The sequence below is a fragment of the Corynebacterium afermentans subsp. afermentans genome (assembly GCF_030408355.1).
GTDB lineage: Bacteria > Actinomycetota > Actinomycetes > Mycobacteriales > Mycobacteriaceae > Corynebacterium > Corynebacterium afermentans.
In genome coordinates, this window is record NZ_CP046606.1 from 1,644,499 (window position 1) to 1,700,542 (window position 56,044).

General features: G+C 64.3%; 53 protein-coding genes, 2 tRNA genes, 1 other RNA gene and 3 pseudogenes (2 of these 59 running past the window's edge). 19 read left to right on the forward strand and 40 right to left on the reverse strand.

The window, feature by feature from the left end:
• A protein-coding gene (locus CAFEA_RS07850) for a hypothetical protein (protein WP_063938837.1) crosses the window boundary here: on the forward strand, nt 1–59 show its 3' end. 676 nt of this gene lie to the left of the window's left edge; 59 of the gene's 735 nt are visible here — the last part of the coding sequence; the start codon falls outside the window, past its left edge; the stop codon is at nt 57–59.
• Here CAFEA_RS07850 and CAFEA_RS07855 read toward each other — a convergent pair.
• The 6 genes from CAFEA_RS07855 to CAFEA_RS07880 all read right to left on the reverse strand — a co-directional run bounded on the left by CAFEA_RS07855 (nt 40) and on the right by CAFEA_RS07880 (nt 7,592).
• Nucleotides 40–1,152 (reverse strand): S1 family peptidase, encoded by a 1,113-nt coding sequence (locus CAFEA_RS07855; protein ID WP_253705029.1) that lies wholly within the window; start codon nt 1,150–1,152, stop codon nt 40–42. The genes CAFEA_RS07850 and CAFEA_RS07855 overlap by 20 nt on opposite strands.
• Entirely contained in the window at nt 1,136–1,288 is a 153-nt protein-coding gene (locus CAFEA_RS07860) for a hypothetical protein (RefSeq protein WP_172796745.1), read from the reverse strand. Before CAFEA_RS07860 ends, CAFEA_RS07855 begins: the two co-directional genes overlap by 17 nt.
• Nucleotides 1,289–1,311: 23 nt before the next feature.
• Nucleotides 1,312–2,763 carry a threonine synthase gene (thrC, locus tag CAFEA_RS07865; RefSeq protein ID WP_063938838.1) on the reverse strand — a complete coding sequence of 484 codons (1,452 nt, stop codon included), beginning with the start codon at nt 2,761–2,763 and terminating at the stop codon, nt 1,312–1,314.
• A gap of 25 nt (nt 2,764–2,788) precedes the next feature.
• A complete protein-coding gene (locus CAFEA_RS07870) occupies nt 2,789–3,058 on the reverse strand; it encodes a hypothetical protein (protein WP_034999193.1) in 270 nt (89 codons plus the stop codon).
• 188 nt (nt 3,059–3,246) lie between these two features.
• Nucleotides 3,247–6,261, reverse strand: coding sequence for a bifunctional [glutamine synthetase] adenylyltransferase/[glutamine synthetase]-adenylyl-L-tyrosine phosphorylase (locus CAFEA_RS07875; RefSeq protein ID WP_253705030.1), 3,015 nt, complete (start codon nt 6,259–6,261; stop codon nt 3,247–3,249).
• Nucleotides 6,258–7,592 (reverse strand): glutamine synthetase family protein, encoded by a 1,335-nt coding sequence (locus tag CAFEA_RS07880; protein ID WP_034998459.1) that lies wholly within the window; start codon nt 7,590–7,592, stop codon nt 6,258–6,260. The genes CAFEA_RS07875 and CAFEA_RS07880 overlap by 4 nt, the downstream gene beginning before the upstream one ends.
• Before the next feature lie 83 nt (nt 7,593–7,675).
• Here CAFEA_RS07880 and CAFEA_RS07885 point away from each other — a divergent pair, with 83 nt between their 5' ends.
• Nucleotides 7,676–9,250, forward strand: a complete 1,575-nt coding sequence (locus CAFEA_RS07885) for a CYTH and CHAD domain-containing protein (RefSeq protein WP_063938839.1) — start codon at nt 7,676–7,678, stop codon at nt 9,248–9,250.
• 4 nt (nt 9,251–9,254) lie between these two features.
• On the opposite strand, the gene CAFEA_RS07890 is transcribed toward CAFEA_RS07885, so the two are convergent.
• Nucleotides 9,255–9,461 carry a hypothetical protein gene (locus CAFEA_RS07890; RefSeq protein WP_034998455.1) on the reverse strand — a complete coding sequence of 69 codons (207 nt, stop codon included), beginning with the start codon at nt 9,459–9,461 and terminating at the stop codon, nt 9,255–9,257.
• Nucleotides 9,462–9,543: 82 nt separating this feature from the next.
• Between CAFEA_RS07890 and CAFEA_RS07895 the strand changes: the two genes are divergently transcribed.
• Nucleotides 9,544–10,716, forward strand: coding sequence for a hypothetical protein (locus CAFEA_RS07895; RefSeq protein ID WP_063938840.1), 1,173 nt, complete (start codon nt 9,544–9,546; stop codon nt 10,714–10,716).
• Nucleotides 10,717–10,731: 15 nt separating this feature from the next.
• Here the strand turns inward: CAFEA_RS07895 and CAFEA_RS07900 are convergent, their stop codons facing one another.
• The 5 genes from CAFEA_RS07900 to CAFEA_RS07920 form a co-directional block, all read right to left on the reverse strand.
• Entirely contained in the window at nt 10,732–12,117 is a 1,386-nt protein-coding gene (locus tag CAFEA_RS07900; protein WP_063938870.1) for an RNB domain-containing ribonuclease, read from the reverse strand.
• Between the two features lie 26 nt (nt 12,118–12,143).
• Nucleotides 12,144–12,538, reverse strand: an RNA gene (gene rnpB, locus CAFEA_RS07905) — RNase P RNA component class A.
• A 193-nt stretch (nt 12,539–12,731) separates the two neighbouring features.
• On the reverse strand, nt 12,732–13,874 hold the full coding sequence (locus tag CAFEA_RS07910; protein ID WP_063938841.1) for a bifunctional RNase H/acid phosphatase: 1,143 nt from the start codon (nt 13,872–13,874) through the stop codon (nt 12,732–12,734).
• A gap of 3 nt (nt 13,875–13,877) precedes the next feature.
• A complete protein-coding gene (locus CAFEA_RS07915) occupies nt 13,878–14,558 on the reverse strand; it encodes a zinc ribbon domain-containing protein (RefSeq protein WP_063938842.1) in 681 nt (226 codons plus the stop codon).
• Between the two features lie 9 nt (nt 14,559–14,567).
• Nucleotides 14,568–15,701 (reverse strand): Nif3-like dinuclear metal center hexameric protein, encoded by a 1,134-nt coding sequence (locus CAFEA_RS07920; protein ID WP_063938843.1) that lies wholly within the window; start codon nt 15,699–15,701, stop codon nt 14,568–14,570.
• A gap of 36 nt (nt 15,702–15,737) precedes the next feature.
• Here CAFEA_RS07920 and CAFEA_RS07925 point away from each other — a divergent pair, with 36 nt between their 5' ends.
• From CAFEA_RS07925 to CAFEA_RS07940, 4 genes are read left to right on the forward strand one after another with little or no spacing between them, the layout of a single operon-like run.
• Nucleotides 15,738–16,370 carry an HAD-IA family hydrolase gene (locus CAFEA_RS07925; RefSeq protein WP_063938844.1) on the forward strand — a complete coding sequence of 211 codons (633 nt, stop codon included), beginning with the start codon at nt 15,738–15,740 and terminating at the stop codon, nt 16,368–16,370.
• Complete coding sequence (locus CAFEA_RS07930) at nt 16,360–16,836, forward strand: low molecular weight protein-tyrosine-phosphatase (protein WP_076589871.1); 477 nt, start codon at nt 16,360–16,362, stop codon at nt 16,834–16,836. The genes CAFEA_RS07925 and CAFEA_RS07930 overlap by 11 nt, the downstream gene beginning before the upstream one ends.
• Before the next feature lie 6 nt (nt 16,837–16,842).
• Entirely contained in the window at nt 16,843–17,748 is a 906-nt protein-coding gene (locus CAFEA_RS07935; protein ID WP_253705032.1) for an SURF1 family cytochrome oxidase biogenesis protein, read from the forward strand.
• A 30-nt stretch (nt 17,749–17,778) separates the two neighbouring features.
• Nucleotides 17,779–18,204: a hypothetical protein gene (locus tag CAFEA_RS07940; RefSeq protein ID WP_143313160.1), complete on the forward strand. Its 426-nt coding sequence runs from the start codon at nt 17,779–17,781 to the stop codon at nt 18,202–18,204.
• Between the two features lie 70 nt (nt 18,205–18,274).
• Here the strand turns inward: CAFEA_RS07940 and CAFEA_RS07945 are convergent, their stop codons facing one another.
• Nucleotides 18,275–19,384, reverse strand: a complete 1,110-nt coding sequence (locus tag CAFEA_RS07945; RefSeq protein ID WP_290183919.1) for an IS30 family transposase — start codon at nt 19,382–19,384, stop codon at nt 18,275–18,277.
• A 93-nt stretch (nt 19,385–19,477) separates the two neighbouring features.
• Nucleotides 19,478–19,963, reverse strand: a pseudogene (locus CAFEA_RS11330) (transposase); the annotation flags it as partial.
• 335 nt (nt 19,964–20,298) lie between these two features.
• Between CAFEA_RS11330 and CAFEA_RS07955 the strand changes: the two are divergent.
• A tRNA-Val gene (locus tag CAFEA_RS07955) sits at nt 20,299–20,374 on the forward strand.
• 96 nt (nt 20,375–20,470) lie between these two features.
• On the opposite strand, the gene CAFEA_RS07960 is transcribed toward CAFEA_RS07955, so the two are convergent.
• Nucleotides 20,471–20,884 carry a DUF3052 domain-containing protein gene (locus tag CAFEA_RS07960; protein ID WP_063938134.1) on the reverse strand — a complete coding sequence of 138 codons (414 nt, stop codon included), beginning with the start codon at nt 20,882–20,884 and terminating at the stop codon, nt 20,471–20,473.
• Between the two features lie 197 nt (nt 20,885–21,081).
• Between CAFEA_RS07960 and aceE the strand changes: the two genes are divergently transcribed.
• Nucleotides 21,082–23,877, forward strand: a complete 2,796-nt coding sequence (gene aceE / locus CAFEA_RS07965; RefSeq protein WP_063938185.1) for a pyruvate dehydrogenase (acetyl-transferring), homodimeric type — start codon at nt 21,082–21,084, stop codon at nt 23,875–23,877.
• A gap of 401 nt (nt 23,878–24,278) precedes the next feature.
• Here the strand turns inward: aceE and CAFEA_RS07970 are convergent, their stop codons facing one another.
• Nucleotides 24,279–25,124, reverse strand: a complete 846-nt coding sequence (locus CAFEA_RS07970) for a Rib/alpha-like domain-containing protein (RefSeq protein ID WP_063938126.1) — start codon at nt 25,122–25,124, stop codon at nt 24,279–24,281.
• A gap of 17 nt (nt 25,125–25,141) precedes the next feature.
• Here CAFEA_RS07970 and CAFEA_RS07975 point away from each other — a divergent pair, with 17 nt between their 5' ends.
• The gene (locus CAFEA_RS07975; RefSeq protein ID WP_063938124.1) at nt 25,142–25,435 is read left to right on the forward strand and encodes an acyl carrier protein; all 294 of its coding nucleotides are present in this window, start codon (nt 25,142–25,144) and stop codon (nt 25,433–25,435) included.
• Entirely contained in the window at nt 25,387–26,238 is an 852-nt protein-coding gene (locus CAFEA_RS07980; protein WP_172796725.1) for an HAD-IIA family hydrolase, read from the forward strand. The genes CAFEA_RS07975 and CAFEA_RS07980 overlap by 49 nt, the downstream gene beginning before the upstream one ends.
• A 7-nt stretch (nt 26,239–26,245) precedes the next feature.
• Here CAFEA_RS07980 and CAFEA_RS07985 read toward each other — a convergent pair whose 3' ends face one another.
• The 12 genes from CAFEA_RS07985 to CAFEA_RS08040 form a co-directional block, all read right to left on the reverse strand.
• Nucleotides 26,246–26,596: a hypothetical protein gene (locus CAFEA_RS07985; RefSeq protein ID WP_076590066.1), complete on the reverse strand. Its 351-nt coding sequence runs from the start codon at nt 26,594–26,596 to the stop codon at nt 26,246–26,248.
• 10 nt (nt 26,597–26,606) lie between these two features.
• On the reverse strand, nt 26,607–27,251 hold the full coding sequence (locus tag CAFEA_RS07990; protein ID WP_076590063.1) for a nucleotidyltransferase domain-containing protein: 645 nt from the start codon (nt 27,249–27,251) through the stop codon (nt 26,607–26,609).
• 90 nt (nt 27,252–27,341) lie between these two features.
• Nucleotides 27,342–28,736 (reverse strand): NAD-dependent succinate-semialdehyde dehydrogenase, encoded by a 1,395-nt coding sequence (locus tag CAFEA_RS07995; RefSeq protein ID WP_063938183.1) that lies wholly within the window; start codon nt 28,734–28,736, stop codon nt 27,342–27,344.
• Nucleotides 28,726–29,046 (reverse strand): hypothetical protein, encoded by a 321-nt coding sequence (locus CAFEA_RS08000; RefSeq protein ID WP_143313355.1) that lies wholly within the window; start codon nt 29,044–29,046, stop codon nt 28,726–28,728. The genes CAFEA_RS07995 and CAFEA_RS08000 overlap by 11 nt, the downstream gene beginning before the upstream one ends.
• A 400-nt stretch (nt 29,047–29,446) precedes the next feature.
• Nucleotides 29,447–30,364: a DMT family transporter gene (locus CAFEA_RS08005; RefSeq protein WP_063938116.1), complete on the reverse strand. Its 918-nt coding sequence runs from the start codon at nt 30,362–30,364 to the stop codon at nt 29,447–29,449.
• A gap of 29 nt (nt 30,365–30,393) precedes the next feature.
• Complete coding sequence (locus tag CAFEA_RS08010) at nt 30,394–31,236, reverse strand: trimeric intracellular cation channel family protein (RefSeq protein WP_063938181.1); 843 nt, start codon at nt 31,234–31,236, stop codon at nt 30,394–30,396.
• 48 nt (nt 31,237–31,284) lie between these two features.
• Complete coding sequence (locus tag CAFEA_RS08015; protein WP_063938114.1) at nt 31,285–32,100, reverse strand: trimeric intracellular cation channel family protein; 816 nt, start codon at nt 32,098–32,100, stop codon at nt 31,285–31,287.
• A 184-nt stretch (nt 32,101–32,284) separates the two neighbouring features.
• Nucleotides 32,285–33,292 carry a uridine-preferring nucleoside hydrolase UriH gene (gene uriH / locus CAFEA_RS08020; RefSeq protein WP_063938112.1) on the reverse strand — a complete coding sequence of 336 codons (1,008 nt, stop codon included), beginning with the start codon at nt 33,290–33,292 and terminating at the stop codon, nt 32,285–32,287.
• Entirely contained in the window at nt 33,273–34,715 is a 1,443-nt protein-coding gene (gene uriT, locus CAFEA_RS08025) for a uridine transporter UriT (protein ID WP_063938110.1), read from the reverse strand. Before uriT ends, uriH begins: the two co-directional genes overlap by 20 nt.
• A gap of 130 nt (nt 34,716–34,845) precedes the next feature.
• A complete protein-coding gene (locus CAFEA_RS08030) occupies nt 34,846–35,643 on the reverse strand; it encodes a serine hydrolase domain-containing protein (protein WP_063938108.1) in 798 nt (265 codons plus the stop codon).
• A gap of 454 nt (nt 35,644–36,097) precedes the next feature.
• The gene (locus tag CAFEA_RS08035) at nt 36,098–36,736 is read right to left on the reverse strand and encodes a hypothetical protein (RefSeq protein ID WP_063938106.1); all 639 of its coding nucleotides are present in this window, start codon (nt 36,734–36,736) and stop codon (nt 36,098–36,100) included.
• A 262-nt stretch (nt 36,737–36,998) separates the two neighbouring features.
• Nucleotides 36,999–37,619, reverse strand: coding sequence for a DUF4230 domain-containing protein (locus CAFEA_RS08040; protein ID WP_063938104.1), 621 nt, complete (start codon nt 37,617–37,619; stop codon nt 36,999–37,001).
• A gap of 144 nt (nt 37,620–37,763) precedes the next feature.
• On the opposite strand from CAFEA_RS08040, the gene CAFEA_RS08045 reads away from it, so the two are divergent.
• Nucleotides 37,764–39,416 carry an AbgT family transporter gene (locus tag CAFEA_RS08045; protein ID WP_143313353.1) on the forward strand — a complete coding sequence of 551 codons (1,653 nt, stop codon included), beginning with the start codon at nt 37,764–37,766 and terminating at the stop codon, nt 39,414–39,416.
• A gap of 76 nt (nt 39,417–39,492) precedes the next feature.
• Here the strand turns inward: CAFEA_RS08045 and CAFEA_RS08050 are convergent, their stop codons facing one another.
• Together CAFEA_RS08050 and CAFEA_RS08055 are read right to left on the reverse strand one after the other, a co-directional pair.
• A complete protein-coding gene (locus CAFEA_RS08050) occupies nt 39,493–40,077 on the reverse strand; it encodes an RloB family protein (RefSeq protein WP_076590068.1) in 585 nt (194 codons plus the stop codon).
• 64 nt (nt 40,078–40,141) lie between these two features.
• Nucleotides 40,142–41,488 (reverse strand): AAA family ATPase, encoded by a 1,347-nt coding sequence (locus CAFEA_RS08055; protein WP_063938102.1) that lies wholly within the window; start codon nt 41,486–41,488, stop codon nt 40,142–40,144.
• Nucleotides 41,489–41,609: 121 nt separating this feature from the next.
• On the opposite strand from CAFEA_RS08055, the pseudogene CAFEA_RS11335 reads away from it, so the two are divergent.
• Nucleotides 41,610–41,822, forward strand: a pseudogene (locus CAFEA_RS11335) (helix-turn-helix transcriptional regulator); the annotation flags it as partial.
• A gap of 141 nt (nt 41,823–41,963) precedes the next feature.
• On the forward strand, nt 41,964–42,746 hold the full coding sequence (locus tag CAFEA_RS08060; protein ID WP_253704989.1) for an ImmA/IrrE family metallo-endopeptidase: 783 nt from the start codon (nt 41,964–41,966) through the stop codon (nt 42,744–42,746).
• Nucleotides 42,747–42,789: 43 nt separating this feature from the next.
• On the opposite strand, the gene CAFEA_RS08065 is transcribed toward CAFEA_RS08060, so the two are convergent.
• Nucleotides 42,790–43,224 carry a PIN domain-containing protein gene (locus CAFEA_RS08065; protein WP_143313351.1) on the reverse strand — a complete coding sequence of 145 codons (435 nt, stop codon included), beginning with the start codon at nt 43,222–43,224 and terminating at the stop codon, nt 42,790–42,792.
• A gap of 117 nt (nt 43,225–43,341) precedes the next feature.
• On the reverse strand, nt 43,342–44,436 hold the full coding sequence (locus CAFEA_RS08070) for a helix-turn-helix domain-containing protein (protein WP_159437637.1): 1,095 nt from the start codon (nt 44,434–44,436) through the stop codon (nt 43,342–43,344).
• Nucleotides 44,437–44,676: 240 nt separating this feature from the next.
• Between CAFEA_RS08070 and CAFEA_RS08075 the strand changes: the two genes are divergently transcribed.
• Nucleotides 44,677–45,288, forward strand: coding sequence for a hypothetical protein (locus CAFEA_RS08075; RefSeq protein ID WP_063938095.1), 612 nt, complete (start codon nt 44,677–44,679; stop codon nt 45,286–45,288).
• Nucleotides 45,289–45,843: 555 nt separating this feature from the next.
• Here the strand turns inward: CAFEA_RS08075 and CAFEA_RS08080 are convergent.
• Entirely contained in the window at nt 45,844–46,479 is a 636-nt protein-coding gene (locus CAFEA_RS08080) for a hypothetical protein (RefSeq protein WP_082855693.1), read from the reverse strand.
• Between the two features lie 27 nt (nt 46,480–46,506).
• Nucleotides 46,507–46,770, reverse strand: coding sequence for a hypothetical protein (locus CAFEA_RS08085; protein ID WP_034998396.1), 264 nt, complete (start codon nt 46,768–46,770; stop codon nt 46,507–46,509).
• 133 nt (nt 46,771–46,903) lie between these two features.
• Here CAFEA_RS08085 and CAFEA_RS08090 point away from each other — a divergent pair.
• A tRNA-Asn gene (locus tag CAFEA_RS08090) sits at nt 46,904–46,976 on the forward strand.
• A gap of 112 nt (nt 46,977–47,088) precedes the next feature.
• On the opposite strand, the gene CAFEA_RS08095 is transcribed toward CAFEA_RS08090, so the two are convergent.
• Nucleotides 47,089–48,267 (reverse strand): IS1249 family transposase, encoded by a 1,179-nt coding sequence (locus CAFEA_RS08095; RefSeq protein WP_063937531.1) that lies wholly within the window; start codon nt 48,265–48,267, stop codon nt 47,089–47,091.
• Between the two features lie 254 nt (nt 48,268–48,521).
• Here CAFEA_RS08095 and CAFEA_RS08100 point away from each other — a divergent pair, with 254 nt between their 5' ends.
• Together CAFEA_RS08100 and CAFEA_RS08105 are read left to right on the forward strand one after the other, a co-directional pair.
• Entirely contained in the window at nt 48,522–49,520 is a 999-nt protein-coding gene (locus CAFEA_RS08100; RefSeq protein WP_143313334.1) for an NADP-dependent oxidoreductase, read from the forward strand.
• A 9-nt stretch (nt 49,521–49,529) separates the two neighbouring features.
• Nucleotides 49,530–49,825, forward strand: a pseudogene (locus CAFEA_RS08105) (hypothetical protein).
• 3 nt (nt 49,826–49,828) lie between these two features.
• Here the strand turns inward: CAFEA_RS08105 and CAFEA_RS08110 are convergent.
• Genes CAFEA_RS08110 through CAFEA_RS08120 form a run of 3 tightly spaced genes read right to left on the reverse strand, consistent with a single transcriptional unit; the run spans nt 49,829 to nt 52,743 of the window.
• The gene (locus tag CAFEA_RS08110) at nt 49,829–50,755 is read right to left on the reverse strand and encodes an ornithine cyclodeaminase family protein (RefSeq protein ID WP_063938090.1); all 927 of its coding nucleotides are present in this window, start codon (nt 50,753–50,755) and stop codon (nt 49,829–49,831) included.
• A gap of 29 nt (nt 50,756–50,784) precedes the next feature.
• Nucleotides 50,785–51,732, reverse strand: a complete 948-nt coding sequence (locus CAFEA_RS08115; protein ID WP_063938088.1) for an NAD-dependent epimerase/dehydratase family protein — start codon at nt 51,730–51,732, stop codon at nt 50,785–50,787.
• 42 nt (nt 51,733–51,774) lie between these two features.
• Entirely contained in the window at nt 51,775–52,743 is a 969-nt protein-coding gene (locus tag CAFEA_RS08120) for a UTP--glucose-1-phosphate uridylyltransferase (protein WP_063938086.1), read from the reverse strand.
• Nucleotides 52,744–53,111: 368 nt separating this feature from the next.
• Between CAFEA_RS08120 and CAFEA_RS08125 the strand changes: the two genes are divergently transcribed.
• Nucleotides 53,112–54,287: a hypothetical protein gene (locus CAFEA_RS08125; RefSeq protein ID WP_143313332.1), complete on the forward strand. Its 1,176-nt coding sequence runs from the start codon at nt 53,112–53,114 to the stop codon at nt 54,285–54,287.
• Between the two features lie 778 nt (nt 54,288–55,065).
• Here CAFEA_RS08125 and CAFEA_RS08130 read toward each other — a convergent pair.
• Both CAFEA_RS08130 and CAFEA_RS08135 read right to left on the reverse strand, forming a co-directional pair.
• Nucleotides 55,066–55,650, reverse strand: coding sequence for a hypothetical protein (locus CAFEA_RS08130; RefSeq protein WP_143313330.1), 585 nt, complete (start codon nt 55,648–55,650; stop codon nt 55,066–55,068).
• Nucleotides 55,637–56,044 carry the end of a glycosyltransferase gene (locus CAFEA_RS08135; RefSeq protein ID WP_082855692.1) on the reverse strand. Its footprint extends 1,638 nt past the window's final position, so 408 of the gene's 2,046 nt are visible here — the last part of the coding sequence; the start codon falls outside the window, past its right edge; its stop codon occupies nt 55,637–55,639. The genes CAFEA_RS08130 and CAFEA_RS08135 overlap by 14 nt, the downstream gene beginning before the upstream one ends.

Sequence of the window (56,044 nt, forward strand, 5' to 3'; positions counted from 1 at the left end):
GCGAGCAGCTCAAACGCTGGCCGCTGCTCGCTAACCCTACTACCAGCGCCGGGGAATAAACTCCGCGTCCGGCACGGCATGCCGGATCACGGCCATGACCTGCTTAACGTTGGAGTAGCTCATCAGGTGCGGGTCCTCCATGCCCTCGTAGCACTCCTCGCCCGCGCGGCCGGCTTCCGTGCCGGAGACGACGCCGATGACGGTGGCGCGGCCGCCCACGTCCGCGAACACGGGCCCGCCCGAGTCGCCGGAGGCGGCGCATACGGCGGCGATGTCGCCGAACGTTTCGTCCTCCACGCCGGGGTCGAGGTTGACTATCTGCACCCGCTCGGTGGCCTCGAAGGTGCCGCAGGTGTAGCCGGTGGTCGCCCCCGTTTTGCATAGCCTATCGACGGGCCCAAGGCCCTCCCCGATCCCAGTCGGAATCGGCGCACCGACCACATCCATGAACCGGTCGGGGTCTGTGATCTCAATGATCCCCACGTCCGTGCCCTCCGTGGCCGGGGTGTGCTGGGAGTACAGCCCGGAGAAGATGAAGTGGCCGACCTCGGAGGCGTAGTCGATGGCCGTGGACGCGTTGGTGGGCCACACCAGGTCGCCCTCGCGGCCGCAGTGCCCGGCGGTCACCGCGTATGCGCGTCCGTCCTTGCCGGTGAACGAGAACGCCGCGGTGCACGACTGCGCCGTGAAGTGCTCGCCGGGCGCCGGGCGGTGGTCCGTGGTCTGGATCTTCGTCCCCGGCGCCCACGGGGCGAACGCGGGCACGAGCACGTTGTTTTCGCTGTCCGGCGCGGGTGAGGCGTCGCCAGGCGTTTGCACCTCGGACAGTGCCTCGCGCTCCTCCACGGTGCCGGTGGGCACCCTGGATGCGTTCAGGCCCAGCCACACCACGATGCCCACAATCATCGCGGTGGCGACGATCACGGTGATCCACCCGCCCGTTTGCAGCCCGCTGCGGCGCGCGGGCTGGACCGGCTGCGGCGCGGGCATGTCCGGGAACTTCAGCGGGTGCTGCGGGTACTGCTGCTGGGGTTGCTGCGCAGGCTCCCCCGGCATGTCTGGGAAGCGCCACTGCTGCCCCTGCTCGGGCTGGTAACGCGTCGCTGAGCTGGGCCGGTGTGGCTGCCCGGGCTGGTTACTCGGAGGCGTCAACCGCCGAGCCCTCGTCGCCGGACTCGCCGTCCTTTGCTTGGTGCTTCTCTTCGGCCATGATCTTCATGTCCCGGATGAACTTCTCCGGGTCGAAGTCGGTGTAGTGCTCCGGGCCTGCGAACTGCTCCTGTGCCATGGTGCGCGCTCCTTTCTGTCGCCCTAGACGTTAGTGTCCTCGATGGCCTCGGCGATAAACGCCTTGACGGCCTCGGCGTCGTTAGGCAGGTCGGTCACGTGGCGCTCGGCGTCCATGATGTCCGCGAAGCGCTCCGGCACCTCCGGGGCCTCCCCGATGGCCTCGGCGATGGTGTCGGCGAACTTCACCGGCAGCGCCGTCTCCAGCACCACGATCGGGGTGTCCACCTCGCCGGCGAGCTGCTCGGCCACGTACACGCCGTCGGCGGTGTGCGGGTCCACCAGCACGCCGAACTCGTCGCTCACGCGCTTGATGGTGGCCACGCGGTCGGCGTGGGTGGAGGTGCCGGAGGCGAAGCCGAACTCGCCGCGGATGCGCTCCATCACCTCTGGCCCACCCAGGTCGGAGGCGGAGAAGCCGCCGTTTTTCACCTTGTTGGCGAACAGCTCGGCGGTGAGGTCGGAGTTGCGCAACGTGGCGTCGAAAAGCATCCGCTCAATGTTCGACGCCTTGGAGATGTCCATGGACGGCGACGACGTCGCGTGGGTCTCCGCGGCGGAACGGGGGCGGTACTCGCCGTTGGCGAAGAAGTCGTGGAGCACGTCGTTTTCATTCGTGGCGACGATGAGGCGGTCGATGGGCAGGCCCATCTGCTTCGCGATGTGCCCCGCGCACACATTGCCGAAGTTGCCGGTGGGCACGCAGAACGAGACGCGCTCGTCGTTCGTCTCGGTGACCTTGAGATACGTCGCGATGTAGTACACCACCTGCGCGAGCAAACGCGCGAAGTTGATGGAGTTCACCGCGCCGATGGAGTACTTCGACTTGAACGCCGCGTCGGCGCTGACGGCCTTGACCACGTCCTGGCAGTCGTCGAACACGCCGTCAAGCGCGATGTTGAAGATGTTCGGATCGTCCAGGCCGAACATCTGCGCCTGCTGGAACGGGGTCATACGCCCGGCCGGGGTGAGCATGAACACGCGGATGCCGTCGCGCCCGCGCATCGCGTACTCGGCCGACGAGCCGGTGTCGCCCGAGGTCGCGCCCAGGATGTTGAGCTCCTCGCCGCGGCGGGCCAGCTCGTACTCGAACAGCTCGCCGAGCAGCTGCATCGCCATGTCCTTGAACGCCGCAGTCGGGCCCTCGGACAGGTGGCCGATGTGCAGCGTGTCATTCAGGCGGGTCACCGGGACGATCTCCTCGTCGGCGAAGACGGGCGTGCGGTACGCCCGGCGCGCGATCGCCTCGAGGTCCGCCTCGGGGATGTCGTCGACGTAGAGCTTCAGTACTTCGGCGGCGAGGGCTGCGTAGCCGTCGTGAAGCAAAAGCTCGCGCCACTCGTTCAGAAGTTCCGGGGTGATGGACGGGTACACCGCCGGCATGAACAGGCCGCCGTCGGGGCTTAGGCCCGTGAGCAGGATGTCTGTAAAGGAGCGCGGCTGCGCCGATGCGTCGCGAGTTGAGATGTAGTCCACCCCGCGAAGTCTACGTCATGGGCGCCTACCGGCGGGGCGGTTCCTGTCGACCGGTCAAAATATCTACCACCGAGCGAATCGCGGCGTCGCCGAGCGGCGGCACGGTGCGCTCCTTCTCGGGCGCCTGCTCGCGCGCGGGCGTGCGGGTGGTCGGCTCGACGGTGATGCTCAGCGTCTCGCCGTCGAGCTCCAGCCCAGTCTTGGGGTCAACGCCGGCCACGCGCGCGGCGTCCACCAGCGCAACAAGGTCTGCGAAGGTGGCGTTGTTCAGGTCGATGGTCATGTTCAGTGCCATGGGCTCGAGCATATTGCCTATCGACGCCACTCCGCCTCCCCGCCCCCCTGCCAGCGCCCGTGACCGCTCTTTCCGCTCCCCCACCCGCGGATCCAGCTAGTCGCACCTCGTTTTTCGCCCCCTGGGGGCGTTTAGCTGGCTCCTGATAGCTGGATCCGCGCAACGGGCCGGGCCGCCCCGCCCCCGCCCTAGTCGAACTCCAGCGACGGCACCTCGCCCCAAAACGCTTCCTCCACCACCTTGTGGGCGTGGCGGGTGATGCGCAGGTAGTCCTCCAAAAACTCCTGCTGATCGTCGGGGTCGTAGCCGGCGGAGCCCGCCACCTGCGCGAGCTGCGGGCCCGGCGCGGGCAGCTGGTCGGTGCGTTTGCCGGCAACGAGCACGATGGCGTTGCGGGCGCGGGTGGCGGTCAGCCACGCGGTGCGCAGCACCTCAGCGTCGGCGCCACGGATGACGGACGGGTCGTCGAGCTCGGCGAGGAAATCCAGCGCGTCCAGGGTGGAGGGGGTGCGCAGCTCCTCGTGGGTGTGGGCGTGCTGCATGGTCAAAAGCTGCACGGTCCACTCCACGTCCGCGAGCGCGCCGCGCCCGAGCTTGGTGTGGGTGGCGCGGTCGGCGCCGCGGGGCAGACGCTCGTTGTCCACGCGGGCTTTGATGCGGCGGATTTCCCGGATGTCGGCGGGTTTTGCGCCACCGGCCGGGTAGCGGAAGGCGTCGATGGCCTCTAGGAACGCATCCCCCACGCCGCGGTCGCCGGCGACGACTGCGGCGCGCAGCAGCGCCTGGCGTTCCCAGACTTCGCCCCATTCGCGGTAGTAGCGCTCGTAGCTGGCGATGGTGCGCACTACCGGGCCGGAGCGGCCCTCCGGGCGCAGCCCCAGATCCACTTCGAGGGGCGGGTCGCCGGAGGGGCGAGATAGGCGAGCGCGCATCTGGTCGACGATCTTCGCCGCCCAGGCGATAGCGCTGGCTTCATCGGCCGCTTCGCTCGGTTCGGCGACGATCATCACGTCGGCGTCGGAGCCGTAGCCGAGTTCGGCGCCGCCGAGGCGGCCCATGCCGATGACGGCGATGCGGGCCGGGGGCTCGTCGTGAGGCGAAGATGCGAGATCGGCGTGCACCTCGGCGCGAAGCGCGGCCTCGAGCACGGCCTCCCACACGTAGGTCAGCTCGAGGCAGACCTGGCGCGGCTCCATGAAACCGAGCAGGTCGACGGACGCGATGCGGGCGAGCTCCGCGCGGCGCAGCGAGCGCGCCACGGCGACGGCCTTGTCGGGGTCCGCCTGGTGGCGCTTGGCGGAGGCGATGATGGCCTTGTGCACTTGGTCGGGGGCGGCGTCGAGCAGCCGGGGGCCGTTGGAGCCGTCGCCGAGGAGTTTGACCACATCTGGTGCGGAGATGATCAGGTCGGAGGCGTACGGCGAGGTGCCCAGGATGTGCATGAGGCGTTGCGACGCCACGCCTTCGTCGCGCAGCATGCGCAGGAACCAGCTGCGGTCGACGGCGGCGTCGGAAAGCTTGCGGAAGTTCAGCAAGCCCTGGCCGGGATCGGCGGTGTCGGCGAGCCAGTGCATCAGGCTCGGCAGCAGGATCGCCTGCAGCTTGGCCTTGCGCGAGGTGCCCTTGACCAGCGCGGAGAGGTGATCGAAGGCGCGCGCCGGGTGGCGGTAGCCAAGCGCGGCCAGCTGGGCTTTCACAGCGTCCGCGGAGAGGGTGGCTTCGCCGACGGACATGTCCGCCACCGCGCCCAGCAGCGGGCGGTAGAACAGCCGCTCATGCAGGTCGGAGACGTCGCGGCGCACGCGTTTGAGCTCGCGGTACATCGCGTCCGGGGCGGTGCCGCGGTGGTTCGCGGTGAACCCGGCGGCGCGGGCGAGCCAGCGGTTGCGCTTCTCGTCGTCCGGCTCGGGCAGCTGGTGGGTGCGTTTGAAGCGCTGCAGCTGCAGCCGGTGCTCCAGAAGGCGCAAAAACTCGTATGCCTCGGTGAGCACGCGCGCGTCCTCGCGCCCCACGTAACCCGCCGCGGCCAGGGCAGACAAGGCGTCGAGGGTGTTGCGGGCACGCAGGGTGTCGTCGATGCGCCCGTGCACGAGTTGCAGCAGCTGCACGGCGAACTCGACGTCGCGAAGCCCGCCGGGGCCGAGTTTGAGCTCGCGGCGTCGCACCTCGGCCGGAACGTTTTCCAACACGCGCCGGCGCATGGCTTGGACGTCCTCGACGAAGGAATCGCGCTGGGATGCCTCCCACACCAGCGGCGCGATCGCCTCGGAGTACGCCCGCCCCAATTCCATCGTCCCGGTCTGCGGCCGCGCCTTCAATAGCGCCTGGAACTCCCAGGTCTCGGCCCATTTCCGGTAGTACGCCTGGTGCGATTCTAAGGTGCGCACCAGCGCGCCGGAGGTGCCTTCCGGCCGCAGGTTCGCGTCCACGTCGAAAAAGCACGCGGAGCCGATGCGCATCATCTCCGCGGCCACGCGCGTGATCTTCGGCGAGGCGGGCTCGGCCACGAACACGACGTCCACATCCGAGATGTAGTTCAGCTCGCCGGCGCCGCACTTGCCCATGGCGATCACGGCGAGCTGCGCGTCCGGTTCCTCGTCGCCGTAGACGTCGCGCACCGCCACCGCGAGTGCGGCTGTCAGTGCCGCGTCCGCGAGCCAGGTCAGCCGTTCGGTGGTGTAGCTGTAGCTCATGGATTCGCCCTCGCCGTAGCCCTTCACCGCGGCGAATGTGCCGGCGAGGTCGGCGGCGGCGATGCGCATCACCAGGTCGTGGTGGGTGGCGCGGAGCTTTTGCTTAGCGACGTCAACTTCGCCCTCCCCCGCCTTGTACAACCCCGGGCCGTCAGCGTCGACCCCCACGGCGGAAAGCATGGTGCGGTACAGCTCACCCTCATCCGGTAGGTCCTCGAGCAAAAGCCGCCACTGCTGCGGGTGCGCAATCAGGTGGTCCGATAGCGCGGTGGAGCCGCCCAGCAGCGCGAAAATGCGGGTGCGGAATACAGGAAAGTCGCGCAGCGCATCGAGCAGCTGCACCCAGCCACTTCCGAGCGCGTCGAAGAGCCGGTGGGCGTTGTTGAGCGCCAGGTCCGGGTCGCTTGTGCCGGCGAGGGTGTAGAGCGAAGCTTCGTCGATAAGCGAAAGCTCCTCGATGTCCTCGGCGGCGCGCGGGCTGGTCAGTCCGAGCTTGGCGGGTGAAATCACAGGTCGATCCCCGTATCGATCTCCCAGGGGGTGATCTGGGCGGTGTAGTCGTGCCACTCGGCCCACTTGGCGCGCAGGAAGAACTCGAAGACCTGCTCGCCCAGAACCTCCGCCATGAACTCGGAGCGTTCCATCTGGCGCAGCGCCTGGTCCAGCGAGTTGGGCAGGTCGCGGTACCCCATCGCGCGGCGCTCGCGGCGGGTCAGTGCGAACACGTCGTCGCGGGCGGGCTCGTCCAGCTCGTAGCCCTCCTCGATGCCCTTCAGGCCCGCGGCGAGCACCGCCGCGTACGCGAGGTAGGGGTTGCACGCCGAGTCCAACGAGCGCACCTCCGCCCGGCGCGAATCCGCCTTATGCAGGCGGTAGGTGGGCACGCGCACCATGGCAGACCGGTTGGAGATGCCCCAGGTAGCGGCGGTGGGCGCCTCCGAGCCGAACTGGAGGCGCTTGTAGGAATTGACCCACTGGTTGGTCACCGCGGAGATTTCGCCCGCGTGCTCGATGATGCCGGCGATGAACTGCCGGCCGGTTTTGGACAAACTGATCTCGTCGTCCGGGTCGTGGAAGGCGTTAGTGTCGCCTTCGAACAGGGAGAAGTGGGTGTGCATGGCCGAGCCCTCGAGGTCCTTGAACGGCTTGGGCATGAACGTGGCGTGCACGCCGTTCATCTCCGCGACCGTTTTCACGATGTAGCGGAAGGTGACAATGTTGTCGGCCATGGTCAGCGCGTCGGTGTGGCGCAGGTCGATCTCCTGCTGGCCCGGCGAGCCCTCGTGGTGGGAGAACTCGGTGACAATGCCCATGTACTCCAAGGCGGACACCGCCATGCGGCGCAGCTTCGGCGCCTCGTTGCGTTTGGCTTGGTCGAAGTAGCCGCCCTTGTCCGCAGGTGTTGGCGGCTGGTCGCCCTGGCCGGGTTTGACCACGTAGAACTCGATCTCCGGGCTGGCCACGAACTCGAAACCCATGTCGCGGGCGTTGGTGATCTGCCGGCGCAGCACCTGGCGCGGGTCGGCGTAGAGCGGGTCGCCGTCGGGCATGGTGATGTCGCAGAACATGCGCGCGGTTTGCAGGCCCGCCTCTCCGTCGAAGGGCAGCGGCTGGAACGTCGACGGGTCGGGCCGCAGCAGGGTGTCGGACTCGGAGACGCGGGAAAACCCCTCGATTGAGGAGCCGTCGAAGCCCACGCCCTCCTCGAAGGCGCTTTCCAGCTCCGCCGGCGACATCATCACGGTTTTCAGCGAGCCGAAGATGTCGGTGAACCAGAGGCGGATAAAGGCGATGTCCTGCTGCTCCACCATTCGCAGCACGTTGTCGGTTTGGGCGCTCATGCTGCTCAACTGTAGCGGGCCTTTGGACGCGGATAAGCAGGCTAAGCTTGGGGGTGACTAACCATTGAAGGAGGACAACGATCATGGCTGCACAAGCACCCGAGCAGTTCCTCGAGGTGGAGATCAAACTCGCCGTGGACGAGGGCACCGGCATGCCGGACCTGACGCAACTGCCCGGCGTGGAGGAGATCGCGAGCATGCGCGAGCACAACCTCTCCGCCGTGTACTACGACACGAAGGATCTGCGCCTGACGCGTTCCAAGATCACGCTGCGCCGCCGCACCGGCGGTGCGGATGACGGATGGCACCTGAAGTTGCCGAAGGAGGGCGGCCGCAACGAGGTGCGCATGCCTCTCGACGATCCTTCGGCCGTGCCCGAGGAACTTTTGGCCCAGGTGCGCTCGATCGTGCGCACCGAGGAACTGACTCCGGTGGCGCAGGTGGACAACCGCCGCGTGGAGATCACCCTGGCGGGTGAAGAAGGTGCTGTCGCGGAGTTTTGCGACGACCACGTCACCGCCTGGTCGCTGCTGCCCGGCGGCGAGCGCACCAGCTGGCGCGAGTGGGAGCTCGAGCTTGCTGAGGCGCTGGCCGGCACCGACGAGGGCAACACGCTGATCAACCAGGGCACCAGCTTTTTGATCTCGGCGGGCGCGCGCAAGTCGTCCTCGCCGTCGAAGCTGGCCACCGCGTTGGGCGATTCCGTTAAAACCGCTCCCCTGCCGCCGCACATGCGCGCCGAGCTGGAAGAGGACTCGCCGGCGGCGGCCGTGGTGGATTCCCTGCGCAAGCAGCGCGACGCCATCGTCGCCTGGGAGCCGCGCGTGCGCGCCGACGAGTTCGACTCGGTGCACCAGCTACGCGTGGCGACTCGCGAGATGCGCTCCCTGCTGGAGACTTTCGAGGGCATCTTGGAGGGTGAGCAGCTCACCGCGCTTGAGGACGAGCTGAAGCACGCCGCCGGGGTTTTGGGTGTGGCCCGCGACGCCGAGGTGGTGGAAGAGCGCTTCTTGGAGCTGTTGGATTCGGACGCGTCCGGGCTCGTGGACGACGCCGCCCGCGCGCACATCGCAGGCGACATGCGCCGCGACTACAACGAGGCCCACGCCGAGATCGTGGCCATGCTCGACTCAGAGCGCTTCATGGAGCTGCTGGACGCGATTGACGGGTTGTTGGCGCAACCGCCCGTCGCAAAGCAGGAGGCTTCTGAAAAAGCCCCGGCGGAGTCGAAGGAGGTCCTCTACGACCACCTCAAGCGCGGCTACAAGAAGCTGAAAAAGCGCCACGACAAGGTCGACGAGCACTACCACGACACCGACCTGCCGCTGCACGAGCGCGAAGACTACGTCCACGATGTGCGCAAGGCCGCGAAGAAGCTGCGTTACTCCGCCAACGCCGCGGCCGACGCGGGTTTGAAGGCGCGGCGTTTGGCCAAGGCGTGCAAGTCGCTGCAGTCCAAGCTGGGCGACTTCCAGGACGCCGTGACCTCGCGCGACCGCATCCAGCGCCTGGCAGAAGAGGCCCGCGAGCGCGGCGAGGACACCTTCGCCTACGGCATGCTCTACCAGCGCGAACTCGACCGCGGCGAGCAGGCCCTAAGCGGTTACGACAAGGCCGTGCGCGAGGTGCGCAAGGCGTTTAAGAAGATCAAGCCGTAAGCGTTTACTTCTCCCAGGACGGGGCCTCGCCCCAGTTGTCGTCCGCCTCGTCCTGGTTGTCGGCACTTTTGTTGCGCTGCGCGGCGATTTGCAGCGCGGACTCCGCCTCCTCGCGGGTGGCGTACGGGCCCATGCGGTTGTCCCAGGCGGCCTCCTTGCCCTGGGTGACCTCGCCGGTGGACGGGTTGTAGTAGTACTGCTCGTCTGCCATTTTCGTTCCTTTCGGGTGTTGTTTACCCGTCCGACTGTACCGGGGCGGTTGGTAGTGTGGGTGCGGTTAAAAGGAGCGTGACATGGCAGTGAGTAAAACCCCGTTTGAAACCCCCTCGGAGTCACCGGTGGAGCGCGTCCGCGCAGCGTCCGGGCGTGTCGCATCCGCGTCCGGCACGTGGGTGCTCATCGGCGAAAACGTCGACCACTTCGGCGGCGTAACACTGGTGGGAACGTCGTCGCTGCGCGCCGCGGCGGCGGTGTCCCCGCGCACGGACGGCGTGATCTCCATTGCGGCCCGCGGCCCGCTCGGCCAGGAGTTCTCGGCTCAGTTGCCTTACAGCGACGAGCCTGCCGACGGGCTCGCCCGCCGCTGGTGGGGGCTCGTGCACACACTCGTGCAGCGCCAGGTGCTCTCCCGCGACACGTCCGGGATGGACATCACCGTGGAGTCGGACGTGCCGGTCGGCGCGGGCCTTGGCGCGCTCTACGCCGCCGACGCCGCGATCGCGCTGGCCCTGGCCGGCGGGCACGACGACGTGGACACCGCCCCGTTTCGGGCCCGGCTGGCGGAAATCTGCTCGCACGCCGTGGACACCTACTCGTCGCTGCCGGTGCTGCGCGCCCGGCACTCGGTGGCCCTGCGCGGAGCCGAGGGAGTGTCGGTGGTGGATTACGCCGACGGCTCGCTGACCCAGGCGCCGCACCCCTCGCGCCACGGCGTGCGCGTGTTTTCCGTGTCCCAAGAGCTGGGCGCGCCGTTTACGCAGTCCCGCGAGGCGATCGCCGAGCGCCGCGCGTTCATCGACGCCGCCTGCTCCAACTTCGGAGTCTCCTCGCTGCGCCAGCTTCCCGACGCCCCGGGACGCGCCGTCCAATGGGTCGAGGCACGCCGCGCCGCGGGCGACACGAACGCGCCGGAGCCGGAGGCCGCGCGGCGCTGGGTGGCGTTCTGCGAATCGGAGACGCTGCGCTCACTTGCCGCGGCGAAGGCCCTGCGTTCGCGCCGCGCCAACGAGCTGTTTACGCTGCTCAACTCGCCTTCCGAGGCCCACGACTTGGCCTCCCCCGACGCCCTGGTAGCCCTGGCCCGCAAGCGTGGCGCCGTCGCCGCCCGGCCTGCCGCCATCGGCACCTCCGACGCTGTGATCGCGTTCGTGCCGGTGCAGGAGGCGGACTCGTTCGCGGCCGCGATGGCACGCGAGTTCGAGGTGGTGGAGGTCGCCGCCGGCGAACCGGCCCGCCTCGAGGGGTAGGCGGCGCTGTTCGGCCTAGTCCGCGGGCCAGGCGAAGCCGACCTCGCGGGCGCCAGGTTCCGCCCGCACGAGGGAGAACTTCGTCTCCGCGCCTTCCTCCGGTGCGCCCGCGGACGGCGCGAGCACCGGTGGGTCCACGATGAACACGCGCGCGGCGTCCTCCCCGCTTTTGAGCGTCACGCCGTCGAAGTTGTGGCCCACCCACGGCTCGAGCACGGTTGCTTCCGTTAGGTGCAGGCACGCCTTTTCCACGGTGTTGGCGAGCTGCGAGGACCGGCCCATCGTCTTGATCACCCGGGCGGCGTCGCGCTCGACCCACTCCGGTACGTCCTCACCTGCGCAGATGGCGAGGCAGACTTCGGTGGCGTAGCGGTCGATCAACCGCCGCAAGGGTGCGGTGACGTGCGAGTAGAACCCGCCGATACCGGCGTGCACCTCGGCCTGCTTCTCGGATAGGTCCACGTAGCCTGATCCGCGCAGGAGTTTTTGTGCCTCTCGCATCACCGCCATGCCGCGCGGGGTGTCGGCGTCCACGCCGGCGAGGAACTCGCCGATGTCGCCGGCGACGTCGTAGCCCAAGTTGCGTGCTTCTCGACGAAACTCCGCCTCCCCTCCCTCATCCGCCGGGCCCAACGTGCGCAGGAAGCCCACCCCGGCGTCGACCATCATCCGCCCCGCGACCATGCCGGTGAGCAGTGAGATTTCCGAGTTGTAGTCCATGACCGGGTGGCGCGGCTCGATGACCAGCTCGAACGTGTCGCCGTCGCCGACCACGCGCACAGACGGCAGGCGCAGGTTGATCGCGTGCCTGCGCAACGAGGACTGCTGCCGTAGCTGCCCCACCTCCTCCAGCAGCGCAATCGACGGGTGCACTGACCCTGCCTGCATGTCTTTGTGCACGCTTTCGTAGTCCAGCCGCGCCACGGAGCACACCAGCGCGCGCTCCACGTGCGCCGAATCGACTTCGCCGCGCTCGTCCAGCTCGAATGTCCAGAGCACTGCGGGCCGGTCCACGTCGGGAAGCAGCGAAGCGGAGCCCTCCGACAGCTCCTCCGGGTGCAGGCGCGCGGGCTCGTCGGGCAGGTAGATCGTCTGGCCGCGCTCCAGCGATTCGTCCGCCACCGCAGAATCGGGGTCCACGAACGCCGCCACATCTGCAATGGCGTAGCGCACCACGTAGCCGCCGCCAGAGCGGGACTCGATGTGCACCGCCTGGTCCAGGTCTTTCGATCCGACGGGATCGATGGTGACGAAGGGCACGGAGCGGGCGTCGATACGCAACTGCGAAAAGCGGTCCTGAAGCTGCGAGGCTTCCGTGTGGAGCTCCGGCGCGAACGTTGTGCGCACGTCGAATTCGCGCGCAATCGAGCGGAAGTTCAGGGGCGCGGCGTAGAGCTTCATAAGCAGCCATCGTGCCACGAAAAGGGCGAATGAGTCGGCCTATGAGCCGGATTCTGTTCCCCTTGCGGGGCGGCGACCATCCATCTGGACCTCCCATCGCTGGGGGCCTCAAGCAGCTACCTTCGGACTGGGCGGGCAGCCTACATCCGACGACCTCCGCCGTTTCGGGCGGGGGCTCTTGCCTTGCTCCCGGTGGGGTTTACCTGGCCACCTACGTCACCGCAGATGCCGGTGCGCTCTTACCGCACCCTTTCACCCTGACCTCGTTGCCGAGGCGGTCTACTTTCTGTTGCACTTTCCCGCGGATCGCTCCGGGTTGCTGTTAGCAACCACCGTGCCCTGTGGAGTCCGGACTTTCCTCGACCCGCGCCTGCCCCAAGGTTGGGGTGGTTCGCGGTGCCGCGGCCGCCCGGCCGGCTCATTCGCGAGGTACAGCATACGCTTTCCGCCGGTTGGAACGGAACTGCCGGGCATCGGTCGAGGATGCTTACCCAAGGATGCTTATCCCTCGAGAGCGTTGACGGGCATTTCTCGTGGCCACTCGAGAAGTAAGCGTTTAGGAGTAAGCATCCTCCCCCGGTAAGCATCCTGGGGTAAGCATCTAGCGCCGGAACCTACCCGCGGTGGTGTGCGACGTCGTTGACGCAGCGCACCACACCGAAATCTCCGTAGTAGTCCACGACACTGATGCTGGCCAGGTCCAAAAACACGTGCTTGAACAGCTCCGGCCCGGCGCCGAGGGCCTGGCGCAGGAACGACTTCACCGGCGTCATGTGCGTGACCACCAGCACTGTTTGCCCCTCGTAGCGCTCCTGCAGCTTCTCCCGTGTCCGCGACACGCGGCGGTGCAGCGCGGTCAGAGACTCGCCAGACGGGGGCGCGTTGTTCGGCGAGGACTGCCACGTCTCAAACGTCTCCGCATCGCGCGCCACGGCCTCGTCGCGGGTGAGCCCCTCGAAGTCGCCGAAGTCGAGCTCGCGCAGCCCCTCGTCCACCACCACGTCGAGCCCCAGCGCGCCCGCGGCGATGCGGGCGGTGCCCTGCGCGCGAGCCTGCGGCGAGGCCACAACGGCGTCGATGCGCCCGAATTTGCGCAGTGCGTCGGCGGCCCGGCGCGCCTGGTCGCGGCCGGTGTCGGTCAGCTCCGGATCGGACGTGCCGGAGAAGCGCTGCTCGGCGGAGTGCTGGGTCTGTCCGTGGCGCAGCAGGATGAACCGGGTGCGCGGGGCGTCGGAGCCGGCCCAGTGCGCGGGGCTGGCGGTCTGGTGCGAGGGCTTCTCGACGTCCTCCGGTTCCCCCCGCTTCTCCCCCACCCACACGCCGGTGCCTGTGACGATGCCGGGCGCGTCACCACGGGCGGCGGCGTCCATGGCCACATTCGACAGCTCGTCGGCCTTCTTGTTCTTCGCGCGCGGAACCCAGGTGTAGGTGACCTTCTCAAACGACGAGGCCAGATCGCGAGCTTCGCGCGCCAGTTTCTGCATGTCGGGGTGTTTGATTTTCCAGCGGCCGGTCATCTGCTCGACAACCAGCTTGGAATCCATGAACACGTCCACGTGCGTCGCCCCGACCTCTCGGCATGCCTCAAGGCCGCGCACCAAGCCGTAGTACTCGGCGACGTTGTTGGTGGACTTTTTGCCCACGACGTAGGCGATCTCGCCCAGGGTCTCCCCGGAAGCGTCGTAGACCACGGAGCCGGATCCGGCGACACCCGGGTTGCCGCGTGAGCCGCCGTCGCAGTACATGGAAACCTGCATCAGCTACTCCGCCGGAGAAACCCGCACCAGCAGCGTGCCGCAGTTCGGGCAGGTGGGCAGTTCGTCTTCCGGCTCGCCGAGCACCTCGGCGCGCTCGGCCGGCGGCAACTGGATGAAGCAGCCGCCGCAGGCGCGGCCGTTGAACTTGGCGGCGCCGATGTCGTCGTAGGCGCGGAGCACATCGTCAGGCAGCTGCCCCCGCAGCGCATCCACGTCCAGGTCATCTTCCTCCGGCAGGGCGTCGACGGCGCGCTGGGCGGCCTCGACCTTGCGGTTGGCTTCGTCGACGCGGGCGGCGTGGACGTCGCGGTTGTTGCGCAGCGCGGCGATCTCGTTGTGCGCCTCCTTCAGCTCGGACAAAAGGTCCGCGATGCGGGATTTGGCGGCGTAGCGGTCGTGCTCGAGGTCCTTGCGGCGCTCCGGGTCGGTCTCGGCGGACAGCTGGCGCTTGTCGTCCAACTCGCGCTTTTTCAGCTTCCGCTCGTCTTCCTGGATGCGCAGGATTTCCAGCTCCATGTCGTCGACTGCGAGTTGGGCTGCGGCGGAGGCGTCGGTCAGACGCTTGCGCTCGTCGATAAGCTTTTGCAGCTCCTGCTCCTCGGGGCGCACGCGCGGCTGGGAAGACGCGGCGTCTGCCTGCGCGAGCTGCAGGAGGACGGGCTGCAGGTCTTTGGAAAGGTGCATCGTTTCTCCTTACTCGGGGTGCGCGGAGATGGTCCACGGGTCCGTGCGGATGTGCAGGATCTCGGTGTCCACGCTCAACGGAGCCACGATACTCTCCGCCTGCTCGGTCCAGGGAAACTCGCTGGCCCAGTGGGCGGTGTCGATCACGGCCGGCCCGCCGGTGCGCAGGTGCTCGTCCACCGGGTGGTGGCGCAGGTCGGAGGTGACGTAGACGTCCACGCCGAGCTTAGCTACATCGGCGAGGAAGCTGTCGCCGGAGCCCGAGGACACCGCGACGCGTCGCACGATCTGGTCCGGGTCGCCGGCGGCGCGCACGCCCCACGCGGTTTCCGGCAGCGCGTTTGCCACCTGCTGGGTGAACTCGCTAAGCGTCATCGGCTCTTCCAGCTCGCCGATGCGGCCCAGGCCGGTCGCCGTGTCGAGGTCGCTGGTGTCGGCCATCTGCACCACGTCGAACGCGGGTTCTTCGTAGGGGTGGGCTTCGCGCAGCTTCTCGACGATCCTCCGGCGGTCCCGCGCCCGAGCCACAAACTCGATGCGGATCTCGTCCGCTGTGTAGTGCGCACCCACGGCCCCGTCGGTGGGGTTCGCGCCGTCGACGGGGGTGAACTCGCCGGTGCCCTCGAAGGAGAAGGCGCACTCGCGGTAGTCGCCGATCGCGCCGGCGCCGGCTTCGAACAGCGCGCGTTTCAGGTCCGCGGCGGCTGCCGGCGGGACGTGCACGCCCCAGCGATCGGTGGCGTCCAGGGTGACGGGTTTGATCGGGCGGCCAGGCGTGATGCCGACGAGCTCCGCCAGCTTGTCCGAGACACCCGGGCGGGCCGAATCGGCGTTGGTGTGCGCGGCGAACAGCGCGCAGCCGCCGGCCAGCAGAGTGTGGATGACCTTGCCCTTCGGCGTGTTCGCCGCCACGGAGTGCACGCCGCGCAAAAGCAGCGGGTGGTGCACGACCAGCAGCTGGGCACCTGCGGCGACGGCACGCTCGGCCACCTTTTGGGTGCAGTCGAGCGCGAAGGCCACCTTGGTCACCTTCGCGTCCGGGTCGCCGCAGATCAGCCCCACCTGGTCCCAGCTTTCCGCCAGCGCAGGCGGGTAGGCCGCCTCGAGCGCGTCAACAACTGTCTGCACTGTTACGTCTGTCATGGCAGCCAGCCTACAAATTTGGAACAGTGGGCAGGTGTGAACGCCACTTTGCTTTTCGACGTCGACGGCACGCTGATCGACTCCTTCCCCGGCATCAGGCACGGCTTCCTAGTCGGTCTGGAGGCAGTGGGGTGGGACACACCCAGCGAGGAATTTATCCGCCGCATCCCCGGCCCGCCCATGCCGGAGACGATGCGCTCGCTCGGCATGTCTGCCGCGCAGGTAGAAACCGCCATGCGCGCCTACTCGGACTACATGTCCGGCGAGGGCTGGCAGCGCTTCGAGGTCTACCCCGGCATGGATGCGCTGGTGCAGCGCTTAGCCGGGGAGGGCTACCGCGTGTGCACGGCGACGTCGAAAAGCGAACGCTTCGCACGCGCCGCGCTGGAACGCGCGGGGCTTTTGGAACACATTGATTTCCTCGGCGCCGCGTCAAATGACGGAAAGCGCGCGAAGAAGGTCGACGTGATCCGGCACGTGCTGGATCAGGCCGCGCCCGAGCGCCCGCTGATGGTCGGCGACCGGCTGCACGACTTCCAGGGCGCCAAAGAGTTTGGCATCCCGAGCGTGGCCATGACCTGGGGCTACGGCGCTGACCAAGAGTGGGATTTGGCCGACTATGTGGCGCGCGACGCCGCCGAGCTAGAAAGGATTATCCGTGAGTTCTAAATTGCACATCGACTTTGTGTGCACCGGCAACATCTGCCGCTCCCCGATGGCGGAGGTGATCGTCCGGGAGAAATTGGCGCAGGAGGGGCTTGCGGACGCGGTCACGGTGACGTCGTCAGGCATTGGCGGCTGGCACGTGGGGCACAAGGCCGACGAGCGGGCGCGCGCGGAGCTGGCGGCCCACGGCTACGACGGCGAGGCGCACCGCGCCCAACAGTTCGGGTTTGCGCAGGAGCAGGCGGACCTCATCGTCGCGCTGGACACGAACCACGTCTCCGAGCTGGTCGCCCGCGGTGTGGACGAGGACAAGGTGCGCCTCATCCGTTCGTTCGACCCCGCTGCTGAGGAAGGCGCCGGCGTGGCCGACCCCTACTACGGCGGGCCCCAGGGCTTCACCGTCGTGCGCGAGCAGATCGAGTCCGCAGCTGACGGCATTATTGCCTGGGTGCGCAAGCGACTAGACTGACCCGGCGTGAGCGCCAACAATCAATCGTCCAAGCCGTGGTGGCGGCAGATGCTTACCCCCGGCTGGGTCATCGCGGCGCTGTTAATCGGGGTGTTCTCCTACTACGCGTTTACGTTCCTGGCGCCGTGGCAGCTGGGCAAAAACGAGGCGCTTGTAGAGCGTAACGAGCACATCTCCGCCGCCTTCGAGCATGACCCGGAGCCGTTGACCTCCCGTGTCGGCGCCGACGGTTCCCTGGGGGCCGACGCCGAGTGGTCCCGCGTGGTCGCCACCGGCCGCTACACCGGCTCCGACGTGTTACTTCGCCTGCGGCCCGTCGACGGCACGCCCGCCTTCCAGGTCCTCACCCCGTTTGTGCTGGACGACGGTCGCGCGATCGTCGTCCACCGCGGCTGGGTGAAGGCCGAAAACTCCACTCAGGTGCCCGCCGTGGAACCGGCGCCGACCGGCGAGGTCACCATCACCGGCCTGCTGCGCGCCGATGAGGGCGAGCACCCCAACCCGCCCATGCACGAGCAGGGCTACGACATGGTCTACTCCATCAGCCCCGCGCAGGTCGGCTCGCTGACCGGCACCGATGTGGTCTCGCCATACTTGCAGCTCCTCGGCGGCGAAGCGGGCGTGCTCGACCCGATCCCGCTGCCGCAGCTCGAAACAGGCAACCACCTCTCCTACGGGCTGCAGTGGATCCTGTTCGGCCTCGCCGCCCCCGCCGGCCTGATCTACTTCCTCTACTCCGACTCCCGCGAGCGGCGCCGCTTCGAAGCCGAGCAGGAGCAATTGCTTCTCGACGACACCACCGCCGCCGGCAGCCCCGACCCCGTTGCTCCCGCTGCCCCTAGTCGCCAGCGCTACGGCTCGTCGCGCGCCAACCCGTGGGCCAAGGCCTACGATAAGGAAAAAGAACGCTAGCTTCGCCCGCCTGAAAGGGGACGGTTGACCGTGATTGATGCCGAACAGCTCCACTCCGCCCTGTTCACCCTGGAAGCGGCAGGTGTTGGTTTGGCGAACGGCATCGAAACCGACGACATCGACGACGCCGTCGCCGACCACCCCGTCACGTTTGGCAGTCGGCCCTTCGCGGTGTTGTCCCAGGTGGCGCAGCTTGCCGAGTCCGCCGACGACGAGGAGGCGCTGTTCGTCCTCGCCCACCCCGGTTCCTTGGAAACCCGCGCCGCGCGCGCCTGCACCGCCGCCGGCGTCGAGCTGTGGGACCTCGCCGTCGTCCCCGACGCCAAAGGCTCCGTGGCAGGCTCCGCCCGGGTGCGGTTTTCCGAGTGGGACGTCGCCGACGTGCCCTTCTCCGGCCCCTCCCCCTGCTTCGAGCTGGCCATCCTCGCCGCCGTCGAGTCCCGCCCCTTCGCCTGACCGGCCCCCAAAAAGACAGCGCAAACCCTGGGCACCAAACCCTGGGTTCGCGCAAAAATAGGCGGCGGGATCAAGCGGTTAATGCGCCACGATTGAATATTTGCTGGAGTATCTCACGTGGGGTTGCTCCGCCGAGGACTTGTCGTGGTGTGTCGTTGAGTTCGTCTTGTACCCAGGCGACGTGCTCGGGGGTTACTTCGGCGAAGTCGGTGCCCTTTTTGTAGAAGCGGCGGCGGATCTCACCGTTGGTGTTCTCGTTGGTCGGCCGCTGCCACGGCGCGTGCGGATCGCAAAAGTACACCTCGCAGCCGTCTTTGATGCGCACACGTGCGGTTTCAGCCATTTCCACGCCTTGATCCCAGGTGATGGTCTTGAGCTGTTCAGCGTTGAGGTCTTTGACCATCTGCTGGATCGTTGCAATCACCGTCATCGATGTGTGTTCGGTGGGCAGATGACCAAGCAGGGTGTAGCGGCTGGTGCGCTCCACCAGGGTAATCAGCGCGCTTTTGCCGCCGGTGCCGATAACAAGATCGCCTTCCCAGTGCCCGGGGATTGCCCGGTCGTCAGCCTCTGGGCTGCGCTTGGTGATTTCAGCACCTTTGATCCACGGCTTACCGGTGAGCACACCGGCATTACGGGGCCGAGCTTTTCGCCGCTTGCCGCCGCGGATGAGCACATCTTGGGTCTTCATCACCGCTTCAAGCTCGGCGCGCAAGCTGCCTTTGCCCTGGATGTACAAGGCACTGTAGATCGCTTCGTGGGAAATACGCATGCTTTCATCATCGGCGAAAGCATGCTGAAGCCACACACTGATGCGCCCGGGCGACCACCGGCGGGCAAGACACGTCACCACCACAGCACGAAGTGCCGGGTTGTCGTCAAGCTTGCGCACCTTCGGCCGGTGCGCACGCGCCTTGGCGCCCAGGCCGGCTTGCCGGGCGTTGTAGTACACCGTGGCCTCACCGTCTTCGCCGGGAACTTCCCACCCGTTGCGGGCGATTTCCCGGCTGATCACGCTATGGTGGCGCCCCAGAAGTGCTCCGATCTGCCTGGCTGACATTCCCTGGCTGCACCCATGTTGGATCGTCAGGCGGTCTTCATACGACAGTCGGACCCCGCGGCCGACTTTCACACGGTCCTCGGCATAGTCGGCAGGCGCGTGGCCTGCCTGTGTTTTCATTGGTGCTGGCACGGAATCAACTTTGCTGTGTGCAGGTGGTTTTACCGTGCAAGCCTCCGGCGTGTCCGCGCGCTGTGACGCATCACGGTTTCCGCCCGCCTTCTCCTGGCGTGCTTGCTGCACCCAGCGATACACCGAATTCGCAGACCGGTCGAACGCCGCCGCAACCTCGTCAACCGGCTCACCAGCCAGCACCCGTGCGACCGCGTCAGCTTTCTGCTGCGGGGTGATGCGGGGCTTTTGCTGCAGTTCGGTGAGCACACCGACTTTCGCCAACCGCTGGTACAACGCCCCTGGTGACATGCCTAACGTCGCAGCCGCATCCGGTACCGACATACCTGAAGCCACCAGCGCCACCGCCTCGTCGATGAGCTGGTCACGTGCACGTGCCAACGCCTTCTTCGGCGGGAGCACGCCTGCTTGCTTGACCCATTCATAAACCGTGGCCTCTGCCACACCGGCCTCACGAGCAATCTCGCCGACATCATCGCCTGCAACAAGCCGCGCCACAGACGCAGCCTTCACATCCTTCGGAGTCCAACGACCAGCCACAACAACCTCCAAGTCGAGGTGGCGCATTCACCCACTGACAACTCCGGCCGATGCCGGGGTTTGGCCCCCAGGGTCTGCGGGCGGTCGCGCCCTTCCCAGGGTTTGCGGGCGGTCAAGCCCCATCCCAGGGTTTGCGGGCGGTCAAGCCCCATCCCCGCGCTAGATGCTTACTCCTAAACGCTTACTTCTCGACGAACCCCCGGCCGCGCCCGCTACTGCACTCGAGGAGTAAGCATCCTGGGGTAAGCATCTAGGCCGGGTAAGCATTCTGGGGTAAGCATCCTCGGCCGAGATGAGTTGAGTTACCCAGCCAACAGCAGTTTTCGCTTCCCACACGGGCTCTGCTAGTCTGCTTGCTACGCGCGCCGTTAGCTCAGCTGGAAGAGCAACTGGTTTACACCCAGTAGGTCGGCGGTTCGAGCCCGTCATGGCGCACCAGATCGATGGTCCCGATCCGGCATTCCGGAACGGGACCATTCGCATTGCTGCCTAGCCCCGCCACGCGGCCAGCGCTGGCCAAAACCCCCGGCGCGGCTAGCGGTTGCGCGGGGTGAGGCAGGATGCCTGCCAGGCGCCGAAGCGTTCCGCCTTCGTCTGGGTGAAGCCGGCGAGCTGCGCGGACTCGGCGATTTCGCTGGGCGGGACCACCCCGGCGGAACCCTCGGAGCCGGCCCCGGGGGTCATCAGCCAGATGCGGCCGCCGGGGCCGAGGCCGCGGGAGACGTCGACGAGATCGTCGACGAGGTCGCCGTCGCCGTCGCGGAACCAGAGGAGGATGGTGTCGCAGGGTTCGTCCGCGTCTTCGTCGAGAAGCTCGGCCCCGATGGCATCCTCGATGGCCTCCGAGATGGCGGAATCCGCGTCCTCGTCCCAGCCGATCTCCTGCACAACATCACCCGGTTTTACCCCCAGGCGGGATGCGTAGGTGTCCACTCCTGTGGCACTCAAAACTCCATGTCCTCCGTTTTTATCAAGATGTGGTTTGGGCGACAGCTTAACGTCGAGAAGCAAAGAATGCTCGCAAACCCGTGATTAGTCTCACCAAAGAGTACCCGCTGTAAGACCGCACGCGCGCGAGCACGTATCCTTGGGGCGTATTGCCCGACTGAAGCCAGGAGGTTGAAGTGGCCCAGAAAGAGACCAACATGGAAGACGCTCGCGCGAAGACCGCGTCCGAAGTTGACACCAACATCCTCTCGCTGCGCGAAGGCGTGGCGTCTTACCTGCACGACGCGGACCCCGAGGAAACCCAGGAATGGATGGACTCCCTCGACGGGCTGCTCGAGGAATCCGATCCGGAGCGCGCCCGCTACCTCATGCTGCGCCTGATCGAACGCGCCAACGCGAAGCGTGTGCCGCTGCCGGCACTGTCCTCGACCGACCTGGTCAACACCATCCCCACCAAGCTCGAGCCGGAATTCCCGGGCGACGAGCAGATTGAGAAGCGCTACCGCCGCTGGATGCGCTGGAACGCCGCGGTGATGGTGCACCGTGCGCAGCGCCCCGGCATCGGCGTCGGCGGCCACATCTCCACCTACGCATCCGCAGCGGCGCTCTACGAGGTCGGCTACAACCACTTCTTCAAGGGCAAGGACGCGCCGCAGGGCGGCGACCAGGTCTTCTTCCAGGGCCACGCCTCCCCCGGCATGTACGCCCGCGCCTTCATGGAAGGCCGCCTGAGCGAAGACGACATGGACGGCTTCCGCCAGGAGCACTCCCGCGAGCAGGGCGGCCTGCCGTCCTACCCGCACCCGCACGGCATGCCTAAGTTCTGGGAGTTCCCCACCGTGTCCATGGGCCTGGGGCCGATGAACGCCATCTACCAGGCACGTTTTAACAAGTACCTGCAGGACCGCGGCATCAAGGACACCGACCAGCAGCACGTCTGGGCGTTCCTCGGCGACGGCGAGATGGACGAGCCGGAATCCCGCGGCCTGATCCAGATGGCCTCCCTGTACGGCCTGGACAACCTCACCTTCGTGATCAACTGCAACCTGCAGCGTCTCGACGGCCCGGTGCGCGGCAACGGCCAGATCGTCCAGGAGCTGGAGAGCTTCTTCGTCGGCGCCGGCTGGAACGTGATCAAGGTCGTGTGGGGCCGCGAGTGGGACGAACTGCTGGAAAAGGATGAGGACGGCGCGCTCGTCCACATCATGAACACCACCAAGGACGGCGACTACCAGACCTTCAAGGCCAACGACGGCGCCTACGTCCGCGAGCACTTCTTCGGCCGCGACGAGCGCACCAAGAAGCTCGTCGAAGACATGACCGACGAGGAAATCTGGAACCTGCGCCGCGGCGGCCACGACTACCGCAAGGTCTACGCCGCCTACAAGCGCGCCCTGGACACCAAGGGCAAGCCGACCGTCATCCTCGCCCACACCGTCAAGGGCTACGGCCTCGGCCACAACTTCGAGGGCCGCAACGCCACCCACCAGATGAAGAAGCTGGCCCTGGAGGACCTCAAGCTCTTCCGCGACAAGCAGCAGATCCCCATCTCCGACGAGGAGCTGGAGAAGGATCCGTTCATGCCGCCGTACTACCACCCCGGCGAGGACGCCGAGGAGATCAAGTACCTGAAGAAGCGCCGCGAGGAGCTCGGCGGCTACCTGCCGGAGCGCCGCCAGGACTACTCCCCGGTCGAGCTTCCGGAGTTTGAAAAGACCTTCAAGGCGCTGTTCAAGGACTCCGGCAAGCAGGAAGTCGCCTCCACCATGGCGCTCGTGCGCACCTTCAAGGCGCTCATGCGCAACAAGGAGCTGGGCAAGCGCATCGTCCCGATCATCCCGGACGAGGCCCGCACCTTCGGCCTGGACTCCTGGTTCCCCACCCTGGGCATTTACAACCCGAACGGCCAGAACTACGTGCCGGTGGACCACGACCTGCAGCTGTCCTACAAGGAGGCCACCGACGGCCAGATCCTGCACGAAGGCATCAACGAGGACGGCTCGTCGGCCTCCTTCATCGCCGCGGCGACGTCCTACGCCACCCACGGCGAGCCGATGATCCCGATGTACATCTTCTACTCGATGTTCGGCTTCCAGCGCACCGGCGACAACTTCTGGGCCGCCGGCGACCAGATGGGCCGCGGCTTCATCATCGGCGCCACCGCCGGCCGCACCACCCTGTTCGGTGAGGGCCTGCAGCACATGGACGGCCACTCCCCGATCCTGGCGTCCACCAACCCGGCCGTCATCCCGTACGACCCGGCGTTCGCCTACGAGATGCCGTACATCATCTCCAAGGGCATCGAGCGCATGTACGGCCAGGGCGCCGACAAGGACGAGAACGTGATGTACTACATCACCGTCTACAACCAGCCCCACCACCAGCCGGCACGCCCGGAGAACCTGGACGTGGAGGGCCTGCACAAGGGCATCTACCTTTACGACGAAGGCAAGGACCTGGACAACAAGGTCTCCCTCCTCGCCTCCGGCGTGGGCATGCAGCAGGCGCTGCGCGCCCAGGAGATCCTGCAGGAGCAGTACAACGTCGGCGCCGCGATCTACTCCGTGACCTCCTGGACCGAGCTTGCCCGCGAGGGCCAGGCCAAGGCCGCCGAGCAGCTGCGCAACCCGAGCGAAGAAGTCGGGGAGGCATTTGCCACCAAGCAGCTGAAGCAGACTGAAGGGCCCTACATTGCGACCTCGGACTTCGCCTCCGACCTGCAGGAGCAGATCCGCGCCTACGTCCCGGGCCAGTACATCGTGCTCGGCGCCGACGGCTTCGGCTTCGCCGACACCCGCGAGTCCGCCCGCCGCTACTTCAACATCGACGCCGAGTCCATGGCCGTCGCCGCCCTGCTCGGCCTGGCCAACGAAGGCAAGATCGACCGCTCCGTGGCTGCCCAGGCGGCCAAGGACCTGAAGATCGACGACCCGACCGCCACCGCCGCCGACGAGGACGGCGAGGACGTCGGCCCGGAGAACGCCGCCGAGTAGGGGGTTATCTCGGGCCTTAGGGTCTTAGGGCTTTAGGGGCGTTCCGGTTTCGGAGCGCCCCTTTTGTCGTGGGTTTTTGGTTGTTTGGTGGCGTTTGGTGGGTGCGGATTGGCGGGTGCGCTGACAGATTACGACGGACACTTGCGCCGACCTGGGCCGATGCGGGCCCGGCTGACAGATTCCGCCGCGATCCGTCATGGAGCGCCGCCCGCTAGGCGTGTCTTGGCCGCCCGGTGCAGATTTGTTCACTGCGCGATGAATGATCCCGCACCATTCGAACATCCGACCTGGGCAGAGTGAACAAATTGCACGGGGAAAGGAGATTTGTTCACTGGATCGCAGAACCCGAGTGAACAATTTGCGGCAATCCCCGGCGCCCGCCGCTACTGCGACGGCCCCCCCTACATCTTGGGCAGGAACTGCTGCAGCTGCGGCCATGCGAAGGCCGCGGCGCCGACCAAAAGCGCGAGGACGCCGAAGATGAGGCCGAGCTTTTGCCCCGTGGACGAGCCGCCAGACCCGTCCTGTGCAGGAGCCGGCTGCGGCGCCGGGTCCTCGGGCAGCGTCACGCCCTTGCCTGAGTTCTCGATTTTGGCGTTGGAGCTGCGCTTGGACCCATCCGCGAACGTGGTCACCACGGAAAAGCCTGCGTCCGCGTAGGAATCGGTGGGCACCTTCGCCGTGATCACGCCGGTTTTTTCGTCGTGGCTCCAATCCCAGCCGCTGCCGCCGCCGGTGACATCCCACTTGGCGTCCGCGGGCAGGTCAAGCTCCCACCGGTTGAACGGCTTCAGCGTGATGGTCTGCCCTCCGTCGCCGACTGCGCTTTCGTACATGGGCTCGTAGAGGAAGGCCTCGTCCGGGATGAGGGTGATCTTCGGGGAGTACAGGTCGGTCGAGTTGTCCGGATACGTCACGCGAACGTCGATTGGCTGCGTGTTTTCCCCAGACTGCGGCGGGTTCGCGTCGTTGTGGTTAAGCTGCACGCGTAGCTTGTCGCCGCGCTTTTCAAGCTGCATCAGTTCCCTCGAGGTGTCCCGACCGGTCAACTTCCAGGTCGCGCCTCCCGGCAGGCCGAGCAGCTCGTACTCCACCGACGTGCTGTACCCGTCGCTCGGCACAACGTTTACGTGCCGCGGCGCCGGGTCGAAGTGGGGCGCGTACTCGTCGGCCATTGCGGCGGAGGCGGCGGGCGCGAGCAGGCCGGCGGCGACGACGACCACGGCCGGGAGTGCGAAGCGTTGCATGCGCTTATCATAACGGCATGGAACTTTCGCAGCGGTTGGACCTTGGCGGCTTGCTCACCGACGACTCGGATGCCCAAGAGCAGACGGAGGTGCGGGGCACGTTCGCGCGCATTGCGGAGCTCGTGGAGGATGTCTCCGGCGTCGAGCTTGAACCGGAAACAACGATTGACGGGAGCGGGATTTCGTCGTTAAGCCGTATTGAGCTCGCGGTTCGCATCGAGGAAGAGTTCGCAGTGCCTATCGACGAGCACGTCTACGCCCAATGCACCACCGCCCAAGACCTCGCCGACTATGTGGAGGAACACCAGTGATTTCGTACTTGACCGACATGGATGGCGTGCTACACCGCGAGGGCGAGATCATCCCCGGCGCAAAGGAGTTCATCAGCGCGCTGCACAGCGAAGACATCGATTTTATGGTGCTGACCAACAACTCGATCCAGACCCCACGCGACCTGTCCGCGAAGCTGATGCGCATGGGCCTGGACATCGAGCCGGAGCGCATCTGGACCTCCGCCACGGCGACCGCGAAGTTTTTGTCGCAGCAGGCAGGCGAGGCCTCCGCATACGTCATCGGGGAAGCTGGCCTGACGACGGCTTTGCACGAAATCGGCTGGATCCTCACCGACGCTGACCCCGACTTTGTGGTACTGGGCGAAACGCGCACCTACTCGTTTGAGGCGTTGACCACCGCGTCGAACCTGATCCGCAGCGGCTCGCGGTTCATCGCCACCAACCCGGATCTGACTGGCCCGGGGCCCGCGGGCGTGGTGCCGGCAACCGGGTCCGTGGCCACCATGATCACCGCCGTGACCGGCATGGAACCCTACTACGTGGGCAAACCGAACCCGGTGATGATGCGCTCGGCGCTGAACAACATCGGCGCGCACTCCGAGAACACGGTGATGATCGGCGACCGCATGGACACCGACGTCAAGGCCGGCCTCGAGGCGGGCATGCGCACCGTGCTCGTGCGCTCGGGCATTGCCGACGACTCCGAGATAGCCAAATACCCCTTCCGCCCCACCGCGGTGCTGGATTCAGTGGCGGACCTGGTGGAGCGGATCTGGGATCCGTTCGACGACGGGTTCTACACCGAAAGCGGCAGCAAGTAATCGCAGTCTACGGCGCGAGTTGGCGCGCCCTATTAACGAGCTTCACTGACAGCCGCGAAGTCTGTTTAACCTGCACTTCGCTTAGGCCGACGTCGCTGTAATTGGCCATCGTCTTGTTTTGTAGCACCGTGTTGAGTGCCTTCGCGGCGTCCTTTTCTCCAGCCAATTCGAGCATGCGCACCGCTTCGAAGTGATCACCAGAACGGTTGTATTCACCGGTCAGCGCTCCGCAAATAACGTCTCCAGCCCCGATCGCTGCGTTGATGTAGCTCGAGACCACGGCGTTTGCCCCGAACTCGCCTTCGGCGAACTGCGCCAACTCCAGATGCTCTTCTACGCGAAGCATTCGCTTGCGCAAGACAGCATCGTTAGCTTGCGCGGTCTTCCCCTTGCCCGCTCGTGGTGCCACCAATCCCCCTCAGAATCCCCCGAACTTCTTGCGGGTCACCGTATATGGTTTTGCCCTCGCCCGCTATGTTCTCAAGAATCGCGCCCGGGTTTTCCTGGCCGCGCGTCCACACGACGACGTTGGCGGGCACCCCTGTCCAGGCTTCTACCTGCCGGGATAGCTCATACGCTCCGCTTTCCGCTTGCACTGCCGCCGACTCACCGTCCACTAAAATGAGCAAGTCAATGTCGCTGGAATCCCCCATCTCGCCCCGAGCCGCCGAGCCGAAAAGTACGCACCCCGCCACGCTCACTGGCCAAGCATCCAGGGACTGCGCGATGCGGGAGTACAGCTCCTCGGTCGCGTGAGCGATTTTCTGGATCGGGCCAGCAAGCAGGTGCTGTTGGTTCAAGGAGTAGCCCCTCGCCTGCCCCAACACCCGCTCGTGAATGACCCCACCCTGAGCGAGCCGATCCAAACTACGGCGAACGCTGGAAAGCGACGGACCCGCCGCTAGACCGTAAACCTGCTGGGCAGTGAGCTCCACCGGCGCCCGGCCGAGTGCGAGCAGCACCGCTGCATCTGCGTCGGAGCAGATGGCAGTAAACGGGTTTTGGAGCTTCATAGTGTCAATTTTGACACGCGTGTGCCATTTTTGAAACAGCTGCGTCAAAACTGACACGGCCGAGCAGGCCCCGGGCCACCAGGCCTCGAGTTACACCGCGGAGTCGGACCCCGCGACGTAGAAGCGCTGCTTGTTCACGAACTCGTCCATGCCCAGGGGCCCAAGCTCGCGACCCAGGCCGGATGCCTTCACGCCGCCGAACGGCAGCTCGGCGCCGCGCGCCTGCGGGATGTTCACGTGGATCATGCCGGTGTCGACCTTCGCCGCGACCTTCTTGGCGCGCTCGGTGTCCTCGGACATCACCGCGCCGCCGAGACCGTAGCGCGAATCGTTGGCCAGCTCGATCGCCTCCTCCTCGGAGGAAACCTTGTACACCTCGGCCACGGGCCCGAAGAACTCCTCGTAGTAGGAGTCGGAGCCGACCGGAATGTCGGTGATCACGGCCGGGGTGATGTAGGCGCCCTTGCCGGTGACTTCGCCGCCGACGCGCAGGTTCGCACCCTCCTCGACGGCCAGGCGCAGCTGCTGCGCGAGTAGCTCCGCGGCGTCGCGGGAGGACAGCGGGTAGAACTCCTTGCCGTCGCCGGGGTTGAGCGGGTCGCCTTCGCTATACGACGACGCCAGGTCCACCAACGCCTGCACAAACTCGTCGTAAATGTCCTCCATGACGATCATGCGCTTGTTCGACGTGCATGCCTGGCCCACGTTGCCGATGCGCTTGTTCCACGCGGTCTGGGCGGCCTTAGCCACATCGGAAGAATCCAGCACCACGTACGCGTCGGTGCCGCCGAGCTCGAGCACGCACTTCTTCAGCGCCTGGCCGGCCTGGGAGGCGATGGTGCGGCCGGCGCGCTCGGAGCCGGTCAGGGACACGCCTTGGACGCGGTCGTCGTTGATCAGCGTGGAGACCTGCGAGTGCTTGGCGTACAGGTTCGTGTACAGGCCCTTTGGCGCGCCCGCCTCGTCGAAAATCTTGGCAATCGCGGCTGCGGAACGGGGGCAGATCTCGGCGTGCTTGACCATCACCACGTTGCCGGCCATCAGCGCCGGTGCTGCGAAGCGCGCAACCTGGTAGTACGGGAAGTTCCACGGCATGATGCCCAGGATCACGCCGAGCGGGACCTTGCGCATGACGGAGGTGCCGCCGCGCTGGTTCGGGATCTCCTCGTCGGCACCGAACTCCGCGCCGTTGTCGGCGTAGTAGTTGAAGATCTCCACGACGTCGTCGATCTCGCCGTCGCCTTCCTTGACCGATTTGCCCATCTCTTCTGCGATGATGCGGGTGAGCTCGGCGCGTTGCTCGTCGAAAAGCTTCGCAACCTTGCGAAGGACCTCGGCGCGCTCCTCGAAGCTCTTCTCGAGCCACTGCTTGAACGTGTCGTTTGCGGTGGCCAGCGCGGTTTCGAGTTCGTCGTCGGTGATGAAGTCGAAGGACTCGACGATCTCGTTGTTCTTCGGGTTTTGTACGCGGTATTTAGTAGACATGCGGCCCATCGTAGGAGCGTGGCGTGAGGCTCGCCACAAAATTTTTCTCGCGTGAAAGCCGGTCCATGGCCTGCGCAAACGGCTCGATCTCCTCGCGCGTTGCCAGGATCGTTTCGCGGCACGAGTACGTGCGGTCCGCGCGCCGCTGCCAGCGGGTGAACCAGATTTCGCCGGGCGCGCCGTCGGGAAGCAAAAGCATCTGCTTCTCGACGCTCCGTCGCTCCCGCACCGGCATCCCCTCAACGCAGAATGTCCACGCGAGTCGGGTGCGCGGGGCGCGGCAGGTGGGTGCGGCCAGTGTTGTCGTCATTGGTGGGGACCCTTCTTGCGGGCGCCTTTTCGGCGTGCCCGCATCGATGGCGGCACACTCCAACCCCGGTGACTAGGCGGGAGTGCCGCGGCGGTTGACTAGTCCGCGCGGCGGAGTGTGAGACGAGAGGTTCGTCTTCCCCAACGGCCTCTGATTTCTCTCGGCCGATATTGCTTCACACGAGTTGACTCGAGCAACCCTCAACCGCTGGTTGATCCCCCTATTTGCTCGAGCTTTGGTTGAGGTTGAGGGGACAGCGGGCGGGCCCATGCCTCGTGTCCCTTTTTGCCGCCCCACCGTAAACGCCGATATCGGCATTTACACCATCCGAGATGCGGCGACCTGGGTTTTTGCGGAGCCGCTACGGGTAAATGCCGATATCGTCCTTTAGCACCCCGCCCTACAGCAGCCGCACCGCCAGCACGCCGAGGAAGATCACCACCAGGCCCGCCAAGCGTGTCGCCGTCAGCGGATTCTTCCGCGCGCCGAACGCCCCGCGCGCCTCCAGCGCCTGGCCCGCAGCGATGGTGCCGGCGTTAAACGCGATCACGGTCGTGGCGGTGCCGAGCAGCGGCGCCAGCGTCGCGCCCGAGATCACGAACGTCGCGCCGACCAGGCCGCCGAGCCACATCCACCACGGCCCCGGACTGGGTTTGCGCGCTAGCTGGCGAGGGCTGGTCACCAGCGCCGCCACCAGCAGCAACACCGCCCCAACCGCCAGGTTGATCTCGCCGGCGTGCATGGAGGATCCGGCAATCGTGCCCAGGTAGCCGTTCACCGCCGTCTGCACCGCGGAGCCCACGCCAACCAGCACGCCGAGTGCTCGGAACAGCCACAGCTCCAGCCCCTCGGCGTCGCCCTCCACGGCTGGACGCTTCCCGGCGCGCAGCACCATCACGATCCCGGCTAGCACCACCACCGCGCCGAGCACGCGCATGAACGTCACCTCAAGCACCGGCGCGCCGAACAGGCCGAAGCGGTCGATGGCCAGACCCATGATCACCTGGCCCAGAATCGGCAGGACCACGGTCTGCACAGCGCCGAGGCGCGGGAACAGCAGGATGTTGCCGAGCACGAAGCACACCCCCATCGCGCCGCCGAGCCACACCCACCAGGGCGCACTCACACCGTCCGCGAACTGCGGCACGGGGTTGCCCTGCAGCACGGCCGTCGCAATCACGGCCACGCACAGCGCCACGGTAAACGAGATCAGCGCCGAGACCACCGGCTTGTTGCCCACGCTCAAGCGGAGTCGCGAGTTGGCCGCGGTCTGGATCGGAATCAGCCCGCCTACCGCGAGCGCAATGAGAAGAAGCACGGGCCTATGGTTTCACACTCGCCCGGCGGCTACTTCAGCCCGTAGGCGCGGTACAGCGCGGCAATGAACTCCTCGTGGGTGATGTCGCCATCGATGGCGGCGAGCTCGTCGCGCACGTCCTTGCGCGTCGGGGCGGAAATCAGGGTGGGGTTGGCGGCGCGCTGCCGGTACGAAACGGACGGAAGCTTGTCGCCGACCCGGTGCTTCACCCGGGTGAAATAGCTGTCCACGGGCGCGAGCGCCTCCACGCCCGGCACCGACCAATCCAGCCAGTACGCGGCCACACCCAGCGCAATACCGAGCAGCGCGGAAACGGCCAGGCCCACCGACTGCCAGCCGAGGTCGTAGAAGAGCTGCACGCTTATCGACGCCACTATCGCCGGGACCACGTACAACTGGCGGTCAACGAGAATGTTGGGAATCTGCCCGATCATCATCTCGCGGATGACCATCCCGCCCGTCGCGGTGAGAATACCCATGAGGATGCAGCCGAACCACGTCACGTCCGCACGCAGCGCCGTAACCGTGCCGGTGACCGCCCACACGCCAACGATGACCATGTCGCCGTGGAAGCGGAACAACTCCCAAGCCTCGCCCCCAATGGGCAGGACAAACGCGACCAGCGAGCCCACCAACGCGGTGCCGATGTACCACGGGTTCTGCAGCGCGCCCGCCGGGGTGGAGCCGATCAGGGCGTCGCGGATCATGCCGCCGGCCATGCCGGAGATGATGGAGATGACCATGAACCCGACGGCGTCGAAACGCATCCGCCTGGCCACAAGCCCGCCCATCAACGCGTTGAGGAACACGCCGATCAGATCCATCACGGCAAACGAAAAACCCACAGGGGTGAGCACGTTGTCGAAGTACATGCGCGCCATCGTAAAGGGGTTGGCGCGGCTGCGGGGCAGGTTTCTGGTTTAGCTTTTCGCCTCTGTGCTCTCCCCCACCTCGTTTTGCAGCATCACCCGCAGCGCCTGGACCAGCTGTTCGTCCGAGGCGCCCTCCAGCGCGTCGCGCACCTCCTTGCCGGACTCGGCCGGGCGTCGCGAGTCGGTGTCCACGCCCAACGCCTCGCCGATCTTCTCCTCGAGCGGGCGCTCGATGCGCTTGGTCTGGAGCCCCAACAGCTTGTCGCCGCCGAAGTACACCGCCAACGCAAACAGCGGCGCGGCAATCGCGGCGGCCAGCATGCCCTCCCACACCAAATCGAAGCGGTTGAGCACCAACATGATCACCGACGCGATGATCGCCGGGAACACCGTCATCTTCTCGCTGGTAAACAGCGCCGGGATCTGCCGCAGCACAACGTCTCGGGCGAGCGTGCCGCCGGTTGCGGTGATCACGGCCAGCAGCACGCACGGCACCCAGCTCAGCTCCGCGTTGAGCCCCTTGATCGTGCCGCCGACCGCCCACACGCCGATGGTGACCACGTCCGCGTAGAACCGGAAGTTCTCCCAGAGTTTGCCGCGCAGGGGCGCAAAGTACGCGATCAGCCCGCCGATCGTGGAGGTGATCAGGTAGCCGGGGTTGGTCATGGCGGCGGCGGGGCCGTCGTTAAGTATGGCGTCGCGCATGAGGCCACCGCTTAACGACGAAATCAGCGCCACAAACGCAAACCCCACAATGTCGAAGTTCATCCGCTTGGCCACGGTCCCGCCGATGGTGGCCGCCAACAACACGCCGGTGTATTCGAGGACAAAGTAAATAGTGCCCACGTCATCAGAGAAGTCCATGGGCGCCAAGGCTAGCTTTCGCGTGGGGGCGGCGTCTGGACGGGCGTTGGGGTTCGCTCGCCGTCACGTGGGTTTCGTACAGATGGTGAATGGTCGATGGTGAATTTCCGCTTTCAGGGCAGAAATTCACCATCGACCATTCACCATCTGGCACCGCGGACGGAGCGGTCGGAGCCGCCGCGCCTCAGCCCAGGCGCTCGACGGCGTCGACGACGAGGTCCCAGAACCGGTCCACGTCCAGGCGCGTCGCCACGGAGGTGGTGCAGGCGGCATCCGCGGCCGAGGCTTTCGGGGCGGCGCCCCCGCCCGGAACGCCGGACGCCAGCGCCGCGCCGAACGCGCGCAGGTCCGCCACGGTCCGCCCGCGCGTCAACGTGCCCGCGAGCTCCACCGACACTGGCACGGAAACGGTCTCGACCACGGTCGGGTCGATGACGTACGCCACCGCGCACGGGTCGTGGACCGGCGGGTTGTCAAAGCCCTGGGCGTTTTTGTAGTTGGAACGGAACGCGTCCACAAGCGCGGCCAGGAAGTCGCCGCTCGGCGTGCCCAAATCCCGAAAACGTTCCTGCACTGCGGGCGTCGCCAAGGCTTGGTGCGTCAGGTCCAGCCCGACCATGACCACGGGCCAGTCCTCGCCGAACACGATCGCGGCGGCCTCCGGGTCGACGGCGATGTTGAACTCCGCCGACGGCGAGAAGTTGCCGGCCCCGTACGCGCCGCCCATCAGCACGACCTCGCGCACCCGCGAGACAATGCGCGGCTCCAGGCGCGCAGCCAGCGCGATGTTGGTCAGCGGCCCGGTAGGCACCAGGGTCACGGTCCCCGGATCTTCGCGCATCAGCGTATCGACGATCCACTGCACCGCCCCGATCTCCTCCACCGGAACTGCGGGTTCCGGCAGGTCGAAGCCGTGGATTTCCATGCCGGTGTTGCCGTGGATGTCTTCGGCCGTGACGACGTCGTTAAGCAAAGGCCTCGTTACCCCGCGGTAGACGGGAACATCGCGCAGACCGGCGACCGTAAGCACCTGCTGCGCGTTGCGCGTGACGTGGTCGATGGTGTGGTTGCCGCCGACGGTGGTCAGGCCAAGCAGCTCGATGTCCGTGTTGCCGGCGGCGAGCAGGATGGCGACGGCGTCGTCGTGGCCGGGGTCGCAGTCCAGGATGATCTTACGCACGGGCAGCGACATCCTCCGCCGCGATCGTGTCCGGAACCGTCTCCGGCTTCGGGATGAGGAAGGACGCCGCGAACGCGCAGCCCAGCAAGATCGCGCCGGCGATCATGCCCGCGCGGTAGCTGCCGCCGGTGGCGGTGAACACGGCGAAGATGATGGTGAACGACAGGCCGGCGCCCAGGTTGAACGCGCCGCCGTTGAGCCCCGGCAGGTAGCCCTGGTTGTGCTTCGGCGCCAGCACCACGCCGAGGGAGCCGAGCATGATGTTGGCCATACCGGCGTAGGTGATGCCGGCGAGCAGCGACATCGCCAGCAGCATGCCGTGGGTGGCGTTACCCACGACGACCAGGCCAAACACCACGGACAGCGCAGCACCCGCGATGCCGATCTGCAGGATGATCTTGTAGCCCACGCGGCCTGCGAGCCAGCCGGAGATCGGGCCCATGGCCAGGCCGGCCAGGGCGTACGGGGTCAGCGTCCACCAGGACACGACGCCGGCGGACATGCCCGGGCCGGCCGCCGGGTCCTGCGCGAGGTTGGGCACCAGGCCGTTCATCACGGCGAACACGCCGGTCATGGTCAGGGTGGTGGTGAGCAGCAGCGCCCAGGTGCGGCGCTGGGACAGCAGGTCGGTGGACATCAGCGGGTGCGGGCTGGACTTCTCTGTGCGCCAGAACCACACCAGCGACGCAATGCCAATGACCAGCAGGAGGATCACCATGAACCAGTTCGCCGCGGCCAGTTCGCCGGCCATGTTCAGGGCGGTCAGCACCAGGCCGACGCCGACGACCAGGCCGACAACACCCTTCCAATCCATCGGCTGGAGCTGGTCAGACTTGGTCTCTTCCACGCCGTACTGCACGGCGAACACGGCGATCAGCGCGGAGGCGCCGATGACCCAGAAGAGGGAGCGGAACCCGAAGGAGTCGGTAAGCCAGCCGCCCAAAATCGCGTCAACGCCGGCGATGCCGCCGTTGACGGAGGTGAGGATGCCCACCAGGAACGCGAACTGTTTCTCCTCGCGCACCGCCTGGCGCAGCATCACCGACGTCAGCGCCACGGTCGGGCCGGACACGCCCTGGATCACGCGGCCGATGAACAGCATGGTCACGTTGGTGGCCAGCGCCGCGACGATGGAGCCGATGACGGTGACGATCATCATCCACACCAGCACCTTGCGGCGCCCAATCAGGTCACCCCAGCGCGGCATGAACAGCGCAAACACGGCCGCCGCGGTGAAAAACGCTGTCTGTGTCATGCCGATCTGCGCGGTGGTGGCGTTAAGCTCGAGCTCCATCGTGTGCAGCGCCGGCGCGAGCATGGAGGCGTTGAGCTGGAACGCGAAGACAGCGACCAGCAGCGCCGTCATCAGGGGCACGACCTGGCTGGTCGGCAGCTTCCGCCCCGCTGCTGGTGGCGGGGTGTTCGTCGTAGTCATGCGTGCAGTTTAAAACACTGCGCGCCGCGCGCCTACACGAAAAAGGCGGCGGCTACACCCGAAATGCGGGGGCATTTTGCCTATCGACGCCCACCTCACCGGCCCCCACTCCCCCGCCGAAAATTGCCGTTCACCCCAGCGCCTCCCACAGCGCCGTGTTGGTCTCCTGCCATAGCGGCTTTGCCCAGTCGCCGAACTCGCGGTCCGTGAGCACCACGCACGCCTGCCCGCCCGCGACCCACAGGTACGTCCCCGCCATGCCGAAGTGGCCGACGGTGTCTTCGGGCATGCCGTCGCCGGTCCAGTGCGGGGATTTCTCGCCCTTGATCTCAAATCCCAGGCCCCACTGGCACGGCTTCTGCATGCCGTAGCCGGGGACGACGCCGCGCAGGTCGCCGAATTGGTTAGAGAATGCCTCGCCGAGCGTCGACGGGTCCAGAAGACGCGGCGAGAGGAGCTCGGAGGCGAACGCAGCAAGGTCGCCGACGGTGGAGCGCCCGCCGTGGCCGGCCGAGCCGTAGATCTCGGTGGAATCCATGCCGAGGGGCTCGAACACCCCTTCGCGGGCATAGTCCGCAAACGCGATGCCGGTGGTTTCTTCGACGTGATCTGCGAGGATCTCGTAGCCGGCCGAGGAGTAGATGCGCCGCTCCCCCGGCGCCTTTTGCGGCTCGCGGGAATCGAAGCCGACGCCGGAGGCGTGCGCGAGGAGGTGGCGGATGGTCGCGCCGTCGGGCCCGGCGGCGTCGTCAAGCCCGAATGCCCCCTCCTCCACCGCGAGGAGCACCGCGTACGCGGAAAGCAGCTTGGTCACGCTGGCGAGCTCGAAGACCTTGTCCTGGTCGCCGAGCGTGGCTTCCGTGTCGCCGACGAGGGCCGCCGCGACGTTGTCCACCGGCCAGTTGCTGAAAAACTTCTCGAGCTCCATGCCGCCCACTTTACGTAGAAGTTCTGCTCACCTTCAGCTCTTTCTTGCTCGTACCGCCGCCACGCGTACCTGTTCAAGCTTTCGTCGGTTTTCCGGGGTGATCATGCGTCCAGACAGGCAAGAAGCAAACCGCCCCCCTTTAGGTCGAGCGACAGAACAACTGCGCCCTGATTACACGAAAACCCACACTAGCGTGTGGGTTTCGGAGTTGCTGCCCGGAGGATTCTTGCGGACGCTCACCTCTGGCTCACAGCCGTGAATATACGACGCGCGGGGTACAACGTCAAAGGGTTTCACGCGGAAATTCAAACCACCCACCCGGCAACGTCGGCAGTCACGAGCCTCAAGCCCGGGACCGGTAGCGTGCGCCCCCACCCGCAGACCCCGAGTAAGCGATCCCTATTAAGGCCCATTTTCGGCCATACTCGGGAGGGCTTACTCGGGGTTTGTGTCTTTAGAACGGCAGCGCCGGGAGTGTGAGCCCCGGAATCATGCCCGCCGAGGCCGCGAACGCCGCACCAGCACCGAGCACGGCCAGCAGCGCGATGACGATGCCGGCGATGGCGCCCGGCGCGAGCTTCGAGCCCAAGCTCGACGGCACCGCCGGCTCGGTGCGGTTGATGTCCCTGCCGCAGTCCGCGAAGCGCTGCGCGGTGTAGGAGGCGGCCGACTTGAAGTAGGCGACCTCACCAGCGCTGAACGGGGTGTCAAAGGTGGGCGGCGTGCCGGTGGCGGAACTGCCCAGGTCGTCGGCGATCACGGAGCTGGTGGTGTGCTCCTCGACGGGCCAAAACTCCGTGTCTGCGTCCACGTCGGCGCTGCTCACAGAGCCCCACCCGTTCGAGCCCAGCCCAGCGCGCAGCTCGTCCTGCTCCTTGTTCCACAGCGCGAGCGCGTCGGCACGCGTGCCGGAGTGGTAGAGGATGTCGTCGGTGTGCAGGCCGGCTGCCAGGGCGGGCACCTGGTCGGCGTTGTACTCGACGGCGCACACGCGGGAGAAGCCCGGGTCGACGGCGGGCACGGCGCCAGCAATCCCGGCGGGAGCAATAGCAACGGCGCAGGCTGCAACGCCCGCGGTGAGTGTCTTTCGCATGCGTAGAACCCTACCCCGGGCGGCGCCCATGCACCCAGCATTTCCCGAACTCGGTAGCCGCCACCCTCGCCGACGCGCACGAGCGACTCTGCCGTCCGTGTCCCACAAACCCTGGGATCCAAAGCCAGGCAACGGCCGATTTCTGCGCGAACCCAGGGTTTGCCTCCCAGGGTTTGCCCACAGGGCCTGGCGGGGCTGGGCACCCGAGGCGCCCGAGGCAACCCGAGTCAGCGCGAAGCGGAACACCACGCGGCGAGCACGACTACCGCGCGGTAATCACCTTCACCTCGTAGCCCTCCAGGTTCGTCCCCTCAATGAGCGCCTCCATGTGCGAGCGGGCGAGCTCCTCGGCGCGGGCCCGGGCGCGATCGAGCAGCCCGCCGTCGATAGCTTTCTGTTTTTCTAGCTCGCGGCGCGAATCCACAAACTCCGTGACATCCTCCACCTTGATCTGGTTGATGGGGTTCAGGGTCTGGTCCCACACTTCGGAGCTGCCCTGGGTCCAGGTGGAATCCAGCACCTCCGCGCGCGGCAGCCGCACGGTAACCGTTTGGTCGGCGTCGTCTACGTCCACGGTGATCTGGCTGGCGTCTTTGATGCCCGCGGTGACTTTGCCCTCGTAGGAGACGAGGAAGTTCTTGCCGGTAAACGGCACGCGCACCCCCAGCAGGCGCAGCCCTTCGTCGTCGAACTTGCCCACGGAGGAGTAGACGTATTCCTCCGTTGCCAGCTCTGCGATGTCGTTGAACTGCCCGCCGATGGTGGCAGAGTCCATGGTGCGCTCGCCGCGCTCGAAAATCGCCGGCCGCAGCAGCACCAGCACGAGCGCAAGCACAGCCAGCACAGCCACGACGGAAACAAGGACACCACTGAGCTTTTTCACGCCTGCACATCCTATAAGCAACTGCCTATCGACGCCCTCCGGTCCCCCACCTTCTGTAAACTCACTGTGACCTCCCGCGCACCGCCCCGGCGGCCGCGCATGGATCACACGCACGACGAGGCACAACACAGGGAAGGCCGAACCATGTCCGGAACCACCAAGGCAACATCGCCCCGCAACGGCGCGAGACAGCACGATCAACACGACGAGCCCAACCAGGACTCCAACCAGCAGGACGGCATGTCCGGCTTCCTGGGCTGGATTGAAAGAATCGGCAACAAACTGCCGGACCCATTCTGGCTGTTTGTGATCCTCGCCGGCGTGGTGGCGGTGTCTTCCTGGCTGGCCAGTAAGGCGGGCCTGTCCGCCACCGACCCGGCCTCCGGCGAGGAAATACACGTCGAATCGCTGCTCACCGGCGAGAACATCTCGCGGATGGTCACCGACGCGGTGGAGAACTTCATCGCCTTCCCGCCGCTGGGCGTGATCCTGGCGGTGATGCTGGGCGTGGCCGTGGCGGAGCAAACGGGTCTGCTCGCGGCGATGGTGCGCGCGATGGTGGACAAGGTCAGCCCGAAGATGCTCACGTTCATGGTCGCGCTGGCTGGCGTGACCGGTTCGGTGGCCTCGGACGCCATCTACGTGATCATCATCCCGCTGGGTGCGATGGCCTTCCACGCGGTGGGCCGCTCGCCGGTGGTGGGTGCGATGGTGGCGTTCGCGGCGTCGTCGGCAGGCTTTAACTCCTCGCTCATCCTCAACATCACGGACCTGCTGCTCGCCGGCATCTCCACCTCCGCCGCGCAGCTGGTGGACCAATCCTACGAAGTCTCCCCGCTCGCCAACATCTTCTTTGTCATCCCGTCCGCGGTGGTGCTGTCGCTGATCATCACGGCGGTAACCGAGCTGTTCGTGGACAAGAAAGCCGAGAACCTTGTCGACCACGACCACATCGACGAGGACGAACTGCAACTCGACGAGTCCAACGAACCCGACGATGCCCACCTCACCGACGATGACGACCTGTCGCTGACCCCACTCGAGCGCAAGGGCCTGGCCTGGGCCGGCATCACCCTCGTCATCGCACTGGCGGCCTACTTCGCCCTGCTGTTCATCCCAGCCTCGCCGTTCGCGCGGCCGGAGGAGGGCTTCATGGAGTCGCCGCTGATTCGCGCCATCGCCGTGCCGATCGCCCTGATCTTCTTCGCCACCGGCCTGGTCTACGGCCTGATCGTGGGCACCATCAACGACGCCGCCGACATTCCGAAGTTCATGGCCAAAGGCATGGAGTCCCTCCTGCCGATCCTGGTGTTGTTCTTCGCCGTCTCCCAGTTCCTGGCGTGGTTCCAGTGGTCCAACCTCGGCCCCTGGACCGCCATCAAGGGTGCGGAGCTGCTGCAGTCCTGGGACCTGCCGAACGTGATCCTCTTCGCCGCATTCGCGCTCATGGTCACCCTGATCAACCTGTTCATCACCTCCGGCTCCGCGCAGTGGGCGCTGATGGCGCCGGTGGTGGTGCCGATGATGATGTACGTCGACGTCTCCCCCGAGGTCACGCAGATGCTCTACCGCATCGGCGACTCGCCGTCGAACATCATCACCCCGATGTCGCCCTACTTCGCCCTCGCGTTGACCTTCCTGCAGAAGTACTACAAGAAGGCCGGCGTGGGCACCTTGATGTCCCTGGCGCTGCCGTACGCGGTGTCCATGCTGGTGGGCTGGTTCATCTTCTTCATGATCTGGTACGCCCTGGGCATCCCCCTCGGCCCGGGCTCGCCGATGGGGTACCAGGTGTAGCTCGTTGGCGGTGAAGGCCCGGTTGCGTCCGTGCAGCCGGGCCTTTTGCTTATCGACGAACCTCCGGCAAGCCCCGTCACTTCCCATAGAGCGACGTGATGATGCGCTCCGCGAGCAGGTGCACCGTGGTCGAGGCAGCATGCCGACCGACGTGCTCGTCGAAATCCCTTAACGAATCAAGTGGCTCTCGAACTTTCGCCCCAGCGCGTGCAATGGCGCACCGGACATCGTCCACGGTGAAACTTGGCTGGGCGGTTTTTGCGTACGACGGCCAGTGCTGCATCAAGCTGTCCAGGACATCCTTCTGCGTGCTTGCGCCCTTTGCGTAGGCGAAGTGGAGCAGGAGCCAGTACTCGAACTGCGGAACGCTAAAACCTACTCCGCGATCTTTGCGTTCTGCGGCCCATTCAAATACGTCTCGGAGTTGCTGGTCAGTCGCATCGTCTTCATCGAGGACCACCCAGGCTTGATCGCCGGGCCGCAGATCGCCGTCGCGTTTAAGGTTGGCCAGCCATTCGTCTGCAGTCTTGAGCAACGCAGGTGGGTGAGGATGCACTCCTCTGCGCGCTTCTACTTTCACGGACTTGTCCCGAAAGCACTCCATTTCGAAGTAGTTCTTCTCAGTCGTGCCTTCGGTAACGATGAGGAACACATCTTTCACCGAGCGGGTATCTACCCTTTTGTTCTTGCCCCCGAACTTCCTCTCGCGAGAAGACCTCACCCGCCTATTCGACATTGCTGAACTTCAGCGGCTTTATCGACGGCACACCACCGAACCTGCCTCGCAGGTAGCTCTTTCGAAGGTCCGTCGTCTTCCGCGGCCCCTCGAAGTCCGAGAGGACGCTCGTTTGGGTTTGTCCCGATCGGTCCTTCTCTACTACCCAGATCTCGTCTCTCCGCAATGTTTCGGGGTCCATGAGCAAAAGGTCGTGCGTGGTAAAAATCAGTTGCGCCCGGGAGTCTGCAGAAGAATTCGCAAGGAACCCACCGATCAGCGCGCGAGAGAGTTCAGTGTGGAAGCTGCGGTCGAACTCGTCAACGACCAATACAGCTTCGAAGCCTGGAGTTGCCAGCCGAGAAAACAACCCAAGCAGCCTCGTCGCGGAACGGGTCCCTTCCGACTCGTCCCACCAGCGCAGGCCGTGGTTCTCGCCTTCTTCAGCAGAGTGGAGAAGGGTGATTCGTTGCGCCTCAATCTCATCGCCGTCGATCCGCAGCGTGAAGCGCCCCGAAGATAATTCCACATCCATCGGATAGTCCGGGTTGCTTCGCAGCTCCTGCTCTATCTCCAGTGCTTGCTCGGCGCCCAACCCCAAAGCTGAAAGTTCCACGAGCTCGGTTTCGACACCTGTAATTCCGGCATCGATCTGCGAAATCAAGTCTTCCCACCCGTCAGGCTGGGACTGCAGGTGGCCGATATCCATCAACCCGGCTGGGATCACCAGAATTGTTTCGACGAAAGCACGGACGACCCCGAACGCATCCAGCTTGAGCGGATCTGGGAACCGCGAAAGGTTCGTCTCGCTGGCAAAGGAGGCGAGAGGAACCTTCGGCGGAACTGATTCGAGCAGCACCCGTGCTTGCGCGACCTCGGTGGGGAAACGCTCCGATTTCTCCTCCAACAATGGGAAGCTGAACGAGTCCCCTACGCGCTCAAAAACGTCAATTTCGTCTTTGGACAGGTACTTCGTTAGCCGCTCCTCCACCACGCTTTTCGCGTCGTACGCGAGCACGTACTCGTAGACGATGTCGCCGACAGAGAACAGCACCTCAAAACTCGTCGGCTCAAACGCTGCCTCTGGGCGAAGCGCGAACGGATCAAATGGCATTGGATCTGTAGGGCGCGGAGGATTTTCCAGCATTCGCTGCAGCGCGGTCAGCGCCCGGACGAACGTAGACTTGCCCGCCGCGTTTGCACCGAACAGGGCTGCTACAGGGTTAATCCGCTTCTTGTAACGACGAGAAAGCTCCGGGCAGCGCTCTCGGTGAACCTGCTCCCTGGTCGCGACCATGTTTATCGACGCGGGCTCGTACACCGAGCGATAGTTCACGATCGTGAGGTCCAGCAGCATAGGCACCCCTTCCAAACAATTCGCCTACGACTCAAGTTTCTTGCATCATAAGTGAAATTTCTAACTACTGTGATCCGCGTACCCCCATTGCCACCAGCGGCGAAGAAGCGACCCGAGGACGATGACATTGACTTCACAATCTCACGAGCGAGCGGAAACTAACTCCGCCCGCATCTCGCCTTCCCGAATTACAGTCGCGCGACTGCGCCGAGGCCTCACAAAAGCAGAGCTAGCTGCAGATCTCGACGTTGCCCCAGCAACGCTTTCTCGCTGGGAGAACGAAGGGCCACCGCCTTCCAACACTGAGCCGCTCCTCAAGCGCCTCGAAGTAGCACTCGGATTCTCCGCCGGATACTTCCTTTCCCCAGAGCTCGAAGTCCCCTCGACGGAATCCACCCTCTTTCGGGCTGGCAGCCGCGCGACTCTACGACAGAAGTGCGTTGCAGTCGCATCCGGGGCAAACGCCAGCACGCTCTTGGCGTGGCTTCGCCGCAACTTCAACTTCCCGGAGCCTGACCTCCCTGATTTTTCTGGGTTTACGCCTTCGGAGGCAGCCCGCCATGCGCGCACGATCTGGCAGCTCGGCGACAGGCCAGTTCCAAACTCGGTCCAGCTCGCCGAATCCCTCGGCATCGCCGTCATGGGCCTTCCACCCGCGGCCTCCGCTGTTGACGCATTTTCCATGTGGGACGGCGAGCAGCCGTTCATCTTCTTAGCCCGGCGCCGCACCCCCGAAGGAGCCCGCTTCGACCTCGCGCACGAATTGGGCCACCTGCTACTCCACAGCAGCGACGATCCACGCAGCGGAAAACGCGAGGAGGACGAGGCCAACCAGTTCGCCGCCGACTTCCTCATCCCGCCTGGCATAGTTCACGCGCACCTTCGTCTGCACGCGAGCCTTAACGACATTCTCCAGCTCAAGACCGCGTTGAAGGTGTCAGCCATGGCCATGCTTCGCGCCGCGTACCAGCACGGCAAACTCAGCGAGCGGGAATACCACTCCCACCTGACCACCCTCTCCGCGCGCGGTTTCCGCACCGACAAGCCCGGCAGCACACTGCAATACGAACGCTCCCGCGTCTTCGATTACGTGCTTTCCCCCGAAGGTGGCGCCAGCATCTCACGCATCGCCGACGAAACACAGCTGCCGCCACAGGACCTGCACGCCTTTATGCTCAGCACCCAACCACACACGGTTTCGAGCGCCACCTCGACAACAAGCGCTCCTGCCCGCCCGGTACTCCGCGTGGTGCGTTAACTCTCGCACTTTCGCTTATCGACGAACCTCCGGCGAGCACACGTCAGCCCTCCGGCCACAGGCGTTTAGGCAAATACCCTTCCACAAACGCTCGCCCACTTGGCACGTCTATCCCGCGGTAACCGTTTCGCCTCATGTCGTCGATAAACCTCACGGCATCTTCTACAGTGCAGCGGTGTTCACTGACAGCTCGCCGGAGAATTTCGGTGGTGGTCCACGCCTCTAGGCCGTTGTCGAGGGCAAGCTGACGGCCGTCTTCGTCATCGGCGTAGATTTCAGCTTCTTGCCCTGAATCCGACATGCTCAAAGCCAATGCAATGCACTGAGCTTCGCCTAGATTCTTTGTGCCTACTCCCCCGAGTTGATCGCGGAGTTTCATCGAGAAGATGTCGTATTTCAGGTCCAGCGGGAGAAGCTCAATCCACTTCGCTTCCAATATGGCCCGGTTGCCGTCGAAGCCTTCGAGCTCTTTGCGCACCTGCATCGGATAGGCACAAGTTCATGGCGCGAGGATTCGCTCCAAGAATCCGACATGCCCGGTCTGGCTGGCGTGAGTCAGCGGGCCGGTATCGGTGATCAGGAGCACGGTGCCTGCCTAGGTCCCAGCCGCCTGTGTCAGATCCCGTGGCGGAAGTTCTGACTCGGACACTGCACCAAATAGCGCTTCGAGCGCAAGCCCCTTCGACACCGCGCGCCGCTGGTAACCATCGAGAATGAGTTCTTGAAAACGAGTCGGAACCACACTCAACGCATCCACAAGCGGAATATCGAAACCTGCGGCTTGGAAGTCCTCACGCGTCGGCCACCGCTTTTCTTCCAAGACAAACTCGTCTTGCGTGATGGTTCCGAGGTTGAACAGGTGCGTCAAAGTAGCAGTCCAGCTCACTCCGCAGCGGGCAGAAATAGCCATCACAAAAAGCCGGGCAGGTTCACCGACGTACTCGGCTTTCACCTTGTGCACATACTCTTCTGGCATCAACAGATGGGCTGCAAAAGAGTTCATGAAACGCTCGACATCCGACCGCCCGCAAGCGTCCGCATATGTTGTTCCGAACAGCCAGTGCCCGAGCTCGTGGGCGAGGGTGAACCGCGGCCTCATCGAATCTGCGCGGGTAGCCACCAGCGCCACGCCGAAATCGCGCTCACCATCTCGCTGAATCTCTGTTACTGCGCCCTCAAACGGCGAACCTACAAAACTTTTAGAAAATGCAAGCAGACCAAGCTTCTCGCAAAAAGCCGTCAGGTCACTGATCGGCTCAAGCCCCTCTCCCGCGGCAGCGCGAGCTGCTTCGGCTCCCTTCATGGTGTCGTCGTGGCTTTGCGGCATCGTGAAAGGATGCCCCCTATCTACTGTGATGATTCCCCGGTCGCGCAGCTTGCGAGCACGAAACGCCAGTGCTTCGAGAGCAACATCGAAATCCGAGGACACACCGCCGTCCAACGCTGCTCTACGACTGGCAACTAGCTGCTCGCGCTCCTCCAGAAACCATCCGACCGGAAGGCCGGTCGCCCCTGACACCGATGCCACCTCAGACGAGGTTGGATACCGGTGCCCCTTCTCGATCGTCTCGAGCACCCCCGCCTCCACCGAGGATCGGTCAGCAAGAACATCGACCGGCACGCCGACGAGTTCCCTCGCCTCTGTCATCCGCTGCGCGATGATGCGAGCGTGCTGCTCGGTTGCATCCATGTGGCTATCATGCCACGTCACGTCCCAGCTGCGCATTCCGGCAATCCCCGTTCCCTACACCAGCTTCACTGACCAAGAGGTTGGCCAAATTGCTTTTCCCGGTGTACGGAAGTGACGGTGGCAACCCGCCCCCGATACAACCGACCTTTAGAAAACTGACATCCCAGTGAATCCAATTGCACAGGTGATCCAAAGGGGTTTAAATGGGAACGTCCAGTTTCCCGTCCTCGAAGGATTTCCATGTACGACTTCAGAGACATCAACAAGCTCCTCAACAACGTTGAGAACCTCATCCCCCAGATCGTCGCTGCGATCGTCGCGCTGACCGCGCTGATCGGCACCGTCGCTGGCCTCGCCCAGAATGGCAGCAGCATCAACCCCGGCAACGGTGGCAACTCCGTTGTTGGCAATGCACCGTCGAACAACACGGACTCAAACCTGAACCCGTCTCCGAAGCTTGCCCAGGAAAAGCTTCTGATTCCGAACGGTCGCAAGGACGTTAGCTACAAGTATTTTGACCAGGGAGTTGAGGTAAAAGTCGGCGATAAGGTATTTACTGACTCCGCGCGCGCCAAGAACATTAACTCTTACGACATCAACATCACCCGCTCCCTCAGCAAAGAGTTCCGGCGCGCAACCTTCACTGCGGTTTGGGACGAAAACGTTGTCAGCAACAGGAAGGAAGGGCCCGTACGGGTTTATGTGAATGGTAATCTCGCGCAGTCGAAGATCGTCCAAAAGGGCAGCGCTGTCGATTTCAATATTCCCGTGACGAACATCGATACCCTTCGAATTGAAGTCGACCCCAACAACGGTGGTCTCTCCATCGTGAACGGTGTGCTTTACCGCTAAGTCGCACCCCACCAAGGCATCCCGCCCCACCTCAACCGAGGTGGGGCACTTTCGTACCTATCGAAGAACTACTTCCTAATCTCCGCCGGCTTGCAGATCGACACCTGGTACATGAACCCCTCCGGTGCGCCCTGCTCGCGTAGCGTCAGCCCGTTGTAACAGTTAGCCCGTTGCAGTACCCGCGCTGAATACCCGTCTGCTTCTCTCCAACGGTCGGGAACACGGCCTAGACGCCGTCGCAATTAGCCTGAATTGGACGGTCAAATTTTCGCCACACCAACCACATGAGCCAACCCGAGTGGCCTCCGCCGACCCTGAACTCAGGTTTTCGCAAAAACCCCGAACTGGGCGACATACGCGACATAGCCGCAAGAATGCGACCAGCGAGGTTAGAGAGCGAAGACAGCCTCCCCGCCGACGAATTCAGGTTTTCATCTACGCGCCAAAATCAAACAACCCATACGTTCTTTGCCGCAAAGAAAAGCCAGGAGCCGCTCAGCCAACTCCCGGCCCACCCCCTCTCAGCGCCCCAACCCCACGCGCCCCCAAAAAAATCTACTTCCCAATCTCCGCCGGCGTGCAAATCGGCGCCTGGCGGATGAACTCCTCCGGCGCACCCTGCTCACGCAGAGTCAGACCGTTGTAGCACCCGCGCTGCATCCCGGTCTGCTTCGTGCCGGCGGTCGGGATCACGGCCCACTTGCCGTTGGAGTTCTTGAAGTACAGAATCCAGTCCGTCTGGTTCGCACCCGCGATAGCCCACTTGCCGTCGCAGAAAATCACGGACGTGCCGGTGAAGTGCGGCCACTCCGGCACCACCGCGTCAAACGCCTGCGGCGCGCAAGAGCCACCTGCCGCCGCGCCATTGTCCTTCTTGGTCAGCCCCGGGATCGCAAGCGCTGGCACCAGCGAGGAAAGTCCCGCGGCCGCCGCCGGGTCCAGCCCCTCGGGCAGCTCCAGCAAGTCCTGCTGCACCGCGAAGTACCCGCCGGCGCCCACCGCGGCCAGCACGCCGAGGGTGATGCCGATAATTGCGCCCGTGCTTAACGACGAACCTTCGGCCTCCCCCGAATCCGCAGAGGAACCCGTTTCGGTAGTGTTCGCGCCCTCTTCAGCGAAGGTGGCGGGCGCAATGACGGCGGAGGTGGTGACGGCGGCGGCGACGCCGAGTGCAAGCATCGGTTTCTTCATGCCCGCCACTTTATCGCGTTATACCCGTCACTTCGAGGGGAACAACGCAATTCCCCACACCCCGAGCGCGACAGCAGCGGCAACCAGAACCCACCACAGCACTCCACGCGGCCGCGAGAACCACTTGTCTGCAGCCAGCCAAACGACGCTCGGAACGACCAGCGCCAGACCCAGAAACGTCAGCGCCCGCCAATCCGCCAGCCGGTTCGCCGACAACAGGCACACCACGCCAAAGCCCGCGAGCCCCCACGCGACGGCGTTTACTCGGAATCCACCTACCGGAATCAACATGTCCGAAACCCTACCCCAAAACTCGGCCACATAACCACGGCCGAAAACACCACTCAACCTGCCGATTTGGGCAACACAACCAACCCGCGCTATTGTTACATCTCGTTGCACAGCGAGAGCAACGGCAACATATTCCTCCATAGCTCAGTTGGCAGAGCATTCGACTGTTAATCGAAGGGTCACTGGTTCGAGCCCAGTTGGAGGAGCACTTCTTCACCCCGCGATCAGCACCAGCTGGTCGCGGGGTATTTTTCATCTCGCAGCAACGCAGCAGGGTTAAACGACAAAAAGTGTGTCTGATTCAGCGTGTCGTGGGGGTTAGATTTGGCCTTTTTGGATGCCGATTGAGTGTGTGTAGTTGGTGTCGATAGCGTTGTCGTAGAGGGCTGGTCGTCCGGTTTCGTGGTCGGCTTCGTTCTCGTTTCGGGTCAGGGTGGATACTTTGGCGAGTTGGCCCTGGCCCCAGTCGGACTGACTGGCGATTCGTACTGGATCGTCAGGCAGTTCCGTTTTCAAATAGAGCCACCAATCCAGCATGCGGCGTTGTCGTTCACCTGATCTGCCGCGGTGTGTTCTGGCGAGCAGTTTGAGCTGGGCGTTGATGCCGCCTTCCAGGCTGTTGGTGGTGGATTTGATCCACTCTGGTTGAAGTACTGCTTTTGGCGGGTTGAGGTAGACAAACAGCATCTCGGACCGCCAAAGATGGTTGAGGCTGTTGTATGCCTTGCGCACGTTGTGATGCGTCCACACGCGGGTCCATGCACCGGTTTTGGGATCTTTGACCAGGGTTTTCTCGTCCATCCATGACCGGTAGAGCGTGGAGAACTCGTGCAGCTGCGCACCCCATGCAGCGGCTTCATCCAGCGTGGTGATCCGGGTCAGCTTCAGCGCAAGTCGGTAGATGGTGCGCCCGGCATCGGTGCGTGGGTTACTGGTGGTGTAGCGGCGTACCACGCGTTGGGCGTGGACGAGGCAGCGTTGAATTTTCGTAGTCGGCCAGCACTTTTTGATCGCGCTGTATGCGCCTTGGCCGCCGTCGATGACGGCGATGAGTGGGGCTTCGATGCGCTCAAGCAGCAGTTGGTAGTCGCGGGTGGTTTCGTGTTTGCACCAGTGCCAGGCAATCACGTGGTCGATCGTCGCCGCGACGATCAAGCAGCCGCCAGCGGTGTAGGTGCCGTCAAGGAAGATCTGGTCGTAGACCCGCTTGTCGTGGCCGGCGGTGGGGTCAGGCACATCAACGAACCAGAACGGTTCGAATCGACGTTGCATCGTGCGCGGTGAGCACCCCACACGGCGGGCAACGGTATCGAGGCTGGCGCCGGTGGTGAGGTGGTCGATGAAGACGGTGAACGCCGCCGCGTTGGTGATGTCGCTTCTGCGTTTCACGCTGGAGGCGCCGCATCGTTTGCAGCGCCACCTGGTGGTGCCTTTGCTAGTGGTGCCGTTTCGTTTCATTTCTCCGCCGCAGTGGCAGCGTGGTTGGTTCTTTGACATTGCGACACCACACCACGCCGCACATAGCACATCACGGCAGCCACACCGAGGATTGAACGCTCGAGACCTAAATATATGCCCCCGAAGCATATATTTCCCTGAAACCTACAGGTCAAACCCTGAAAATCGTCGATTCCAGACACACTTTTTGTCGTTTAACCCACGCAGCAGGAATAGCGACAGCCCTCTCAACGTTCCACCTGATGTTTCGGCACAGGCCGGAGATACAAAGAACAACGACTAAGGAGCACAGCGTGACTGCAGCGAAGCAATGGGTCCTTGCCTCCCGTCCGGAAGGCGCACCGACAAACGACAACTTCCGGCTCGAAGATGTGGAGCTGCCGGGGCTCTCCGACGGCCAGATCCTCGTCGAGAACACGTTTTCCAGCGTCGACCCCTACATGCGCGGGCGGATGAACGACGTGGAGTCCTACATCGAGCCGTTCCAGATCGATGAGCCGCTCAACGGCACCGCGATCGGCACAGTCACGGAGTCCCGCTCTAGCAAGTTCAAAGCGGGCGATACGGTCCGGCACTTCGCCGGGTGGCGCACACACGCCGTCCTGAACGAGGACCAGGCGGAGCAGATCGACACCACCATCGCCCCCGCAGAGGCGTACCTGGGCATCCTCGGCCTGACGGGGCTGACCGCCTACGTCGGGTTGACCGCCGTCGGCGAGATGAAGGAGGGCGACGTCGTGTTCATCTCGGGCGCGGCAGGTGCTGTGGGCTCGGCCGCAGGACAAATTGCGAAGCACCTCGGCGCGGCGAAGGTAATCGGGTCCGCAGGCTCCGCGGAGAAAATCGAATACCTCAAAAGCATCGGCTTCGACGAGGCGTTCAACTACAAGGACGGCGACGTCAACGGCCAGCTGGCCAAGGCGGCGCCGGAGGGCATCGACGTCTACTTCGACAACGTCGGCGGGGACCACCTCGAGGCCGCGATCCAGAACGCGAACACGTTCGGCCGCATCGCCATGTGCGGTGCCATTGCGCAGTACAACGACACGGAGCCGGCACCGGGGCCGCGGAATCTGGGCCTTTCCATCGGCAAGTGCCTCACACTGCGCGGGTTCGTGGTGGGCCAGTACTCCCACCTGACCAAGGAGTTCCAAGAGAAGATCGCCCCGCTCGTCGTCGATGGCTCAATCACATTCGAGACCACGGTGCGCGAGGGCATCGACAACATGCCGGCCGCATTCCTCGAGCTGTTCGAGGGCGGCAACACCGGCAAGATGATCGTCAAGTTCTAGGAGGACACAATGACCAAGGTTCTTATGGTCGTTACGGCAGCAGACCACTGGACGCTTAACGACGGCACACCCCACCCCACCGGCTTCTGGGCCGAAGAGCTGGTCACGCCCTAGAGCACACCGGCGGGCTCGCCGACAAGGCACCGTGGCTGCTCGAGGACCGGCTCGTCGCCCTCGGCGCTGAGTACGAGAAGGCACCGGAGCCGTGGGCGTCCTACGTCACTGTCGACGGCAACCTTTACACCGGGCAGAACCCGACGTCGTCGCGTGAGCTCGCGCAGCGCCTGGTCAAGGATCTCGGCTAAGCCTCACCTAGCCCCCGCTTGGACCTGGCTGGCGACCACCCTCGCCACCGCCAGGTCCTCCCACGGCATCCCGACGGTCTTGAACACGACCCGCCGCGCCGGATCCAGCGCCACCTCCCCGCGCACGACCTCAGCCATCGTCACCACGTCATCCCACGCAAGCGCCCCCTTCTCCACAGCGATCGCCACATCGCCGGCCTCCCGCCGCGCAGCCCCCACATCCTCCACAATCACCTGCGCACCGCGCAGCACATCCTCATGCAACTCCCGCGTGTCCACGGTGTGCGCCCCCACCGCAAGCACGGTCGCATTAGAGCGCAATTGCCTATCGACGACCACCGGTTCCCCCGCACTCGTCGCCACCACAACCAACCCGGCCTTGCCTAACACTTCATCAGCCGCAGCACTCCCCGACTCCACCCACGGGTACGGCAAATCCGCCGGCTCACTCCGCGAGATAAACGTCACCGACACCTCCCGCACCCCTGCAAGCACGTCCACCACCGTGCGCGCATGCGCCCGCCCCTGCACACCCGCGCCGACGATGACGCACTCCAACGGCTCACTCGACGCCCGCAACCGGTCCACCACCCCCGCCACCGCAACCGCCGGCGTCCGCACCTCCGTCAGCGCCGCAGCATCCATCACAACCTCCGGCGTGAGCGTCTCCCCACCCATGAGCAGATACGACCCCTGCACCAGCAGCACATCAACGTCCGAGCCCGCCGGCTGAATCCCCAACACTTTCACCCCGACCGCGCCATCAAGCGCCGACGGCAGCAGGTGCATCTCCCCGTGCGGCAGCGCCACCTTCTGCCGGTGCGGGTCCGTGGCAGGGTCGAACCCGCCCTTCAGCACCTCCCGCAACGCATCAACCGCCTCACGTGGCGCGACCGCGGACAGAACCTCGTCAGAAGATAGGTATCGCATGGCGCCAGTTTAGGCTGACACCAGTGGAGTTATTGGCGACCCGGCTCGTTGCGGAAGTACTCCACAGTGCGCGCCACCCCCTCGTCCAGCGACACCTGCGGCGTCCAGCCAAGTACTCGCTCTGCTTTCTCATAGCTCAGCGACGAACGAGCGACATCGCCCAGACGAGCAGGCTCATCTTTCGGCGTATCCGGCGCGCCGACAGCCTTCGCCACCGCGGTATGAAGCGCTCGGTCAGTCGTCTCCACACCCGTACCGATGTTGAAGCGTTCACCGTCACCTGCCTCCGCAGACGCGAGGTAAAACGCGCGCGCCACATCTCCCACGTACACGTAGTCGCGGGTGTTCGTGCCGCCACCGAACACGCAAGTCGGATTACCGTCCAGCAGGTTGCGGGAGAAGATCGCCACCACACCAGCCTCCCCGAACGGGTTCTGGCGCGGACCGTAGACGTTCGCGGGCGCGATAAAGCTTGTTTCCAAACCGTAGAGCTGGCGGTACACATTCAAGTAAAGCTCCCCGGCGACTTTGGATGCCGCGTACGGCGACTTCGGGTCAACGTGCAGTTCTTCCGTAGCCGGCAGCTGTTCCGGTTCACCGTAGATCGAACCACCAGAAGACGTGTGCACTACTCGACGCACACCGGTACGCCGAGCTGCCTCCGCAAGTCGGATAGTCGCGCTGATGTTCATCTCGGCATCGAGGAGCGGATCTTCAACCGAACGGCGCACGTCAATCTGCGCTGCCAGATGAAATACCACTTCGGGTTCCACGCGGCGGAAGATCGCTTCAAAATCGGCGTCACGGATATCTTGCTCGAGGAGCTCCACCGCACCGGATCCAAGGTGACTAGCGATGTTTTCGGTACGCCCCGAACTCAGATTGTCGATCACCGTGACCTGGTGCCCGTCTCCCACCAGCAGGTCCACAAGATGGGAACCGATGAACCCGGCACCGCCGGTGACAACCGCCTGCATTGAAAATCCTCCTGAGCTGTATTCGCCTAGTTGATTCCGTGTTTAGTCCTGCGCCTTTGCGGCAACCTCGGGGTGCTCGGCCTCGAAGTCGGCGATGATCTTCTTCACCGCGGTGTAAATGGCAGGCCCGAACTTCTCATCCCGCAAACCGAAATCCACATTCGCCGGGATATACCCGCCCGGGTTACCCAAATCATGTCGCTTGCCCTCATGCACCACCACATGCACCGGATGCCCCTCGGAGATCATCAACTCAATCGCATCCGTCAGCTGCAGCTCGCCCCCCTTACCCGGCTTGATGCGGCGCAGCGCGTCAAAGATGCCGCGGTCCAGCAGGTAGCGGCCGGTGGCCACCAACGTCGAGGGCGCATCCTCCACAGCAGGCTTTTCCACCATGCCGCGCACCTTCAACACCTCAACACCATCAATCTCGGCGTCCGCATCCTCGACGTCGAACACGCCGTAGTTGAACACCTCCTCACGCGAGACGTTAAACGCGCACAACACAGAGCCACCTAACTCTTTGCGCACCGCGACCATCTTGTCCATCACACCAGCCGGCAACACCAGATCATCCGGCAGCATCACAGCAACCGCATCCTCGTCGTCATCCAACGCCTGCTCCGCGCAACCAACTGCGTGCCCCAAACCGAGCGGCTCGTCCTGGGTGACCGCCACCGCCTCAATCAGCCCGTTCGCACGCGCGACCTTTTCCGCCTGCGCGTCCTTACCGCGGGCAATCATCAGCTTCTGCAAGTCCGAAAACTCGCCGAAGTGCCGCATGATCTCTTCCTTATTCGGCGCGACCACCACAGCCAAACGCTGCGCGCCTGCCGCAGCAGCCTCTTCAGCAATCAGCTCAATGCCCGGTGTATCCACCACCGGCAGAAGCTCCTTCGGCACCGTCTTCGTCGCCGGCAGAAAACGAGTCCCCATACCCGCCGCCGGAACCACAACAGTCTTCACCGAAGCGTTCGCAGCATCAACGGGAAGATCAGTGGAATTCTGCATAAACGCAAAGCCTACAGCCCCCAACATTCACAACCGGGCTGCGACCCGATTTTAATGAGGACTAAGACTACGACTGGGTGTGGCGCTGTCTTGTCACCTTAGACAAATTGAGAATATGGAAAACAGTTTGTCTGAGGTCATGGCAATTCAAGCGAGAGCTTTAACCAAGGCTTGAATGGGACACTTGCACCGGAAAACTACCGGTAATCCGCCCTCAGTAATTGAACCGTCGCGCTAATTTCCTCGATCAGCGAACCGGAACGCGCGCCTCAGACAACAGACGAGTATTAAGATTCTGCTGCCCATAGATACCGACCCTTAAAAGGACTCCCGCTTCGTCTAGTCTCGCCCCGCTAAGATAGACAAACATGCACACCAAAATCGCCCCAGGTACGATCTACTTCCAAAACCTCTCTTTATCTCCACAGCGTATCGAGGTGGAGGCAGTTACTTGCGAGGGATCGTTCCCCCTTTGGTTTGAATTTGATAGGGCGCTTTCCACCTCAACGGACGCTGTTGCAGTTGCCCTGTCAACCCTATGCGGGACGAAGTATGACCAAATTCACTTCGATTTTCCAGTTGCACAAAACCTAGCCGAAAGTATCTCATCGTTCACCAGGTCCTCGGTCACAAGCAATGGCAACGAACCGTCTAGACAGCCACTCGGCTCCAACATTACCTTGAGCTTCAGCGGAGGCTTTGACTCACTTGCCGCTCACCGCCTCCTAGGCGGAACTGGACAACTAGTATCGACAGATTTCGGGGGCTGGTTCGAAAGAGAAGCTGCTTTCTTTGAAAAGTTTCAACCCCTAGTGGTATCGACCAATGCTCGCCGCACCCCCAATCAACAAAACTCTTTCGCTCGGAATCACTGGACTTTCATGAGCATCGGCGCGATTTTGACGGCAGAGTATCTGGAGTCAGGTTTTCATGTGTTCGGAACCATCCTTGGCGAACGGTTCGCCCGCAAGCCAGGGCGCAGGCCGGTAGCGCCACTCGACATGCTGGGCATTAAGAACGTTCCGATTACCGACGGCATCACGGAGCTCGGCACGGCTAAGGTACTCGCCCAGACCGATGGTCCACTAGTCGCGGAATCCATTAGATCCTTGGCTGGAAAGACAGACAGAAAGCGACTTCTCAAGCTTATCTTGGCGACTGTCGCGGCGGAGGAACTCGGTGTTGATGTACCACTTCCTGATCTCCCAAGCGAGTGGGAGAAGCCTATTGCCTTCGACTCTTCGTATACAACTGCACTTAGCACGTTGTACCTGATAGCCAAGGGAAAGGCGCACCTGATTGAGCCCCTCTACTTAGACATCCCGGAGAGCGCGTATTCAATCGTGAAGGGTCTCAGCCTTGACTTTCTTATGAAAGTTAATACCGATTTCTATTCTTCGTTGCCCCGCGATTTGGCGACGCAAATCGCGCCCAGGTTCTTAGACCTAGGTTTCTCGCCCTACACGGAGTCGGACTGGGTTGAAGCCAAAACCATCCGCGCTTACCTTAATCGAACTTTTAATATTTCCCCACCTTCGCGTTAAACATCCTCACCTTGAGGGTAACGACTGGTCAAAGGCACCGAATGCGATACTGCGGGCTTCGCTGGAAACTGCACCAGGCATCCGTTCAATTCGACTTAGCCGTAAAATCCAGGGTTTTGAATCTGTTTGGTGCGGAATTGAGCGGTTAGCGCGCCCCGTTTAATAGTCGTTCATACAACCCACGCGGTGTGGTTTCGTCGACGTCTTGTCGGGGTGTTTCGTTGAGCTAGTCTCGGACCCGCGCTACGCGCAAAAGCGTGAAAGTGGCGGAGTCGGCGCCTTTTCGTAGAACCGGTGCCGGATCGAGAACAACGCTGCTGTGTTCTACGACCGCACGCGCGTGTTTGCTGCCCTACGCGATCCACTGCGTTCACAAACCTGCCGAACCGTTCCGCGACGAGACTGATGGCCTCCCTTGCTACACCTTCACCTACTCCCCGTCGGGGGATACGAGGCTTAGAGGCAGCACGGTGACTACACCGACAGACAGTCTGTCGCTAACAACGGGTGCCAGCGCACCTGGTTACACGCCGAACCCGGCAGCCGTACTCGACCCTGACAGACCTGAGTTCAGCTATGACAACGACCCTTCTATCGCGTACGCACCAAAGACTTTTTTGGGGATGCCAGCATGCATTACTTAATCCGTTTGACAGTCTTAATATTGCGCTCATTCTGGAGCTTATTTTGGTTCGCCGCCGCTTAGCCCGCGTGTAAAGATCAAGACTGGCCTCCTTTTGGACGGCTGTGGTTCTAGTGCACGCGTAACCTCGTGTCTTTAGCCAAGCGCGATTCCTACTTGTCTTAGTAAAGGTGATATCCCCTGAGTCATTGCGCTCGAACCGCAATCAAGAACAATCTCGGCTACGTCGAGCTCTTCAGCCAGTAGAACCGAGGTTGCCACCTTCGCTGTAGGAAATTCGTCTATCTTCTCAAACACGTCCGCGTTGGTCGAAACAATGAGACCCGAGGTGGATTTAAGGCTTCCGTTCCAAGTTGAACCACTCAGAACAACTAAAGTTCTGGCGCCTGCCTGTTCGAGGCGATCTGTAACCGTCACTGTGTTTGAGCCTCGGAAAATTGGTTTCGGATAATATTCAATGGGGCCGGGAAAGAAGTCCATGCCCGCATGCGCGCTGATGGCTGCCGCGGTGTTGGGTCCCATTTTTTGTGGCACTACAAACTCGCCACCACACCAACTCCCGAAAATGAGATACAGCGCAACCGCCTCAAGTTCTGGGTTAATTTTCTCCGGAAGCCCATCCAGCAGCCAAGTTCTCGCTGGTGGCTCTGCGTCGTACTCCGTTAACTCAGCCGTGTAGGCAATTTGATGGAGTTTGTTTCGGCTCCTACTTATCCGCATTTTCGCTCTCCCAGTACTCATTTCCGAAGATCATCCAATCAGAGCCTTCGGTTACAGCTCGCTCAACTTCCTCGGCATCACAAACCTGTACCACCCAGGGAAGGTTCTTTACCCCGGTAGTATCATCGCGTCTGATCAAAATGAATTCCTTTTGAAGGCCCTCATTAGCGATTACGCTGTCGACGCTCTTAAGAAGCAGCTCCACCTGATTCATGCTATTTAACGCCGATTCTTCACGGACTGCCCTAGCAGACACTGTGAAATCAAGGTCGGCTTGTCGAGCAGACACTATGTCGCTAAAAGTAGCGTTTCTCACCACCGCTAAAGGGGCGACTGACCCATCCTTAGTCCCGAGCGACACCTCAGCCCGGACCAAATCACCGTCCCATTTTTC

Excerpts from the sequence above, each read along its gene's own strand:
- CAFEA_RS07860 (WP_172796745.1), bottom strand. The coding sequence starts at position 1,288 with ATGGCACAGGAGCAGTTCGCAGGCCCGGAGCACTACACCGACTTCGAC.
- CAFEA_RS07870 (WP_034999193.1), bottom strand. The coding sequence starts at position 3,058 with ATGGCACTGAACATGACCATCGACCTGAACAACGCCACCTTCGCAGAC.
- CAFEA_RS07880 (WP_034998459.1), bottom strand. The coding sequence starts at position 7,592 with ATGAGCGCCCAAACCGACAACGTGCTGCGAATGGTGGAGCAGCAGGAC.
- CAFEA_RS07885 (WP_063938839.1), top strand. The coding sequence starts at position 7,676 with ATGGCTGCACAAGCACCCGAGCAGTTCCTCGAGGTGGAGATCAAACTC.
- CAFEA_RS07890 (WP_034998455.1), bottom strand. The coding sequence starts at position 9,461 with ATGGCAGACGAGCAGTACTACTACAACCCGTCCACCGGCGAGGTCACC.
- CAFEA_RS07895 (WP_063938840.1), top strand. The coding sequence starts at position 9,544 with ATGGCAGTGAGTAAAACCCCGTTTGAAACCCCCTCGGAGTCACCGGTG.
- CAFEA_RS07900 (WP_063938870.1), bottom strand. The coding sequence starts at position 12,117 with ATGAAGCTCTACGCCGCGCCCCTGAACTTCCGCTCGATTGCGCGCGAA.
- CAFEA_RS07910 (WP_063938841.1), bottom strand. The coding sequence starts at position 13,874 with ATGCAGGTTTCCATGTACTGCGACGGCGGCTCACGCGGCAACCCGGGT.
- CAFEA_RS07915 (WP_063938842.1), bottom strand. The coding sequence starts at position 14,558 with ATGCACCTTTCCAAAGACCTGCAGCCCGTCCTCCTGCAGCTCGCGCAG.
- CAFEA_RS07920 (WP_063938843.1), bottom strand. The coding sequence starts at position 15,701 with ATGACAGACGTAACAGTGCAGACAGTTGTTGACGCGCTCGAGGCGGCC.
- CAFEA_RS07945 (WP_290183919.1), bottom strand. The coding sequence starts at position 19,384 with ATGAAAACACAGGCAGGCCACGCGCCTGCCGACTATGCCGAGGACCGT.
- aceE (WP_063938185.1), top strand. The coding sequence starts at position 21,082 with ATGGAAGACGCTCGCGCGAAGACCGCGTCCGAAGTTGACACCAACATC.
- CAFEA_RS07970 (WP_063938126.1), bottom strand. The coding sequence starts at position 25,124 with ATGCAACGCTTCGCACTCCCGGCCGTGGTCGTCGTCGCCGCCGGCCTG.
- CAFEA_RS07975 (WP_063938124.1), top strand. The coding sequence starts at position 25,142 with ATGGAACTTTCGCAGCGGTTGGACCTTGGCGGCTTGCTCACCGACGAC.
- CAFEA_RS07980 (WP_172796725.1), top strand. The coding sequence starts at position 25,387 with ATGCACCACCGCCCAAGACCTCGCCGACTATGTGGAGGAACACCAGTG.
- CAFEA_RS07990 (WP_076590063.1), bottom strand. The coding sequence starts at position 27,251 with ATGAAGCTCCAAAACCCGTTTACTGCCATCTGCTCCGACGCAGATGCA.
- CAFEA_RS07995 (WP_063938183.1), bottom strand. The coding sequence starts at position 28,736 with ATGTCTACTAAATACCGCGTACAAAACCCGAAGAACAACGAGATCGTC.
- CAFEA_RS08000 (WP_143313355.1), bottom strand. The coding sequence starts at position 29,046 with ATGACGACAACACTGGCCGCACCCACCTGCCGCGCCCCGCGCACCCGA.
- CAFEA_RS08010 (WP_063938181.1), bottom strand. The coding sequence starts at position 31,236 with ATGTACTTCGACAACGTGCTCACCCCTGTGGGTTTTTCGTTTGCCGTG.
- CAFEA_RS08015 (WP_063938114.1), bottom strand. The coding sequence starts at position 32,100 with ATGGACTTCTCTGATGACGTGGGCACTATTTACTTTGTCCTCGAATAC.
- uriH (WP_063938112.1), bottom strand. The coding sequence starts at position 33,292 with ATGTCGCTGCCCGTGCGTAAGATCATCCTGGACTGCGACCCCGGCCAC.
- uriT (WP_063938110.1), bottom strand. The coding sequence starts at position 34,715 with ATGACTACGACGAACACCCCGCCACCAGCAGCGGGGCGGAAGCTGCCG.
- CAFEA_RS08030 (WP_063938108.1), bottom strand. The coding sequence starts at position 35,643 with ATGGAGCTCGAGAAGTTTTTCAGCAACTGGCCGGTGGACAACGTCGCG.
- CAFEA_RS08035 (WP_063938106.1), bottom strand. The coding sequence starts at position 36,736 with ATGCGAAAGACACTCACCGCGGGCGTTGCAGCCTGCGCCGTTGCTATT.
- CAFEA_RS08045 (WP_143313353.1), top strand. The coding sequence starts at position 37,764 with ATGTCCGGAACCACCAAGGCAACATCGCCCCGCAACGGCGCGAGACAG.
- CAFEA_RS08055 (WP_063938102.1), bottom strand. The coding sequence starts at position 41,488 with ATGCTGCTGGACCTCACGATCGTGAACTATCGCTCGGTGTACGAGCCC.
- CAFEA_RS08070 (WP_159437637.1), bottom strand. The coding sequence starts at position 44,436 with ATGGATGCAACCGAGCAGCACGCTCGCATCATCGCGCAGCGGATGACA.
- CAFEA_RS08075 (WP_063938095.1), top strand. The coding sequence starts at position 44,677 with ATGTACGACTTCAGAGACATCAACAAGCTCCTCAACAACGTTGAGAAC.
- CAFEA_RS08080 (WP_082855693.1), bottom strand. The coding sequence starts at position 46,479 with ATGAAGAAACCGATGCTTGCACTCGGCGTCGCCGCCGCCGTCACCACC.
- CAFEA_RS08085 (WP_034998396.1), bottom strand. The coding sequence starts at position 46,770 with ATGTTGATTCCGGTAGGTGGATTCCGAGTAAACGCCGTCGCGTGGGGG.
- CAFEA_RS08095 (WP_063937531.1), bottom strand. The coding sequence starts at position 48,267 with ATGTCAAAGAACCAACCACGCTGCCACTGCGGCGGAGAAATGAAACGA.
- CAFEA_RS08110 (WP_063938090.1), bottom strand. The coding sequence starts at position 50,755 with ATGCGATACCTATCTTCTGACGAGGTTCTGTCCGCGGTCGCGCCACGT.
- CAFEA_RS08115 (WP_063938088.1), bottom strand. The coding sequence starts at position 51,732 with ATGCAGGCGGTTGTCACCGGCGGTGCCGGGTTCATCGGTTCCCATCTT.
- CAFEA_RS08120 (WP_063938086.1), bottom strand. The coding sequence starts at position 52,743 with ATGCAGAATTCCACTGATCTTCCCGTTGATGCTGCGAACGCTTCGGTG.
- CAFEA_RS08125 (WP_143313332.1), top strand. The coding sequence starts at position 53,112 with ATGCACACCAAAATCGCCCCAGGTACGATCTACTTCCAAAACCTCTCT.
- CAFEA_RS08130 (WP_143313330.1), bottom strand. The coding sequence starts at position 55,650 with ATGCGGATAAGTAGGAGCCGAAACAAACTCCATCAAATTGCCTACACG.